Source organism: Pseudomonas sp. MM227, assembly GCF_947090715.1.
GTDB classification, from domain to species: Bacteria; Pseudomonadota; Gammaproteobacteria; order Pseudomonadales; family Pseudomonadaceae; genus Aquipseudomonas; species Aquipseudomonas baltica.
On sequence record NZ_OX352319.1, the window covers coordinates 677,672 to 735,342 of the forward strand.

At 60.7% G+C, this 57,671-nt stretch carries 51 protein-coding genes, 2 tRNA genes and 1 other RNA gene (2 of these 54 running past the window's edge); 30 read left to right on the forward strand and 24 right to left on the reverse strand.

The genetic code is table 11. The features are described from left to right. Positions 1-923, forward strand: the 3' portion of a protein-coding gene (locus tag ONG87_RS02990; protein ID WP_264382200.1) for a phospholipase D family protein. It extends 250 nt beyond the left edge of the window; the window shows 923 of its 1,173 coding nt (coding positions 251-1,173); the start codon falls outside the window, past its left edge; its stop codon occupies positions 921-923. A 157-nt stretch (positions 924-1,080) separates the two neighbouring features. Here the strand turns inward: ONG87_RS02990 and ONG87_RS02995 are convergent, their stop codons facing one another. From ONG87_RS02995 to ONG87_RS03025, 7 genes are all read right to left on the reverse strand, one after another. Continuing rightward, entirely contained in the window at positions 1,081-1,659 is a 579-nt protein-coding gene (locus tag ONG87_RS02995; RefSeq protein WP_264382201.1) for a HEPN domain-containing protein, read from the reverse strand. Between the two features lie 363 nt (positions 1,660-2,022). Further along, positions 2,023-2,367: a YfjI family protein gene (locus tag ONG87_RS03000; protein ID WP_264382202.1), complete on the reverse strand. Its 345-nt coding sequence runs from the start codon at positions 2,365-2,367 to the stop codon at positions 2,023-2,025. Positions 2,368-2,399: 32 nt separating this feature from the next. Next, positions 2,400-3,527 carry a YfjI family protein gene (locus ONG87_RS03005; protein ID WP_264382203.1) on the reverse strand — a complete coding sequence of 376 codons (1,128 nt, stop codon included), beginning with the start codon at positions 3,525-3,527 and terminating at the stop codon, positions 2,400-2,402. Next, positions 3,524-3,772 carry an AlpA family transcriptional regulator gene (locus ONG87_RS03010; protein WP_264382204.1) on the reverse strand — a complete coding sequence of 83 codons (249 nt, stop codon included), beginning with the start codon at positions 3,770-3,772 and terminating at the stop codon, positions 3,524-3,526. Before ONG87_RS03010 ends, ONG87_RS03005 begins: the two co-directional genes overlap by 4 nt. Positions 3,773-4,017: 245 nt before the next feature. Beyond that, positions 4,018-4,410: a transfer-messenger RNA gene (gene ssrA / locus ONG87_RS03015) on the reverse strand. 78 nt (positions 4,411-4,488) lie between these two features. Continuing rightward, complete coding sequence (locus tag ONG87_RS03020) at positions 4,489-4,761, reverse strand: hypothetical protein (protein WP_122480206.1); 273 nt, start codon at positions 4,759-4,761, stop codon at positions 4,489-4,491. Positions 4,762-4,977: 216 nt separating this feature from the next. After that, a complete protein-coding gene (locus ONG87_RS03025; protein WP_122480205.1) occupies positions 4,978-6,678 on the reverse strand; it encodes a lactate permease LctP family transporter in 1,701 nt (566 codons plus the stop codon). A gap of 179 nt (positions 6,679-6,857) precedes the next feature. Here ONG87_RS03025 and ONG87_RS03030 point away from each other — a divergent pair, with 179 nt between their 5' ends. Further along, the gene (locus ONG87_RS03030) at positions 6,858-7,628 is read left to right on the forward strand and encodes an FCD domain-containing protein (RefSeq protein ID WP_264382205.1); all 771 of its coding nucleotides are present in this window, start codon (positions 6,858-6,860) and stop codon (positions 7,626-7,628) included. A 45-nt stretch (positions 7,629-7,673) separates the two neighbouring features. On the opposite strand, the gene smpB is transcribed toward ONG87_RS03030, so the two are convergent. After that, positions 7,674-8,156: an SsrA-binding protein SmpB gene (gene smpB, locus ONG87_RS03035; RefSeq protein WP_043190812.1), complete on the reverse strand. Its 483-nt coding sequence runs from the start codon at positions 8,154-8,156 to the stop codon at positions 7,674-7,676. Between the two features lie 258 nt (positions 8,157-8,414). On the opposite strand from smpB, the gene ONG87_RS03040 reads away from it, so the two are divergent. Beyond that, positions 8,415-8,849 (forward strand): type II toxin-antitoxin system RatA family toxin, encoded by a 435-nt coding sequence (locus tag ONG87_RS03040; protein ID WP_122480203.1) that lies wholly within the window; start codon positions 8,415-8,417, stop codon positions 8,847-8,849. Beyond that, entirely contained in the window at positions 8,842-9,153 is a 312-nt protein-coding gene (locus ONG87_RS03045) for an RnfH family protein (RefSeq protein WP_264382206.1), read from the forward strand. The genes ONG87_RS03040 and ONG87_RS03045 overlap by 8 nt, the downstream gene beginning before the upstream one ends. Positions 9,154-9,214: 61 nt before the next feature. Here the strand turns inward: ONG87_RS03045 and ONG87_RS03050 are convergent, their stop codons facing one another. Then, positions 9,215-9,736, reverse strand: a complete 522-nt coding sequence (locus tag ONG87_RS03050) for an outer membrane protein assembly factor BamE (protein WP_264382207.1) — start codon at positions 9,734-9,736, stop codon at positions 9,215-9,217. Positions 9,737-9,834: 98 nt separating this feature from the next. Here ONG87_RS03050 and fur point away from each other — a divergent pair, with 98 nt between their 5' ends. After that, positions 9,835-10,239, forward strand: a complete 405-nt coding sequence (fur, locus tag ONG87_RS03055; protein WP_122480200.1) for a ferric iron uptake transcriptional regulator — start codon at positions 9,835-9,837, stop codon at positions 10,237-10,239. Positions 10,240-10,501: 262 nt separating this feature from the next. Here the strand turns inward: fur and recN are convergent, their stop codons facing one another. Then, on the reverse strand, positions 10,502-12,175 hold the full coding sequence (gene recN / locus ONG87_RS03060) for a DNA repair protein RecN (RefSeq protein WP_122480199.1): 1,674 nt from the start codon (positions 12,173-12,175) through the stop codon (positions 10,502-10,504). Between the two features lie 228 nt (positions 12,176-12,403). Here recN and grpE point away from each other — a divergent pair, with 228 nt between their 5' ends. The 7 genes from grpE to greA all read left to right on the forward strand — a co-directional run bounded on the left by grpE (position 12,404) and on the right by greA (position 22,420). Further along, positions 12,404-12,970: a nucleotide exchange factor GrpE gene (grpE, locus tag ONG87_RS03065; protein ID WP_122480198.1), complete on the forward strand. Its 567-nt coding sequence runs from the start codon at positions 12,404-12,406 to the stop codon at positions 12,968-12,970. A 116-nt stretch (positions 12,971-13,086) separates the two neighbouring features. After that, on the forward strand, positions 13,087-15,006 hold the full coding sequence (gene dnaK, locus ONG87_RS03070) for a molecular chaperone DnaK (protein WP_264382208.1): 1,920 nt from the start codon (positions 13,087-13,089) through the stop codon (positions 15,004-15,006). 187 nt (positions 15,007-15,193) lie between these two features. Then, a complete protein-coding gene (dnaJ, locus tag ONG87_RS03075) occupies positions 15,194-16,321 on the forward strand; it encodes a molecular chaperone DnaJ (protein ID WP_122480196.1) in 1,128 nt (375 codons plus the stop codon). Positions 16,322-16,338: 17 nt separating this feature from the next. Then, positions 16,339-17,142 carry a 4-hydroxy-tetrahydrodipicolinate reductase gene (dapB, locus tag ONG87_RS03080; protein WP_122480195.1) on the forward strand — a complete coding sequence of 268 codons (804 nt, stop codon included), beginning with the start codon at positions 16,339-16,341 and terminating at the stop codon, positions 17,140-17,142. 321 nt (positions 17,143-17,463) lie between these two features. Then, positions 17,464-18,600, forward strand: coding sequence for a glutamine-hydrolyzing carbamoyl-phosphate synthase small subunit (gene carA / locus ONG87_RS03085; RefSeq protein ID WP_122714822.1), 1,137 nt, complete (start codon positions 17,464-17,466; stop codon positions 18,598-18,600). Positions 18,601-18,725: 125 nt separating this feature from the next. After that, a complete protein-coding gene (gene carB / locus ONG87_RS03090; protein WP_122714823.1) occupies positions 18,726-21,947 on the forward strand; it encodes a carbamoyl-phosphate synthase large subunit in 3,222 nt (1,073 codons plus the stop codon). Continuing rightward, entirely contained in the window at positions 21,944-22,420 is a 477-nt protein-coding gene (greA, locus tag ONG87_RS03095; protein ID WP_122480192.1) for a transcription elongation factor GreA, read from the forward strand. Before carB ends, greA begins: the two co-directional genes overlap by 4 nt. Positions 22,421-22,559: 139 nt before the next feature. Here greA and ONG87_RS03100 read toward each other — a convergent pair whose 3' ends face one another. Further along, positions 22,560-22,868, reverse strand: a complete 309-nt coding sequence (locus tag ONG87_RS03100; protein ID WP_049858703.1) for a YhbY family RNA-binding protein — start codon at positions 22,866-22,868, stop codon at positions 22,560-22,562. Positions 22,869-22,968: 100 nt separating this feature from the next. Between ONG87_RS03100 and rlmE the strand changes: the two genes are divergently transcribed. The 16 genes from rlmE to ONG87_RS03180 all read left to right on the forward strand — a co-directional run bounded on the left by rlmE (position 22,969) and on the right by ONG87_RS03180 (position 39,046). Then, complete coding sequence (gene rlmE, locus ONG87_RS03105) at positions 22,969-23,613, forward strand: 23S rRNA (uridine(2552)-2'-O)-methyltransferase RlmE (RefSeq protein ID WP_264382209.1); 645 nt, start codon at positions 22,969-22,971, stop codon at positions 23,611-23,613. Positions 23,614-23,810: 197 nt separating this feature from the next. Then, complete coding sequence (ftsH, locus tag ONG87_RS03110; RefSeq protein ID WP_185795388.1) at positions 23,811-25,721, forward strand: ATP-dependent zinc metalloprotease FtsH; 1,911 nt, start codon at positions 23,811-23,813, stop codon at positions 25,719-25,721. Positions 25,722-25,757: 36 nt separating this feature from the next. Continuing rightward, positions 25,758-26,609, forward strand: coding sequence for a dihydropteroate synthase (gene folP / locus ONG87_RS03115; protein WP_122480189.1), 852 nt, complete (start codon positions 25,758-25,760; stop codon positions 26,607-26,609). Positions 26,610-26,625: 16 nt separating this feature from the next. Next, a complete protein-coding gene (gene glmM, locus ONG87_RS03120; RefSeq protein WP_122480188.1) occupies positions 26,626-27,966 on the forward strand; it encodes a phosphoglucosamine mutase in 1,341 nt (446 codons plus the stop codon). A 66-nt stretch (positions 27,967-28,032) separates the two neighbouring features. Continuing rightward, positions 28,033-28,788 (forward strand): triose-phosphate isomerase, encoded by a 756-nt coding sequence (gene tpiA / locus ONG87_RS03125; RefSeq protein ID WP_192056400.1) that lies wholly within the window; start codon positions 28,033-28,035, stop codon positions 28,786-28,788. Between the two features lie 4 nt (positions 28,789-28,792). Beyond that, positions 28,793-29,179 (forward strand): preprotein translocase subunit SecG, encoded by a 387-nt coding sequence (secG, locus tag ONG87_RS03130; RefSeq protein ID WP_122480186.1) that lies wholly within the window; start codon positions 28,793-28,795, stop codon positions 29,177-29,179. A gap of 54 nt (positions 29,180-29,233) precedes the next feature. Then, positions 29,234-29,319: transfer RNA gene (locus ONG87_RS03135), tRNA-Leu, on the forward strand. A gap of 96 nt (positions 29,320-29,415) precedes the next feature. Then, positions 29,416-29,492 (forward strand) — tRNA-Met (locus ONG87_RS03140). 131 nt (positions 29,493-29,623) lie between these two features. After that, positions 29,624-30,082, forward strand: a complete 459-nt coding sequence (rimP, locus tag ONG87_RS03145) for a ribosome maturation factor RimP (protein WP_163007671.1) — start codon at positions 29,624-29,626, stop codon at positions 30,080-30,082. A 59-nt stretch (positions 30,083-30,141) separates the two neighbouring features. Further along, entirely contained in the window at positions 30,142-31,623 is a 1,482-nt protein-coding gene (gene nusA / locus ONG87_RS03150) for a transcription termination factor NusA (RefSeq protein ID WP_122480184.1), read from the forward strand. Between the two features lie 26 nt (positions 31,624-31,649). Next, on the forward strand, positions 31,650-34,169 hold the full coding sequence (gene infB, locus ONG87_RS03155) for a translation initiation factor IF-2 (RefSeq protein WP_264382210.1): 2,520 nt from the start codon (positions 31,650-31,652) through the stop codon (positions 34,167-34,169). A gap of 111 nt (positions 34,170-34,280) precedes the next feature. Further along, complete coding sequence (rbfA, locus tag ONG87_RS03160; RefSeq protein ID WP_122480182.1) at positions 34,281-34,682, forward strand: 30S ribosome-binding factor RbfA; 402 nt, start codon at positions 34,281-34,283, stop codon at positions 34,680-34,682. Between the two features lie 5 nt (positions 34,683-34,687). After that, positions 34,688-35,605, forward strand: coding sequence for a tRNA pseudouridine(55) synthase TruB (gene truB / locus ONG87_RS03165; protein ID WP_122480181.1), 918 nt, complete (start codon positions 34,688-34,690; stop codon positions 35,603-35,605). Positions 35,606-35,748: 143 nt separating this feature from the next. Next, positions 35,749-36,018 (forward strand): 30S ribosomal protein S15, encoded by a 270-nt coding sequence (gene rpsO, locus ONG87_RS03170; RefSeq protein ID WP_043190760.1) that lies wholly within the window; start codon positions 35,749-35,751, stop codon positions 36,016-36,018. Positions 36,019-36,269: 251 nt separating this feature from the next. Then, positions 36,270-38,375 carry a polyribonucleotide nucleotidyltransferase gene (gene pnp / locus ONG87_RS03175; RefSeq protein WP_122480180.1) on the forward strand — a complete coding sequence of 702 codons (2,106 nt, stop codon included), beginning with the start codon at positions 36,270-36,272 and terminating at the stop codon, positions 38,373-38,375. 320 nt (positions 38,376-38,695) lie between these two features. After that, complete coding sequence (locus ONG87_RS03180; protein ID WP_192104420.1) at positions 38,696-39,046, forward strand: BON domain-containing protein; 351 nt, start codon at positions 38,696-38,698, stop codon at positions 39,044-39,046. 98 nt (positions 39,047-39,144) lie between these two features. Here the strand turns inward: ONG87_RS03180 and ONG87_RS03185 are convergent, their stop codons facing one another. The 13 genes from ONG87_RS03185 to dksA all read right to left on the reverse strand — a co-directional run bounded on the left by ONG87_RS03185 (position 39,145) and on the right by dksA (position 55,972). After that, positions 39,145-39,450: a DUF2845 domain-containing protein gene (locus ONG87_RS03185; protein ID WP_185795383.1), complete on the reverse strand. Its 306-nt coding sequence runs from the start codon at positions 39,448-39,450 to the stop codon at positions 39,145-39,147. Next, positions 39,447-42,356 carry a DUF748 domain-containing protein gene (locus ONG87_RS03190; protein WP_264382211.1) on the reverse strand — a complete coding sequence of 970 codons (2,910 nt, stop codon included), beginning with the start codon at positions 42,354-42,356 and terminating at the stop codon, positions 39,447-39,449. The genes ONG87_RS03185 and ONG87_RS03190 overlap by 4 nt, the downstream gene beginning before the upstream one ends. Positions 42,357-42,469: 113 nt before the next feature. Continuing rightward, positions 42,470-43,486 (reverse strand): class I SAM-dependent rRNA methyltransferase, encoded by a 1,017-nt coding sequence (locus tag ONG87_RS03195; protein WP_264382212.1) that lies wholly within the window; start codon positions 43,484-43,486, stop codon positions 42,470-42,472. Positions 43,487-43,596: 110 nt separating this feature from the next. Further along, positions 43,597-45,261 (reverse strand): glucose-6-phosphate isomerase, encoded by a 1,665-nt coding sequence (pgi, locus tag ONG87_RS03200; protein WP_122480175.1) that lies wholly within the window; start codon positions 45,259-45,261, stop codon positions 43,597-43,599. Between the two features lie 219 nt (positions 45,262-45,480). After that, a complete protein-coding gene (panC, locus tag ONG87_RS03205) occupies positions 45,481-46,350 on the reverse strand; it encodes a pantoate--beta-alanine ligase (protein WP_264382213.1) in 870 nt (289 codons plus the stop codon). Next, a complete protein-coding gene (gene panB / locus ONG87_RS03210) occupies positions 46,347-47,147 on the reverse strand; it encodes a 3-methyl-2-oxobutanoate hydroxymethyltransferase (RefSeq protein ID WP_192056406.1) in 801 nt (266 codons plus the stop codon). Before panB ends, panC begins: the two co-directional genes overlap by 4 nt. Before the next feature lie 200 nt (positions 47,148-47,347). After that, entirely contained in the window at positions 47,348-47,824 is a 477-nt protein-coding gene (gene folK / locus ONG87_RS03215; RefSeq protein ID WP_264382214.1) for a 2-amino-4-hydroxy-6-hydroxymethyldihydropteridine diphosphokinase, read from the reverse strand. A gap of 2 nt (positions 47,825-47,826) precedes the next feature. After that, positions 47,827-49,206 carry a polynucleotide adenylyltransferase PcnB gene (locus ONG87_RS03220; protein WP_163007663.1) on the reverse strand — a complete coding sequence of 460 codons (1,380 nt, stop codon included), beginning with the start codon at positions 49,204-49,206 and terminating at the stop codon, positions 47,827-47,829. Positions 49,207-49,913: 707 nt separating this feature from the next. Then, positions 49,914-51,347, reverse strand: a complete 1,434-nt coding sequence (locus ONG87_RS03225) for a sigma-54 dependent transcriptional regulator (RefSeq protein ID WP_192056408.1) — start codon at positions 51,345-51,347, stop codon at positions 49,914-49,916. A gap of 22 nt (positions 51,348-51,369) precedes the next feature. Continuing rightward, entirely contained in the window at positions 51,370-54,324 is a 2,955-nt protein-coding gene (locus ONG87_RS03230; RefSeq protein WP_163007662.1) for a sensor histidine kinase, read from the reverse strand. Beyond that, complete coding sequence (locus ONG87_RS03235; RefSeq protein WP_003250005.1) at positions 54,308-54,484, reverse strand: hypothetical protein; 177 nt, start codon at positions 54,482-54,484, stop codon at positions 54,308-54,310. Before ONG87_RS03235 ends, ONG87_RS03230 begins: the two co-directional genes overlap by 17 nt. Positions 54,485-54,576: 92 nt before the next feature. Then, on the reverse strand, positions 54,577-55,464 hold the full coding sequence (gene gluQRS, locus ONG87_RS03240) for a tRNA glutamyl-Q(34) synthetase GluQRS (RefSeq protein WP_264382215.1): 888 nt from the start codon (positions 55,462-55,464) through the stop codon (positions 54,577-54,579). 64 nt (positions 55,465-55,528) lie between these two features. Further along, positions 55,529-55,972, reverse strand: coding sequence for an RNA polymerase-binding protein DksA (gene dksA / locus ONG87_RS03245; protein ID WP_122480168.1), 444 nt, complete (start codon positions 55,970-55,972; stop codon positions 55,529-55,531). A gap of 244 nt (positions 55,973-56,216) precedes the next feature. On the opposite strand from dksA, the gene ONG87_RS03250 reads away from it, so the two are divergent. Both ONG87_RS03250 and sfsA read left to right on the forward strand, forming a co-directional pair. Beyond that, the gene (locus tag ONG87_RS03250) at positions 56,217-57,392 is read left to right on the forward strand and encodes a pyridoxal phosphate-dependent aminotransferase (RefSeq protein WP_264382216.1); all 1,176 of its coding nucleotides are present in this window, start codon (positions 56,217-56,219) and stop codon (positions 57,390-57,392) included. Then, positions 57,389-57,671 carry the start of a DNA/RNA nuclease SfsA gene (gene sfsA, locus ONG87_RS03255; protein ID WP_122480166.1) on the forward strand. 431 nt of this gene lie beyond the right edge of the window, so 283 of the gene's 714 nt are visible here — the first part of the coding sequence; it begins with the start codon at positions 57,389-57,391; its stop codon lies beyond the right edge, outside the window. Before ONG87_RS03250 ends, sfsA begins: the two co-directional genes overlap by 4 nt.

Consider the following 57,671-nt stretch of genomic DNA (forward strand, 5'->3'; position numbering starts at 1 on the left):
TGGTAGTGGAGTCGATCAATGGCTTTCATCCGAAGGCCATGTTCTGGCGTGAGCACGATGGAAAGTGCTACGCGCTGCTTGGATCCTCCAACTTGACCAAGGCAGCATTCTCTACGAACTTCGAGGCCAACGGTTTCGCCTGCATATTTGACGAGCAGTTTCAACTGGCGTCTGAGTGGATCGAAAGAGTTTTCGAAGTGAGCGTGACCCTGAATGAAACTTGGCTTGATAGGTATCAGGAGGCTCGTCAACCTGCGAACGCGGGTGGCTCGAAAGCGGATGACCCCAAAGAAACCCAAGAGGCATATCACCTGCCACTGCCGGCGATACACAAGCTCAAAGGTTATAAGCCGTACCTCACTCGGCGGCGCGACCAGATGAAAGCTTTTAGAAGGAATAAGACCAATTTGGTGTCGCTGATTCGTAGTACAAGCAAGGCCAGGATCTGGAACCAGACTCGAATTGATGATTTCTACGACAACCTCTGTGCATTGTGGCACATGGGGGAACAGGGAAGTCGCTTTCAAGGCAAAGGGTGGGAGCGTACGGGGCGTAATAGCGACTTTCGCGAATTTTCAAAAAGCCTTACTCGGGTGCTCGACGCCCCGTTCGCAGGTCGTGACCGAGTAGTGATTCAGGAGATAAATCGCCTCACGTCAATAGGATTGACAACTAGAGGCGCGTTGTTCTCCGAGATGCTCTGTCAGTTTTTCCCGAAACACTACTACGTATTAAATCGCCCAATACGAGGCTGGTTTGAAGGTCTGGACATTACGTTCCCAAGAGGTCTCAGCAAGGGAGAGCGCTACGTCGATTGTGCTCGTCTTCTCCGTGCGGCTCTGAAGCGGGCAGATGGCTACCCAGCAGCAAATCTGGCCGAGCTCGATTGCATCATCTGGTTCGCTAGCACCCTGGATGGTTGAAAGGGCTCGACATCTGCCTGCAACCTGATAGCAGCTCACGGCCGATATCTTCGATGCCGAAGGGCTGCAATGGGTCGACTGCGGCCCTTCGCGACAGGCAACAATCAGCCAATTGCGGCCATTCAAATGCACCTACGAAGGTCTTGCGAATTCCCAGTTAGTTTTCGTGCCCGAGAGCTATTTTCAATTCTTCAAGAACTGCATGCTCGGTAAGTTCGGCGATTTTCATTAAGGTTTCCATTTTTTCGAAATTGTTTTTATAGGAAAGTGGGATTGATGCCGTGCCTTCATGAGCGATTTTATGTCTTGCTTCCAAAAGCCTGCTTAGCGTTGTGGTTGCTTCATTTCTTGTGAATTCCTGCGATTGCCAGTGATCTGAAATTTTACTTATACCTAGGGCGTCTTTGAAAAGAGCGTCTATATTTTTCGTATTCGGCGTATTGAATTTATTTAGCGATTCGTCGAGTTTGTTTTTCGCTATGGTTTTTAATGTGCGGTTACCTTCAGATTTCTCGATTTGCCGAAAGCCATATTTCGCAAGATCTTCGATAAACACTTGCCAAAAAGCGATCAACTGGAATACGTATGATTGATTTAGGAAATGTATTTTTAGCTCGAGCTTCTTAGCGTCGCTATCTGTTAAATCCTTTTGGATGTGTTGAATATATTTTATTTTTACTAAGTTTTTACTAAAAATATGGAGAGGTGTGTATTCAAGATCGAGAGTAATTGACATGGTTGGCACTGGCGAGGGATGGATTTACTTATGTGTTGGCTGGACCGTTTCCTGTCCTTGTGGACGAATGGAAATCTCCGACGTCACAAGCAGAGTCTGGCCCAATCTTGCAGGGAAGTGAATCACCGCTGGCTTTCTAGATGTATCGGGCGGTCTGCTTTTGGCCGATTCCGCCTGATTCGACAGATTCAGAGCGCCGCTTCGCAAGCACTGGCAGCTGCCCCAAGCGTTCAGGTACGTCCATTTGGGCGCTGATTACTTATCCCAACCAGGAAAAGGGTGCCTACAAAACCTACAGAACTTAGTTTCGTAGGTTCTGTAGGCTGCCCTACCGGCCTTTTTGGTAAACAGGTTGGGGCGAGGCTACGTTTTTCGCCAGATGTAGCGTGTTGATGGGCGGCCACCTTTTTCTCTGGCCACCTCGTAGCCAATGATTAAGTCGTGTTCAGCCAGAACTGCGAGTGCGTTGTTCACAGCGTCCTGTGAGCCCGACCCCATCCAGTCCTTCTGACGCACCTCGCGTGGGGTAAACGGCTCGGGTAATTTCTGCTGACGCTCCAGGATCAGCCTGGCACCGAGTAGTGGGGCGTCAATAGCTGCGCCGTAGAGTCGCAAGGCATGGCTCATCAGGTAGCTCGCCCAGTCAATGGCGCGTGATGTGGACTCTATGCCCACGGCTCTCTGATCACCTTCGACCAGTTCGAACAATAGGGCCAACCCCGCAATGGTCTGCGGCATTTTTAGATAATGGGATTGCAATGCTGGGTGAATTCTTCGCTCCGGCTTTGTTGCATATGACGCGTATACCAGGCGTTAAACATTTCCTGTGTTTCTGGGCTGAACCTGAGCGTAGTACGAGGCTCGGATGGTAGCTGATCGAGGTAGTCAATAACCTGTTTCACTTGCTCAGCGGCAGCTTGGTTTGGCCAGCGATCGACCAGACGCCACTGACGGATGTCGTCGAGATAGACGGCGAGCTGTAGGCGCTGAATCAGGCCGTCATCCACTTCGCCGCTGATCGAGGCGTTCACGAGGGATGCGATTCGTGAGGGTTGAATTCCGCCTATCAGCGATAAACAACATGACTCGATGAACAGGGTGCCTCGGCCAATACGATCGTAGGTAAATGAGCCGTTGCCATCGAAGCACTCCAAGTAGAAAGCGCGTGCCACTGAGCCGTCCTCACTCTGTATTGTTGCGAGCCAGCCCCCGAGCTCGTCACGTACTAGCAGCAGGCCGTTTGGGTTTTCGTTGAGCAGCTCATCGAGCTTTTCTACCGTTGAGTCGTTGACGGTGTAGCGACGCTGCACTGGAGGCAGCACATCACTCGAAACCTTGGTGAGCTCCTCCCGCGCTCCAAGTTTGTCGCCGCTGCCTATAAGTTTCGTGGCATTGCTCTTAGCAGCCTTGCGCTCGATGTCGAGCAGCTCAGTGTTGGTCCTGTACTCCTCCAACGCCACGGAGTGCTGATTTCGCTCTCTTGTCTCCAATGCGTCCAAGGGACGAAGCGCTTGCTTGAGCGCTGGTGTTTTCATCGCAGACGGCCGTCCAATGATGACTCCCCATTGGTTGGGAACGACAGTCCAATCATCATGCTGCTTCGGGTGGATGGTGAATTTGCGTCCGACTACGGCGCTAACAGCAACCACAAGCGCGACCCCAACAAAATCCGGTGGGTACTGAGTGCGCTCGGCGACATCCCGCACGTATTCTTGAAGAACAGCAGGCAGTAGCTCTCCACGCCAGGGCATAACCCTGGCCAATCCGCTCGGCAGTGGCTTTGGCACGATGCTTGGATTCAGATATGAGGCACGTGCTGCCTCGGGCATTTCCGCCAAGAACGACGGTAACTGCTCGTGTGTGGTCATTGCTCATCTCTCTCAGAGCGAGCCCGAGTGACTCCATCACGCTCGCTGATCTTGCTCTCCAGCCAGGTTTCCACCTCCGCGACGACGAAGTAAACGCCAGCCTGTTTGCTCGGGCCAAACTTGATGGGGCGAGGGAAGCTGGGGTCGCTTTCGCGCAGCTTATCGAGCCCAGAGCGGCTCTTGTCAAAGCAGTGCTGCAGGGAGGCGTGACTGATCAAGTACTGCTTGGGGGCATGTGTCGGCATGTGTGGGTCTCTGTGTGTAAGCCGACACAGATTTAATACCCCTGCCAGACCGCTGTGGCTCGATTTCAAACCGAAAAATCGTCAGAAAACGCAATCACGGTTGATGCGATGGGGGGTATAGCCGCAGATGTGGAATGGGCTAGGAAGGCTGTCATAAAGCTGGCATTACCGAGCCAAAACAACCCATTTAAGCACAAAAAAGACACTTGCGAGATTCGCTAAGTGCCTGATTTGTAAGGATTATTTGGTGGAGCCGGGGGGATTTGAACCCCCGTCCGCCAGTACTCCGCTGTCGGTACTACATGCTTAGCCGTGTCTACTGAGTTAATCCGCAGCCGCCCGACTGGCAGGGTGCATTGGACGAGCTGTGTAAGTTTTAGTCGCTTTGCCCACAGCGTGCTACACGACGATCCTGTTCTGCGTGACGATCACTTTGGGTTTACAGGCATCCCCTGATGATCGCTGGCACCGAAGTAGCCAGAAGAGCGGCTCAGCTACCGTTAGGCAGCGAGAGCTTGGCCCTCGTAGGTTTCGTCATTGGCAACTATAGAAAGTTGCAACAGTTGATTTACGACTTCTGTTACCAAGTCGGCATGCACCTAGAGTTTCGCAACCGGCGTCGAATCCTAATCGGCCCCAGTCCCTGCGGTTAGGCAGGGGAGACGTAGTCTACGTCATTTTGCGGCGTCAGGCCAACCCCATGGTTGGCTTGGCGATCAGCCTTTGCTTTTCTGAGCATCCATCAGGATGTTCATGGCGTCGGTGGAGTGCGAGATGCAGGCTTTTTCGTCCTTGGCAGCGTGGGCGGCCATGGCGGCTTTGTACGCGTCGTCGTATTGGCTCTTGGCGGGGTCGCCGAGCTGCATCGAAGTGGTCTTGGCGTCGTTCAGCTTCTGCATGTTCACTTCGCACAGGTCGTCAGCGGCGAACACAGGGGATGCGATCAGGGCGGAGGCTACGATCAGGCCGGACAGATAGGTACGCTTCATAAGAATCTCCTTACTCAAGGTGGACTCGGCGCTCCTCGGTAGGATCGGCGTCCGCAGTCAGAAATAGCCCAATTGCTTGCGGGCCTGATGAATGGACTTCGCCCTTTTGCAGGGGTTCTGTCGAAAACGTGTGCGGATGTAAATAAATTCAGTTAGCACCAAAAGGGGGCGACATCGCCCCCAGGTTGGGTGTGTTGGACGCATATCGGCCAGGAATCAGTGCACCAGCATGCCGGTGAACCAGTAGGCCTGCGCCAGGGTGATCAAGCCGATGATGGTGGCGAACAACAAGCTGTGCTTGAGCGTGAAACGCAGCAGGTCGGACTCGCGGCCCACCAGGCCGGTGGCAGCGCAGGCCACGGCGATGGACTGCGGCGAGATCATCTTGCCGGTGACGCCGCCGCTGGAGTTGGCGGCCACCATCAGTACGTCGCTGACGCCCAGTTGGTGCGCGGTGGTGGCTTGCAGCGAGCCGAACAGCGCGTTGGACGAGGTGTCCGAGCCGGTCAGGAACACGCCCAGCCAGCCCAGGAACGGCGAGAAGAACGGGAACGCGGAGCCGGTGCCGGCCAGGATCAGCGCCATGGTGGAAGACATGCCCGAGAAGTTGGTAACGAATGCGAAGGCCAGCACCATGCCGATGGACAGGATCGGCCAGCGCAGTTCGAACAGGGTTTCACCGAAGGTCTTCAGTGCGGTCTTGATGTCGATGCGCAGCACCATCATCGAGATGATCGCGGCGAACAGGATCGCCGTGCCGGTGGCCGAGATCGGGTCGAACTTGAACACGGCGGGCATGGGTGTAGCAGTGGCGACGATGGGTGCCGTCTTGAGCACCAGTTGGTCCAGGTGCGGGATGGCGAAGTTGAACACGAAGTTGTACATGGCGCCGCCCGGGGCGAACATGGCTTTGAATGGCTTCAGGGTCCAGATGGTGACCAGCACGGTCAGGATCAGGAACGGCGACCACGCCTTGAGGATCTCTCCCAGGCTGTAGGGCGTCGGTGTAGAGCCGCCGACCGCCGAGGTTTTGCCCGCGGGTCCGCCACCCATTACGGCCGCACCGCCGCTCACGGCCACTTGATCAGTGCTGGCGCTGCGCTTGGGCTGCCACACTTTCAGGAACAAGGTCAGGCAGACGATGCTGGTCAGTGCCGAGGTGATGTCGGGCAGTTCCGGGCCGATGAAGTTGGAGGTCAGGTACTGCACGATGGCGAAGCTCAGGCCTGCAACCAGTGCCGCCGGCCAGGTCTCCCGGACGCCGCGCAGGCCGTCCATGATGAACACCAGCCAGAAAGGTACGATCAACGACAGCAACGGCAGTTGGCGGCCAGTCATGGCGCCGATCTTGAACGGGTCGATGCCCGTCACCTGGCCTGCGACGATGATCGGAATGCCCAGTGCGCCAAAGGCCACGGGTGCGGTGTTGGCGATCAGGCACAGGCCTGCCGCGTACAGCGGGTTGAAGCCCAGGCCCACCAGCAGGGCGGCGGTGATGGCGACCGGCGCGCCGAAGCCTGCGGCACCTTCCAGGAAGGCGCCGAAGCAGAAGCCGATCAGCAATACTTGCAGGCGTTGGTCGTCGGTGATCGACAGCACCGAGCTGCGAATGATCTCGAACTGGCCGCTCTTGACCGTCAGTTTGTACAGGAACACGGCGGCGACGATGATCCAGGCAATCGGCCACAGCCCGTACATGAAGCCGTAGCCGGCGGCCGCCAGTGCCATGTCGGCCGGCATGCCGTAGGCGAAGATCGCCAGCACGATGGACAGCGCCAGGGTAATGCTGCCGGCGACGTGCCCCTTCATGCGGAATACGGCCAGCGCCAGGAAGAAGAACACGATGGGTATGACGGCTACCAGGGCGGATAGCCCGAGGCTGCCGAGCGGGTTGTAGATCTGCTGCCAGGTTTGCATAGACTGAGGCCCCTTGTTTTTTTTGGAAGGCTTGGCGCTACGGCGCTGTATTGCAGGAATTGGTAATACCAATTTACAATAAGTTCCGGTCAGGTTAGGACGCAGCCGTGGGGCTGTCAATTTCCTTGTCTATGACTTTGGTCGAGTGCGGCCAGGGCAATCGTGTGTTGGAGCCACCCATGGGTATTGAGCAAGTCCGTCAACGGCGTTTGTCCGATGGCATCGTCGAGCGTCTGGAGGCCATGATTCTCGAGGGCACGCTCAGGGCAGGCGAGCGTTTGCCAGCCGAGCGGGCGCTGTCCGAGCAGTTCGGTGTGTCACGGCCTTCGTTGCGTGAGGCTATCCAGAAACTGGTGGCCAAGGGCATGTTGGTCAGTCGTCAGGGCGGGGGCAATTACGTCTGCCACACGCTCGGCTCAACCTTCAGCGATCCGCTGTTGGCGTTGCTGGAAAGCAATCCGGAAAGCCAGCGCGACCTGCTCGAGTTTCGCCATACCCTGGAAGCGTCGTGCGCCTTCTATGCAGCGCAGCGCGCCACCGAGATCGATCGCGATCGATTGAGGCAGGCCATGGATGTCCTGGAAGATTGTTACCGCCGAGTCGAGGCCGCCACGCGGGAAGAGGAGGGCGTGGCCGATGCCAACTTCCATCTGGCGATTGCCGAAGCCAGTCACAACGCGGTATTGCTACACACCGTGCGCGGTCTGTTCGACATGCTCAAGCGCAACATGGTGGTGAACATCGGTGGCATGCACCGGCACAGCGGGGAAACCCGAGACAAGTTGATCGCGCAGCATCGCCAGCTGTTTCAGGCCATCGTGAGCGGTCAGGCGGAGCAGGCACGTGAATTGGCCAGCCTGCATATCACTTACGTGCAGGGCGTGCTCGACGAGGCACGGCAGACAGTGCAACGCACCGCTCGCGCACAGCGTCGCAGCAGCTTGCAGTAATCAAGCCGGTAAATGCGGCAAAGCTGGCGCTGCAAGGGGAAGGAATCAGTCTTCCTTGCCCTTGTTGCGCACGGCACGCTGCAGCTCGCGGTTGGAATCGCGCTCGCGCTCGGTATCGCGCTTGTCGTATTCCTTCTTGCCCTTGCCCAGAGCGATTTCACACTTGATCAAGTGCTTGCTCCAGTAGATCGACAACGCCACGCAGGCATAGCCCTTCTGCTGAACCTGGGCGAACAGCTTTTCCAGCTCGCGGCGGTTGAGCAGCAGTTTGCGGGTACGCGTCGGGTCGGCGATCACATGGGTGCTGGCCGTGGTCAGAGGGGTGAAGTGGCTGCCCATCAGCCAGGCTTCGCCGTCCTTGAGCAGCACGTAGCTGTCCACCAGTTGCGCCTTGCCGGCACGCAGGCTTTTTACTTCCCAACCGGCCAGGACCAAGCCAGCCTCGAAACGGTGTTCGATGAAGTAATCGTGTCGCGCTTTCTTGTTCTGCGCGATGGTCCCTGTAGGGTGTTTCTTTAATTTGGCCATAGGGCGCGCATTATAGGCAGTCGTTGCGCTCTCGGCTACGGTATTGCTATGCGCTTGAGCGCTTGCAATGAATACCGGACAATACCTGATCTTTATGGATAGCCTGCGCTTTGCCGCTGTCGACAAAGAAGCCCCGTGATTTCGTTGGCGTGCCCCCTGTCTGCTGGCATGCCTACCTTATTTTCAAGGCGCCGTTGGCGTCGTTCGGCCGGCGCGGGGTTCTCGCGTCCGCCGCCCAGCTTTGGAAGTGACGCCCGCATGACTACCCATATTCAACGCTCGGCCCTGCTGCCTTATCCCGCTCAGGCCCTGTATGACCTGGTCAACGACGTGTCCCGCTACCCCGAGTTTCTGCCTTGGTGTTCGTCCACCACCATCCTTGAAGAAACCGACACCTTGATGCGTGCCAACCTGGACATTGCCAAGGGTGGGCTGAGTCAGCATTTCGTGACCCGCAATACCTTGGTGCCCGGTAGCTCCATTGAAATGAACCTGGAAGAAGGTCCGTTCAACCAGTTGCACGGAGTGTGGGTGTTCAAGCCGCTGGGCGAGAAGGCCTGCAAGATCAGCCTGGATCTGTCCTTCGACTATGCCGGCCCGATCATTCGCGCCACCTTGGGCCCGCTGTTCAACCAGGCCGCCAACACCTTGGTGGATGCCTTCTGCCAGCGCGCCAAGCAATTGCATGGCTGAGCAGTTGATCGACATCGAAGTGGCCTATGCCGCGGTCGACGATCAGGCATTGATCGGGCTGCAAGTGCCTGGGGGCACAACCGTCGCCCAGGCGATCGAGATGTCGGGCATTGCCCAGCGTTTCCCTGGCGTGAATTTCAGTCAGTGCCCGGTAGGCATCTTCGCCAAGCTGCTGGATTCGCCCGCCGAGCACGTGCTGCAATCCGGTGACCGCATCGAACTCTACCGCCCGTTGCTCGCGGACCCGAAAGAGGTGCGACGATTGCGCGCGGCCAAGGCGGCGCAAGCGCGCAAGGCGCATTGAGATAACTTTCCTTCGCCCATGAAAAAGCCCGGCATGACCGGGCTTTTTTCGTACCGCCTGCTTACTGCGGCGAAACGTCCAGCGGCTGGGGTGCTGGCACGGGAACGGTCTTCACGCCGTCCACGTCGCGCTGGATGTCGTCGAGCATCGAGCCAGGCTTGGGTGGCTCTTCGGCCTTCTGTGGCTCGCCCTGCTGGGGCGTAGCGTTGGTGTCGGTGTCGCTGCCCAGAATCGCCTGGTCCCTGCTGACGCCCGGCATGAAATCGCCAGAGAGGCCGACCAATTGGTCGTTGCCGTTGAACATGACACTCATGCGTTCCTGCTGGCGTTCGCCGCCGCCTGGCTGCAGGCTGTACAGGTAATCCCAGCGATTGGCGTGAAACGTGTCGACCAACAGGGGGTTGCCCATGATAAACCTTACTTGCCGACGGGTCATTCCGGGCCGTAACTGGTCTATCATGTCCTGTGTGACGACATTGCCCTGCTGGATGTCGATTTTGTAAACCCCGGGGAATGAACAACCGGCGAGTGCGAGCAGTCCCACGAAGGTGAGGCTGGTTAGCAAGTGCTTGGTGTTTTGCATCGGTGGGCGACTTCCACTATCTTGGCTGGGACAACGTAAACCCCGATCATACCCGTATTAAGAGATGCTGCGAAGCCGCATCGTTGAGAAAGCTGACCATGGTTGATAATAGCGAACTGCGTAAAGCCGGCCTCAAGGTGACCCTTCCACGGGTCAAGATTCTGCAAATGCTGGAGTCGGCACAGCAACGCCACATGAGCGCCGAGGAAGTCTACAAGGCGCTTATGGAAGCGGGCGAAGATGTGGGCCTGGCCACGGTTTACCGTGTTCTGACCCAATTCGAAGCGGCGGGTCTGGTAGCACGTCACAACTTCGACGGCGGCCATGCCGTGTTCGAATTGGCAGACGGCGAGCACCACGACCATATGGTCGATGTCGACTCGGGTGACGTGATCGAGTTTACCGATCACGAGATCGAGCGCCGCCAGAAGGAAATCGTCAGCGAGCATGGTTACGAGCTGGTGGATCACAACCTGGTGCTGTACGTGCGCAAGCCAAAGTAACTTCAGGAGTGATGCAAAAAGGCGACCCTGGGGTCGCCTTTTTTGTTGGGGTGAATCAGTTGGGGCCTCTTTGCGGGCAGAGGGCTCGCCGCCCGCCCCGCTCCCACAAGGCTCGTACTTACCTGTGGGAGCGGGGCTCTGCCCGCGAAGAGGCCCGCCGGCCACCATCACCCTCCCACAAGTGGTATGTGAGACCCGTTTTTTTGTGGGAGCGGGGCGGGCGGCGAGCCCTCTGCCCGCGAAGAGGCCCGCCTGGCCACCATCACCCCTTGGCCGTCACCACCATCTTCTTCGCATGCGCCAGCGATTCCTTGGTCAGGTCAATCCCGCCCAGCATCCGCGCCACCTCTTCCACTCGCTCGCCTTTGCCCAGGTTCGACACCGCCGTACGTGTCTCGTCACTGCCGCGCACCTTGTGCACGAACAAATGATGGTGCCCCTGCGCCGCCACCTGCGGCAGGTGGGTCACGGTCAGCACTTGCCCACGCTCACCCAGGCGACGCAGCAACTGCCCGACGATCTCGGCTGTCGGGCCACCGATGCCCACGTCCACTTCGTCGAACACCAGCGTCGGAACCCGCGAGGTCTGCGCCGTGATCACCTGGATTGCCAGGCTGATCCGCGACAGCTCGCCACCCGAGGCCACCTTGGCCAAGGGTTTCATCGGCTGGCCCGGGTTGGCGCTGACCAACAGCTCGACTTGCTCCAGACCATTGGGGTGCAAGTCCTCGTGGGCATTGGCGCGCAGCTCGATGGTGAAGCGCCCACCAGGCATGCCCAGGCGCTGGATTTCCACCTCCACTGCGGCCGCCAGTTGCGCGGCGGCGTGGGTGCGCAGTCCGGTCAGCTCACCGGCTTTTTCCTGGTAGTGGCGTGCATAGGCCGCCAGCTCTTCACCCAGCTGCTCGATTGACTCGTCGCTGGCGTTCAACCCTTCCAGCTCTTCGAGCAAGCGGTGTTGCAGCGCGACCACTTCGGTCGGGTGAACGCGGTGTTTGCGCGCCAGGGTATAGATGGTGTCGAGGCGCTCCTCGATATGCTGCAAGCGCGCCGGATCGGCTTCGAAGTGGTCGAGGAAGCGATTGAGTTCGCCCACGGCTTCTTCGACCTGGATCTGCGCCGTTGCCAGCATCGAGGCCGCTTCGCCCAGCGCGTTCGGAGCATTGCTGACGCCGCCCAGGCGATTAAGGCTGGCGGTCAGCGCGCTGAGCACGTTGCCCGAATCGTTTTCGCTGCAATGGTCGATGACCTGGCGGCAGATGCCGAACAAGGCTTCGGCGTTGGTCAGGTTCTTGTGTTCCTGTTCCAGCTGCTCCAGCTCGTTCTCGCCCAGCCCGAGGTTCTCCAGCTCTTCCAGCTGGTAGCTGAGCAACTGGTGACGTGCGCGCTGTTCGTCACCGGAGTCCGACAGGCGCTCGAGTTCCTGGCGGGTCTGGCGCCATTTCTGCGCAGCCAGGTGCACCTGCCGGGCTAGATCGCTGGCACCGGCGTATTCATCCAGCAGGCGGCGATGGGTATCGGTCTTGAGCAGCGACTGGTGCTCGTGCTGGCTATGGATATCGATCAGCAGCTCACCCAGCGACTTGAGGTCGCCGAGCGGGCAGGGGGTGCCGTTGATGTAGCCGCGCGAACCGCCCTTGGCCGTGATCACCCGGCGCAGGATGCAGGGGCCGTCGGTTTCCAGGTCGCGCTCGGCAAGCCACGTGCTGGCCTCGGGGATATCGACCAGATCGAAAGTGGCAAGGATGTCGGCCTTGTCTGCTCCGGGCCGGACCACGCCGCTGTCGGCGCGGTCGCCCAGGGCCAGGCCCAGCGCATCGAGCATGATCGATTTGCCGGCGCCGGTTTCGCCCGTGATCACGCTCATCCCGCGCTCGAGTTCGAGGTCGAGATGTTCGACGATGGCATAGTTGTGTACGGACAGGTGCACCAGCATAAGACCGCCCCCAGGCATGAATGTCTGGTTATTTATACAGTGTTTTATACAGGGCTGACAATATTGGCCCTTAGCTCGTTTTCGCCTGATGCCTGGGTTTTTTATCGCTTAGTTCGAAAGCCCACACTCAGCCGCTGGTCGTCAGCCCTTGAAGCGCGAATTTGCGACCCCATATACCGGTCAGAAGCGCGAGTCGACCTCGCGGACGTTATCGAGAGGAGAGAACCAATGGCTGATGAACAGAATCTGGACGATCAGAATCTAGACGCTAATCAGGCTGCCAGCGCTGGCGCCGAAGACCTCACCGCGCGCGTGCAGTTGCTCGAAGAGCAGCTCGCCACCGCTCAGGACCAGTCGCTGCGTGTCGCGGCCGACCTGCAGAATGTTCGCCGCCGCGCCGATCAGGACGTGGAAAAGGCGCACAAGTTCGCCCTCGAGAAGTTCGCCGGCGACCTGCTGCCCGTGCTCGACAGCCTCGAGCGCGGTATCGAGCTGTCCAGCGCCGACGACGAAAGCATTCGTCCGATGCGCGAAGGCATGGAGCTGACCCTGAAGATGTTTCAGGACACCCTCAAGCGCTACAACCTGGAAGCCATCGACCCGCACGGCCAGCCATTCAACGCCGAGCATCACCAGGCCATGGCGATGCAGGAAAGCGCGGATGTCGAGCCCAACAGTGTCTTGAAGGTTTTCCAGAAGGGCTATCAGCTCAATGGACGCCTGCTGCGCCCGGCCATGGTCGTGGTCAGCAAGGCCGCCGCACCGGTTTCGCCTTCGATAGACGAGCAGGCTTGAAATCGGCCAAGTGGCCCCCATCTTAGTGTCAAGCGTTTAAGTGCTACCGCAGACAGCCACCACTGCTGCGGCAACCAAATCCAAAATTTTCGGGCCTTAGTGCCAGGAGAAGAAACATGGGCAAGATTATCGGTATCGACCTGGGGACCACCAACTCCTGCGTCTCCATTCTGGAAAACGGCAAGGCCAAGGTCATCGAGAACGCCGAAGGCGCTCGGACCACACCTTCGATCATCGCTTATGCCAACGACGGCGAAATTCTCGTCGGTCAGTCGGCCAAGCGTCAGGCCGTCACCAACCCGCACAACACGCTGTATGCAGTGAAGCGCCTGATCGGCCGTCGTTTCGCCGAAGACGTCGTGCAAAAAGACATCCAGATGGTCCCGTACAAGATTGTCGAAGCCGACAACAAGGACGCCTGGGTCGAAGTCAACGGCCAGAAAATGGCACCGCCGCAGATCTCGGCTGAAATCTTGAAAAAGATGAAGAAGACCGCCGAAGACTACCTCGGCGAAGCGGTCACCGAAGCGGTCATTACCGTGCCGGCCTACTTCAACGACAGCCAGCGTCAGGCCACCAAGGACGCCGGTCGTATCGCCGGTCTGGACGTCAAGCGCATCATCAACGAGCCGACTGCCGCTGCACTGGCATACGGCATGGACAAGGCTAAGGGCGACCACACCGTCATCGTTTATGACCTGGGTGGCGGTACCTTCGACGTGTCCGTGATCGAAATCGCCGAAGTAGACGGCGAGCACCAGTTCGAAGTGTTGGCCACCAACGGCGACACCTTCCTGGGCGGCGAAGACTTCGACATCCGCTTGATCGACTACCTCGTAGACGAATTCAAGAAAGAAAGCGGCATGAACCTCAAGGGTGACCCGCTGGCCATGCAGCGCCTGAAAGAAGCCGCTGAGAAAGCCAAGATCGAGCTGTCCTCGAGCCAGTCGACCGACGTCAATCTGCCGTACATCACTGCAGACGCGACCGGTCCGAAGCACTTGAACGTTAAGATCTCCCGCGCCAAGCTGGAATCTTTGGTCGAAGACCTGGTTCAGCGCACCATCGATCCTTGCCGCATCGCCATGAAAGACGCCGGTATCGACGTTGGCGCGATCAACGACGTGATTCTGGTCGGTGGTCAGACCCGCATGCCGCTGGTCCAGAAGCTGGTCACCGACTTCTTCGGCAAAGAAGCCCGCAAGGACGTCAACCCTGACGAAGCCGTTGCCATGGGTGCTGCCATCCAGGGCGCCGTACTGGCCGGCGACGTGAAAGACGTGCTGCTGCTCGACGTCAGCCCGCTGACCTTGGGTATCGAAACCATGGGCGGCGTGATGACCGCGCTGATCGAGAAGAACACCACGATTCCTACCAAGAAATCGCAGGTATTCTCGACTGCCGATGACAACCAGGGCGCCGTGACCATTCATGTTCTGCAGGGCGAGCGCAAGCAAGCCGCGCAGAACAAGTCGCTGGGCAAGTTCGACTTGGCCGAGATCCCGCCAGCGCCACGTGGCGTGCCGCAGATCGAAGTGACCTTCGACATCGATGCCAACGGCATCCTGCACGTCGGCGCGAAGGACAAGGCCACCGGCAAGACCCAGTCGATCGTGATCAAGGCCAACTCCGGTCTGTCCGAAGACGAAATTCAGCAGATGGTGCGTGACGCTGAAGTCAACGCCGAGGAAGACCGCAAGTTCGAAGAGCTGGCTGCTGCCCGCAACCAGGGTGATGCACTGGTGCACTCGACGCGCAAGATGGTTGCCGACGCCGGTGACAAGGTCACTGCCGACGAGAAGACTGCCATCGAAGCGGCCGTCGTGGCGCTGGAAGCTGCGGTCAAGGGCGACGACAAGGCTGCCATCGATGCCAAGGTCGAAGAGCTGTCCAAGGTCTCCGCGCCAGTGGCGCAGAAGATGTACGCCGACCAGGCCGAGAAGCCTGAAGGTGCTGCTGCCCAGCCAGCGGAAGAAGCCGGCAAGCACGACGACGTTGTCGATGCCGAGTTCGAAGAAGTCAAAGACAACAAGTAAACACTTGTTGGTCGGCCGGTTGACTGTGCTTGCACGGTGACTGGTAGGATGTCGCCGCGCGGGGGCTTGCTCCCGCGTTGGCGTGTCTGGAATACACGAATTTTAACAACATGCGACAGCGATCGGATGTTGGCGGCGCGGTCAGCGGCGCCCCTGCGTGCTGGCTCCCAAAAGAGTAAAAAGACTTATGGCAAAGCGTGACTATTACGAGGTTCTGGGGGTGGAGCGCGGCTCCAGCGAAGCAGATCTGAAGAAGGCCTATCGCCGCCTCGCGATGAAGCATCACCCGGATCGCAACCCCGACAGCAAGGAATCGGAAGAGGCATTCAAAGAGGCCAACGAGGCCTATGAAGTGCTGTCCGATGCGAGCAAGCGCGCGGCGTACGACCAATATGGTCATGCCGGCGTCGACCCGAGCATGGGTGGCGGTGGCCAGGGTTTCGGCGGCCAGAATTTCTCCGATATCTTCGGCGATGTGTTCAGCGATTTCTTCGGTGGCGGTCGCGGCGGCAATGGCCGCGGTGGCGCCCAGCGTGGCAGCGACCTGCGCTATACCCTCGAACTGAACCTGGAAGAAGCCGTGCGCGGCACCACGGTCAGCATCCGTGTGCCGACGCTGGTCAACTGCAAGCCCTGCGACGGCAGTGGCGCGAAGAAAGGCTCGGCGCCGATCACCTGCCCGACCTGTGGCGGTATCGGCCAGGTGCGTATGCAGCAGGGCTTCTTCTCGGTGCAGCAGACCTGCCCGCGCTGCCATGGCCAGGGCAAGATCATCTCCGACCCGTGCGATTCGTGCCATGGCGAAGGCCGTGTCGAAGAATACAAGACCCTCTCGGTCAAGGTGCCTTCGGGCGTCGACACCGGTGATCGCATTCGCCTGTCGGGTGAAGGCGAGGCGGGCATGCAGGGTGGCCCGACCGGCGACCTCTACGTGGTGATCAACGTGCGCGAGCACGCGATCTTCCAGCGCGACGGCAAGCACTTGTACTGCGAAGTGCCGATCAGCTTTACCGACGCGGCATTGGGCGGCGAGCTGGAAGTGCCGACCCTCGACGGTCGGGTCAAGCTGAAGATTCCGGAAGGCACCCAGACCGGCAAGCAGTTCCGTCTGCGCGGCAAGGGCGTTGCGCCCGTGCGCGGCGGCGGTGCCGGCGACCTGATGTGCCGGGTGGCGGTAGAAACGCCGGTCAACCTCGACCGTCGTCAGCGTGAGTTGCTGGAAGAATTCCGCACTTCGCTTGAGGGCAACGAATCCCATTCGCCGAAGGCCAATGGTTGGTTCGAGGGTGTGAAGCGTTTCTTCGGCGACCTGTAAGGCATAAGGATTCGAGCATGCGACGTATAGCTGTGATGGGCGCCGCCGGGCGCATGGGCAAGACCTTGATCGAAGCGGTCCAACTGGCGCCCGGCGCCGGCTTGACGGCGGCGGTCGATCGGCCGGACAGCACGCTGGTGGGCGCCGATGCCGGCGAGCTGGCTGCCCTGGGGCGGATCGGCGTACCGCTGTCGGGCGACGTGGCCAAGGTGGCGGAGGAGTTCGATGTGTTGATCGACTTCACCCATCCGACGGTAACGCTGAAAAACCTGGCGTTCTGCCGCAAGGCGGGCAAGGCCATGGTCATCGGCACCACCGGTTTCAGTGCCGAAGAAAAGGCGTTGCTGGCCGAGGCGGGCAAGGATATCCCCATCGTCTTCGCCGCCAACTTCAGTGTCGGCGTCAATCTGTGCCTGAAGTTGCTCGACACCGCTGCGCGCGTGTTGGGCGACGACGTCGATATCGAGATCATGGAAGCCCATCACCGGCACAAGGTCGATGCGCCCTCGGGCACGGCCGTGCGCATGGGCGAAGTGATTGCCAGCGCGTTGGGTCGCGATCTGAAAAAGGTGGCGGTGTACGGCCGTGAAGGTCAGACCGGCGCGCGCGAGCGCCAGACCATTGGTTTCGCAACCGTGCGCGCGGGCGACGTGGTGGGTGACCATACCGTGCTGTTCGCCGCTGACGGCGAGCGCGTCGAGATCACTCACAAGGCGTCCAGCCGCATGACGTTCGCCAAGGGAGCGGTACGCGCTGCCCTCTGGCTCGACGGCCGCGCCCCAGGCTTCTACGACATGCAGGACGTGCTGGACCTGCATTGACCTAATCGACCCCTTCGCAGGCACAAGGCTCGCCGCCCGCCCCGCTCCCACAGCTAGGCGCCAACCTTGTGGGAGCGGGCTCTGCCCGCGAAGACGCTAGTACTATCACCACAAATTCCCGCCCCCTGTCGCATCATGCGAACTTCCCACCGCATTCGCGGTAGACCAAAACCCCTCTTTTCTGTAAGCTACAGCTTTAGTGTGTCCACTAAAAGCGCGCAGATAATTCGATGAAAAGAAGCGGGGTGACGTATCCATACGGCATTCCGCTTTTTTACAACCTGCGATCGCCCTTTCAGGCTTTATTTACGGGAGGTCTTCTTGACTAAGCCAGCCATACTCGCCCTTGCCGATGGCAGCATCTTTCGCGGCGAAGCCATTGGAGCCGACGGGCAAACCGTTGGAGAGGTGGTGTTCAACACCGCCATGACCGGCTATCAGGAAATCCTTACCGATCCTTCCTATGCCCAGCAAATCGTCACCCTGACCTACCCCCACATCGGCAACACCGGCACCACCCCGGAAGATGCCGAGTCCGATCGCGTCTGGGCCGCAGGCCTGGTGATCCGCGACCTGCCATTGGTGGCCAGCAACTGGCGTAACACCATGGCGCTGGACGACTACCTGAAAGCCAACAACGTGGTTGCCATCGCCGGCATCGACACCCGCCGCCTGACCCGCATCCTGCGAGAGAAAGGCGCGCAGAACGGCTGCATCATGGCCGGTGACGACATCAGCGAAGAGGCCGCCATCGCCGCCGCGCGCGCCTTCCCCGGCCTCAAGGGCATGGACCTGGCCAAGGAAGTCAGCACCAAGGACACCTACCAGTGGCGCTCCAGTGTCTGGGAGCTGAAATCCGACAGCCACCCCGATGTGCCCAACAGCGAGCTGCCTTACCATGTGGTCGCCTACGACTACGGCGTCAAGGTCAACATCCTGCGCATGCTGGTCGAGCGCGGCTGCCACCTCACCGTGGTGCCTGCGCAAACCCCGGCCGCCGATGTGCTGGCGCTCAACCCCGATGGCGTCTTCCTGTCCAACGGCCCTGGCGATCCAGAGCCCTGCGACTACGCTATCCAGGCGATCAAGGAAGTGCTGCAGACCGAGATTCCGGTCTTCGGCATCTGCCTCGGCCACCAGTTGCTGGCCCTGGCTGCCGGCGCCAAGACCGTCAAGATGGGGCATGGTCACCACGGTGCCAACCACCCGGTGCAGGATGTCGACAGCGGTGTGGTGATGATCACCAGCCAGAACCACGGCTTCGCGGTAGATGAAGCGACGTTGCCGAGCAATGTCCGCGCGATCCACAAATCGCTGTTCGACGGCACCCTGCAGGGTATCGAGCTGACCGACAAGGCCGCGTTCAGCTTCCAGGGCCACCCTGAAGCCAGCCCTGGTCCGAACGACGTCTCGCCGCTGTTCGACCGCTTCATCGAATCGATGGCCAAGCGCCGCTGATCACTGTCGGACCCGTGTGTAACGCGCGCCCCGGCCGGCCCCGTCGAAGACGGACAGGCCGCCAGGGCGCCGCCCAATAAAGTTCAGGCGGGCAGCCGGCTGAACTGCGCAATTGAGTGAGAACCATGCCAAAACGTACAGACTTGAAAAGCATCCTGATTCTTGGCGCCGGACCGATCGTCATCGGCCAGGCCTGCGAATTCGACTACTCCGGCGCCCAGGCCTGCAAGGCCCTGCGCGAAGAGGGTTACCGCGTCATTCTGGTCAACTCCAACCCGGCCACCATCATGACCGACCCGGACATGGCCGACGCCACCTACATCGAACCGATCAAGTGGCAGACCGTGGCCAAGATCATCGAGAAAGAGCGTCCCGACGCCGTGTTGCCGACCATGGGTGGCCAGACTGCCCTGAACTGCGCCCTGGACCTGGAGCGCGAAGGCGTTCTGGCCAAGTTCGGCGTGGAAATGATCGGTGCCAATGCCGACACCATCGACAAGGCCGAAGACCGTTCGCGTTTCGACAAGGCCATGAAGTCCATCGGCCTGGCCTGCCCGCGCTCGGGTATCGCCCACAGCATGGAAGAAGCCAATGCGGTGCTGGAGAAGCTCGGCTTCCCGTGCATCATTCGTCCTTCGTTCACCATGGGCGGTACCGGCGGCGGCATCGCCTACAACCGTGAAGAGTTCGAAGAGATCTGCGCCCGTGGCCTGGACCTGTCGCCGACCAAGGAACTGCTGATCGACGAATCGCTGATCGGTTGGAAAGAGTACGAGATGGAAGTGGTCCGCGACAAAAAGGACAACTGCATCATCGTCTGTTCCATCGAGAACTTCGACCCGATGGGCGTGCACACCGGTGACTCGATCACCGTCGCACCGGCGCAGACCCTGACCGACAAGGAATACCAGATCCTGCGCAACGCCTCGCTGGCAGTGCTGCGCGAGATCGGCGTGGAAACCGGCGGCTCCAACGTGCAGTTCGGTATCTGCCCGGACACCGGCCGCATGGTCGTGATCGAGATGAACCCGCGCGTGTCGCGTTCCTCGGCACTGGCTTCCAAGGCCACCGGCTTCCCGATCGCCAAGGTCGCGGCCAAGCTGGCCGTCGGCTACACCCTCGACGAACTGCAGAACGACATCACCGGCGGCAAGACCCCGGCGTCGTTCGAACCGTCCATCGACTACGTCGTCACCAAGCTGCCACGCTTCGCCTTCGAGAAATTCCCGAAAGCGGACGCGCGCCTGACCACCCAGATGAAATCCGTGGGTGAAGTCATGGCCATCGGCCGGACCTTCCAGGAATCCCTGCAGAAAGCCCTGCGCGGCCTGGAAGTGGGCGTCAGTGGCCTGGACCCGAAAGTCGACCTGAGCAGCCCCGAAGCCAATGGCATCCTCAAGCGCGAACTGACCGTGCCGGGCGCCGAGCGCATCTGGTACGTCGCCGATGCCATGCGCGCCGGCATGAGCGTGGACGACATTTTCGCCCTGACCATGATCGACCGTTGGTTCCTGGTGCAGATGGAAGACCTGATCAAGGAAGAAGAGAAGGTCAAGACCCTGGGTCTGGCCGATATCGACAAGGCCTTGATGTTCCGCCTCAAACGCAAGGGTTTCTCCGATCAGCGTCTGGCCAAGCTGCTGGGCATCACTGACAAGAATCTGCGTCGTCATCGCCACAAGCTGGATGTGTTCCCTGTCTACAAGCGCGTCGACACCTGCGCCGCCGAGTTCGCCACCGACACCGCCTACCTGTACTCCACGTACGAGGAAGAGTGCGAGGCCAACCCGACCGACCGCGACAAGATCATGATCCTGGGCGGTGGCCCGAACCGTATCGGCCAAGGCATCGAGTTCGACTACTGCTGCGTTCACGCGGCCCTGGCCCTGCGCGCCGACGGGTACGAGACCATCATGGTCAACTGCAACCCGGAAACCGTGTCCACCGACTACGACACCTCCGATCGCCTGTACTTCGAGCCATTGACGCTCGAAGACGTGCTGGAAATCGTGCGCGTCGAGAAGCCCAAGGGCGTCATCGTCCAGTACGGCGGCCAGACCCCGCTGAAACTGGCCCGCGCCCTGGAAGAAGCCGGCGTGCCGATCATCGGCACCAGCCCTGATTCCATCGACCGCGCCGAAGACCGCGAGCGTTTCCAGCAGATGGTCCAGCGCCTGAACCTGCTGCAGCCGCCGAACGCGACCGTGCGCAGCGAAGAAGAAGCCATTCGCGCCGCTGGCGTGATCGGCTACCCGCTGGTCGTGCGCCCGTCGTACGTACTGGGCGGCCGCGCCATGGAGATCGTCTACGAACTCGACGAGCTCAAGCGCTACCTGCGTGAAGCCGTACAGGTGTCCAACGACAGCCCGGTACTGCTCGACCACTTCCTCAACTGCGCCATCGAGATGGACGTGGATGCGGTGTGCGACGGCACCGACGTGGTCATCGGCGCGATCATGCAGCACATCGAGCAGGCCGGTGTTCACTCCGGTGACTCGGCCTGCTCGCTGCCGCCGTACTCGCTGCCGGCCCACGTCCAGGACGAAGTGCGCGAGCAGGTCAAGAAGATGGCCCTGGAACTGGGTGTCATCGGCTTGATGAACGTGCAGCTGGCGCTGCAGGGCGACAAGATCTACGTGATCGAAGTCAACCCGCGTGCCTCGCGTACCGTACCGTTCGTGTCCAAGTGCATCGGCACCTCGCTGGCGATGATTGCCGCGCGCGTCATGGCCGGCAAGACCCTGAAGGAAATCGGCTTCACCAAGGAAATCATTCCCAACTTCTACAGCGTCAAGGAAGCGGTGTTCCCGTTCGCCAAGTTCCCTGGCGTCGACCCGATCCTTGGCCCGGAAATGAAATCCACGGGTGAAGTGATGGGTGTCGGCGACACCTTCGGCGAAGCCTTCGCCAAGGCGCAGATGGGCGCCAGCGAAGTGCTGCCGACCGGCGGCACGGCCTTCATCAGCGTGCGTGACGACGACAAGCCGCTGGTGGCTGGCGTGGCCCGCGACCTGATCGCACTGGGCTTCGAAGTGGTCGCCACCGCAGGCACCGCACGCGTCATCGAAGCAGCCGGTTTGAAGGTACGTCGCGTCAACAAGGTGACCGAAGGTCGCCCGCACGTGGTCGACATGATCAAGAACGACGAAGTCACCTTGATCATCAACACCACCGAAGGCCGTCAGTCGATCGCCGATTCTTACTCGATCCGTCGCAACGCCTTGCAGCACAAGATCTACTGCACCACGACCATTGCCGCTGGCGAAGCGATCTGTGAAGCGCTCAAGTTCGGTCCTGAAAAGACCGTGCGCCGTTTGCAGGATCTCCACGCAGGACTCAACGCATGATCAAGTACCCAATGACCGTCCAAGGCCATCGTGCCCTGGAGGAAGAACACGAAAAACTCAGCAAGGTCGAGCGTCCGCGCCTGAGCCAGGCCATCGGTGAGGCGCGCGAGCTGGGCGACCTCAAGGAAAACGCCGAATACCATGCGGCCCGCGAAGAGCAGGGCATGGTCGAGGCGCGTATCCGTGACATCGAGGGGCGTTTGCAGAACGCCGTGGTAATCGACGTCACCACGATTCCGAAAACCGGCAAGGTGATTTTCGGCACGACCGTGGAAATCGCCAATGTCGAAACCGACGAGCGCGTGAAGTACAAGATCGTCGGTGAGGACGAAGCCGATATCAAGGGTGGCAAGCTGTCCCATGGCTCGCCCATCGCACGTGCCCTCATCGCCAAGGAAGAAGGCGACGTGGTCACGGTGAAAACCCCCGGCGGCGTGATCGAGTACGAGATCGTCGAAGTCGCCCACGTTTGATCGACTGCCGTGGCGGCGCGTGAGCGCCGCCATCTGGCAGCTGTGGTGCTACCAGCTGTTGGGCGTTAGCCTGGTGTTGGTAGGGCAGCCGGGCCCCTCGGCGGCGCGCAGGGCGCGACCTCGAGGGTCGGCCCGGGCATCAGCGAAAGCGATGCACGTTCGACAGTTGCTTGTTCACTTGCGGGTTCTTGCGGTAAACCAGGGCCATCTTGCCGATGACCTGGACCAGATCGGCACGGCCGACCTTGCACAATTCGGCAACGGCTTGCAGGCGCTGTTCGCGGTCGAGGATGTTGAGTTTGATCTTGATCAGCTCGTGATCGCTCAAGGCGCGTTCGAATTCTGCTAAAACACCTTCAGTCAAACCATTGTCGGCAACCATCAAAACCGGCTTCAGATGGTGACCAATCGATTTGTACTGTTTCTTCTGCTCTTGAGTGAGCGGCATAATCTGACCCTTCATCTGATCTTGTAAAAAGCGGCGGCCAGTTTACCCGAGCGCCCTCGGCTCCGCCCAGTTAATCACGACCCGTTATTCGAGGTGCCCCGTGGCCCGTTCCAAGACAAGCCTCAATTGGCTGAAAGAACACTTCAACGATCCCTACGTCAAGATGGCGCAGAAAGACGGGTATCGTTCGCGTGCAAGCTACAAGCTGCTGGAAATACAGGAGCGCGACCGCCTGATCCGCCCCGGCATGAGTGTCATCGACCTGGGCGCCGCGCCTGGTGGATGGTCCCAGGTGACCAGTCGTCTGATTGGTGGCCAGGGTCGACTCATCGCGTCCGATATCCTGGAAATGGACAGCATCCCCGATGTCACCTTCATTCAGGGCGACTTCACCGAGGATGCAGTGCTCGCGCAGATCCTCGAGGCCGTCGGTAATTCGCAGGTCGACCTTGTGATTTCCGATATGGCCCCCAATATGAGTGGACTGGCCGCAGTCGACATGCCCCGTGCGATGTTCCTCTGCGAGCTGGCGCTCGACCTGGCCAGCCGGGTTCTGCGTCCGGGCGGTGATTTCCTGATCAAGGTCTTCCAGGGTGAAGGCTTCGACGTGTATCACAAGACCGTTCGGCAGTTGTTCGACAAGGTGCAGATGCGCAAGCCTTCCTCGTCCCGTGACCGCTCACGCGAGCAGTACTTGCTGGGCCGTGGTTTCAAGGGCGCGGAAAAGCCGGACCACGAGGTCTGAGGCTGTCGATAGCTTTTATTAAATGGCGCGGCATGCTGAGCATAAACGAAGATTACGCAGTCAAAGTTTCACAAAAGGTTACAGACGCCGCCTGCGGAGCCGTAGGCAATGTAGTAAGTTTGGCCGGTGAACATCATGCGAAGCACGCCTGCGCGGGTTGCGGGTAGCAGGCTTCAGAGGGTAGCGAATTGAACGATATGGCAAAGAATCTGATCCTGTGGTTGATCATCGCCGCCGTCCTGGTGACGGTCATGAACAACTTCTCCAGCCCCAATGAGCCGCAGACCCTCAACTATTCCGACTTCATCCAGCAGGTGAAGGACGGCAAGGTCGAGCGCGTTGCCGTGGATGGCTATGTCATCACCGGCAAGCGTACCGATGGCGATGCCTTCAAGACCATCCGGCCCGCCATTCAGGACAACGGCCTGATCGGCGACCTGGTGGACAACAAGGTCGTGGTCGAGGGCAAGCAGCCTGAACAGCAAAGCATCTGGACCCAGCTTCTGGTGGCCAGCTTCCCGATCCTGGTGATCATCGCGGTGTTCATGTTCTTCATGCGCCAGATGCAGGGCGGGGCGGGTGGCAAGGGCGGCCCGATGAGCTTCGGCAAGAGCAAGGCGCGCCTGCTCTCCGAAGACCAGGTCAAGACCACCCTGGCCGACGTGGCCGGTTGCGACGAAGCGAAGGAGGAAGTCGGCGAGCTGGTCGAGTTCCTGCGCGATCCAGGCAAGTTCCAGCGCCTGGGCGGTCGCATTCCCCGCGGCGTGCTGATGGTCGGCCCGCCCGGTACGGGTAAGACGCTGCTGGCCAAGGCCATTGCCGGCGAAGCCAAGGTACCGTTCTTCACCATTTCCGGTTCGGACTTCGTCGAGATGTTCGTCGGTGTCGGTGCCAGCCGTGTACGTGACATGTTCGAACAGGCGAAGAAGCACGCGCCTTGCATCATCTTCATCGACGAAATCGATGCCGTGGGTCGCCATCGTGGCGGCGGCATGGGCGGTGGTCACGACGAGCGCGAGCAGACGCTCAACCAGTTGCTGGTCGAAATGGACGGCTTCGAAATGAATGACGGCATCATCGTCATTGCCGCGACCAACCGTCCGGACGTGCTCGACGCTGCGCTGCTGCGCCCTGGCCGTTTCGACCGTCAGGTCGTGGTGGGCCTGCCGGATATCCGCGGTCGCGAGCAGATCCTCAAGGTTCACATGAAGAAAGCGCCCTTGGGCGACGACGTGAACCCTGCGGTCATCGCTCGCGGTACACCGGGTTTCTCCGGTGCCGATCTGGCCAACCTGGTCAACGAAGCGTCTCTGTTCGCTGCCCGCAATGGCAAGCGCCTTGTCGAGATGAAGGAATTCGAGCTCGCCAAGGACAAGATCATGATGGGCGCCGAGCGCAAAAACATGGTCATGTCCGAGAAAGAGAAGCAGAACACGGCTTACCATGAAGCGGGCCATGCCATCGTCGGTCGCGTCGTGCCCGAGCACGACCCGGTCTACAAGGTCTCGATCATTCCGCGCGGTCGCGCGCTGGGTGTGACCATGTTCCTGCCCGAAGAAGATCGCTACAGCCTCTCCAAGCGCGCACTGATCAGTCAGATCTGCTCGCTGTACGGTGGTCGTATCGCCGAAGAGATGACACTGGGCTTCGATGGCGTTACGACCGGTGCGTCCAACGACATCATGCGCGCCAGCCAGATCGCTCGAAACATGGTCACCAAGTGGGGCCTGTCCGAGAAGCTCGGGCCGTTGCTCTACGCGGAAGACGAAGACCAGGGTTACCTGGGTCGTGGCGGCGGCGGTGGTGCGGCAGCAGTGTCGGGCGAAACTGCCAAGGTGATCGACTCCGAAGTGCGCAGTATCATTGACCAGTGCTACGGCACGGCCAGGCAGATCCTCACGGACAACCGTGACAAGCTGGATGCAATGGCGGACGCGCTGATGAAGTACGAGACGATCGATGCCGATCAGATCGACGACATCATGGCAGGCCGCACACCGCGTGAGCCTCGCGATTGGTCCGGCGGTGGGTCGGGTTCGTCGGGCACGACCATCGCCCCGGATCCACGTCCTGAAACACCCATCGGTGGGCCAGCGGCCGAGGTCTGATACAGACGCCTCAACGCTCGATACCTAAGGTTTGACATGACCCCTTCGCAATACCCCACTCGGTTGCCTTGCGGCAACCGAGTTCTCGATCTGGCCCAGACGCATGTCATGGGCATTCTCAATATCACTCCCGACTCTTTTTCCGACGGTGGCCGCTTTAACCAGCGCGATCTGGCTTTGCGCCATGCGCAGGCGATGGTCGATGCCGGCGCAACCCTGATCGACATCGGTGGCGAATCGACACGCCCCGGCGCTCGCGCGGTGTCTGCGGTGGAAGAGCTTGAGCGTGTCGCCCCTTTGGTAGAGGCGATCAACCGCGAGCTGGATGTAATCATTTCGGTGGATACCTCCACGCCGGCAGTCATGCGCGAAAGTGCACGGCTCGGCGCCGGTTTGATCAACGACGTGCGCGCGTTGCGCCGCGACGGCGCATTGGACGCTGCTGCGGCCACCGGCCTTCCGGTGTGTCTGATGCACATGGTGGGCGAGCCTGGCACCATGCAGGACCATCCCCACTACGACGACCTGCTGGGCGAGGTGGCGGGCTTTCTGTCCGAACGCATGCACGCCTGTGCTTCGGTCGGCATCCCTGCAGAGCGTATACTGCTCGACCCAGGCTTCGGGTTCGCCAAGTCGCATGCGCACAACCTCAGCCTGTTCAAGCATATGCAGGCGCTGCATGCGCTTGGGCGGCCCTTGCTGGTAGGTGTTTCGCGCAAGAGCATGGTCGGGTTGGCCCTGAACAAGCCAGTGGCCGAGCGCCTCAATGGCAGCTTGGCCCTGGCGGCCTTGGCGATGACCAAGGGTGCGAAGATCTTGCGCGTCCACGATGTGGCCGAAACGATTGATGTCGTTCGGATGATCGCCGCCGTTGAAGCGGCCGAATAAGAATTACGGAGTACTTATGAGCAGGAAATATTTTGGCACCGACGGCATTCGTGGTCGTGTCGGCGAGTACCCCATTACCCCTGATTTCATGCTCAAGCTGGGCTGGGCGGCCGGTATGGCGTTCCGCAAGATGGGCGCGTGCCGCGTGCTGGTCGGCAAGGACACGCGGATCTCTGGCTACATGTTCGAATCGGCGCTGGAGGCCGGCCTGTCCGCGGCCGGCGCCGACGTCCTGTTGCTCGGCCCGATGCCCACGCCCGCCATTGCCTACCTGACGCGTACGTTCCATGCCGAAGCCGGGATCGTCATCAGTGCATCGCACAATCCGCACGATGACAACGGCATCAAGTTCTTCTCCGGCCAGGGCACCAAGCTGCCCGACGAAGTCGAGTCGATGATCGAAGAGCTCATGGATGCGCCGATGACGGTGGCCGAGTCCAGCAAGCTGGGCAAGGTTTCGCGCATCAACGACGCCGCTGGCCGCTACATCGAGTTCTGCAAGAGCAGCGTGCCCACCACCACCGACTTCGCCGGCCTCAAGCTGGTGATCGATTGTGCCCATGGCGCCACCTACAAGGTCGCACCCAATGTCTTTCGCGAGCTGGGTGCGCAGGTCACCGTGCTGTCTGCCGCGCCCGATGGCCTGAACATCAACGACAACTGCGGCTCGACCCACATGGAAGCGTTGCAGGCTGCCGTGCTGATAGGCCATGCCGACCTGGGCATTGCCTTCGACGGGGACGGTGACCGCGTATTGATGGTCGACCATACGGGCGCCATCGTCGATGGCGACGACTTGCTGTTCATCATCGCCCGCGATCTCCACGAGCGTGGCAAGCTGCACGGCGGCGTGGTCGGTACCCTGATGAGCAACCTGGGCCTGGAACTGGCCTTCCAGGACCTGTCCATCCCGTTCGTTCGCGCCAGCGTCGGCGACCGCTACGTGATGGCCGAGCTCAAGGAGCGTGACTGGCAATTGGGTGGCGAGAATTCGGGCCACATCGTCTGCTGCCATCACACCACCACGGGCGATGCGATCATCGCTGCGCTGCAGGTGCTGCTGGCCCTCAAGCGCCGTGACGAAACCCTTGCACACGCCCGTCAGGGGCTGCGCAAGTGTCCTCAGGTATTGGTCAACGTGCGCTTTGCCGGCGGCGACGTCAATCCGGTCGAGCACCCCTCGGTCAAGGAAGCCTGCGCGCGGGTGACCGAGGCCATGGGTGGTCGCGGGCGCGTGCTGTTGCGCAAGTCCGGAACCGAGCCGCTGGTGCGGGTAATGGTCGAAGGCGACGACGAAAAAGTCGTGCGTGGCTACGCCGATGAGCTTGCCAGGCTGGTGAGTGAAGTTTGCGCCTGAATACGGCTTGCCAGTGAACGTTGCGTTGGGTAACATCTGCGCCCACTTTGATCGACGAGGTACAGCATGCGTCGCCCCATGGTAGCTGGTAACTGGAAAATGCACGGTACCCGCGCCAGCGTCGCCGAGCTGATCAAGGGTCTGTCCGAACAGTCCTTGTCCGACTCTGTCGAGGTTGCGGTGTTCCCGCCCCTGTTGTTCGTCGACCGTGTGGTCGAGGGTCTGCAGGGCAGCCATATCGCTGTCGGTGCGCAGAACTGCGCGGTTCAGGCCGAGCAAGGTGCATTGACCGGCGAAACCGCCTCGAGCCAATTGGTCGATGCCGGTTGTTCGCTGGTTCTGATCGGTCACTCCGAGCGTCGCCAGGTCATCGGCGAAGGCGAGCAGCAACTGATCGAGAAATTCCGCGCCGCGCAAGCGGCCGGCCTGACGCCAGTGCTTTGCATGGGGGAAACCCTTGAAGAGCGCGAAGCCGGTCAGACTTTGGAAATTGTAGGTCGTCAGCTGGGCAGCGTCATTGCAGCCTTGGGTATCGAAGCTTTCACCCATGCGGTGATTGCCTACGAGCCGGTCTGGGCCATTGGCACCGGGCTGACTGCCACGCCGCAACAGGCTCAGGATGTGCACGCCGCCATCCGCGCTCAGTTGACGGCAGAAGATGCCAAGGTCGCACAAGCTGTGCGGCTGTTGTACGGCGGTAGCGTCAAAGCGGCCAATGCGGCCGAACTGTTCGGCATGCCGGATATCGATGGGGGCCTCATTGGTGGTGCTTCCCTGAATGCAGATGATTTCGGTGCGATCTGTCGCGCCGCGGGAAACTGAGAAAATGCTGGAAACAGTCGTAGTCGTTCTTCATCTGTTGGGTGCACTGAGCGTTGTCGCTCTGGTTTTGCTGCAACAGGGTAAAGGTGCGGACGCTGGCGCGTCATTCGGGGCAGGTGCATCAAATACTGTCTTCGGAAGCCAAGGTTCCTCTACCTTTCTTAGTAAGTTTACTGCTATACTTGCCGCCTGTTTCTTCATAACCAGCTTGGGTTTAGGTTACTTTGCTAAAGAGAAAGCTCAACAGCTGACTCAAGTAGGTTTGCCAGATCCAGCGGTCATCGAAGCACCTAGGCAGAAGCCGGCAGCAGATGATGTTCCGGTGCTCCAAGAGCAAAAGACCGACGTAGCTCCTGCTACCGACGTTCCTCAGGCTCAAGGGCAAAAGTGATACTCGCAAGAGTGTCAGGGTTACAAAAGCGGTAAGGGTTTCACACGTTGTATTGCCGAGGTGGTGGAATTGGTAGACACGCAACCTTGAGGTGGTTGTGCCCATAGGGTGTAGGGGTTCGAGTCCCCTTCTCGGTACCAATTATCAGGAGAGCCCGCTGTTGCGGGCTTTCTTGTCGGTGGAAGCTTGGATTGACCCAAAACGGGTTCGGTCGTATACTTTCGCCCCAGCTTTGTCGCGGGATGGAGCAGTCTGGTAGCTCGTCGGGCTCATAACCCGAAGGTCGTTGGTTCAAATCCAGCTCCCGCAACCAGTTTTAGCAAAGCCCCTTTTCAAAGGGGCTTTTTGTTAGCTGGACAGTTCTTAGCGCCGGTATTCAACGGCGTATCCGGGATGGGCGCTTCGCCCATTTTTTATTTGCACAGCATGCACGAGGGGGTTCAGGTGTCGAGCAAGCTAGAACAGTTGCAGGCCTTGTTGGCCCCGGTGGTCGTGGCCCTTGGCTATGAATGCTGGGGTATTGAGTTTTCGGCTCAAGGCCGCCATTCACTTTTGCGTGTCTATATTGATAAAGAGGGCGGAGTGCTGGTGGACGATTGCGCCATTGTCAGCCGCCAGCTCAGTGGTGTACTGGACGTTGAAGATCCAATCACCGTCGAATACACCCTTGAAGTTTCTTCTCCAGGCATGGAACGCCCGCTGTTCAACATCGAACAGTTTGCCGCGTACGCCGGAGCACAAGTAAAGATAAAGCTGCGCGCCCCTTTCGAAGGACGACGCAACTTTCAGGGCCTTCTCCATGGTGTGGAGGACCAGGATGTCGTGATTCGAGTAGACGAACACGAATTCCTGCTGCCGATCGATTCGATCGACAAGGCCAATATCATTCCCAGTTTTGACTGAGACGTGCCAGATACTGCGGGTCCCGCGGATCCAATGGCTTGCGAAAGGCGAGGCGTACGATGAGCAAAGAAGTACTGCTGGTTGTTGAGTCGGTATCCAATGAAAAGGGTGTACCGGCAGGCGTAATATTCGAAGCGCTGGAGATTGCTCTGGCGACCGCGACCAAGAAACGCTTCGAAGACGAAGTGGATCTTCGTGTGGAAATCAATCGCCACACCGGCTCCTACGAAACCTTCCGTCGCTGGACGGTCGTCGAAGAAGACGACCTGGACGATCCGGCCATCGAAACCTGGCCGAGCAAGGTTGTACTGACACACCCCGAAGCCAAGGTGGGTGATGTCATCGAAGAGAAGATCGACTCCATCGAGTTCGGTCGCATCGCTGCCCAGACCGCCAAGCAGGTGATCGTGCAGAAAGTTCGCGAGGCCGAGCGCGCCCAGGTGGTGGATGCTTACCGTGAACGACTGGGCGAGATCATCTCTGGCACGGTCAAGAAGGTGACCCGCGACAACGTCATCGTCGATCTGGGCAACAACGCCGAGGCCTTGCTGGCTCGGGAAGATATCATTTCGCGCGAAACCTTCCGTGTCGGTGTGCGCCTGCGCGCGCTGCTCAAGGAAATTCGTACCGAAAACCGGGGTCCTCAACTGATCCTTTCGCGTACCGCGCCGGAAATGCTCATCGAGCTTTTCCGCATCGAGGTGCCGGAAATCGCTGAAGGCCTCATTGAAGTCATGGCCGCATCCCGTGATCCGGGTTCGCGCGCCAAGATCGCCGTTCGCTCCAAGGACAAGCGCATCGACCCGCAAGGTGCCTGTATCGGCATGCGCGGTTCGCGTGTGCAGGCTGTGTCCGGCGAGTTGGGCGGCGAGCGCGTCGACATCGTCCTCTGGGACGATAACCCGGCACAGTTCGTCATCAATGCCATGTCCCCGGCGGAAGTCGCGGCCATCATCGTCGACGAAGACGCCCATGCCATGGACATCGCCGTGGGTGCCGACAACCTGGCCCAGGCAATTGGCCGTGGCGGGCAGAACGTGCGTCTGGCCAGCCAGTTGACTGGCTGGACACTGAACGTGATGACCGAGTCGGACATTCAGGCCAAGCAGCAAGCGGAAACCGGTGACATCCTGCGCAACTTCATCGACGAGCTGGAAGTCGATGAAGAGCTGGCCCAGGTACTGGTCGACGAAGGCTTCACAAGCCTGGAAGAAATTGCCTACGTACCGTTGGAAGAGATGCTCAACATCGACGGCTTTGACGAAGACATCGTCAACGAGCTTCGCGCTCGGGCCAAGGATCGTTTGTTGACCAAAGCCATCGCTACAGAGGAAAAGCTGGCAGACGCCCATCCGGCCGAAGACCTGCTCTCGCTTGAGGGTATGGACAAGGATTTGGCGATGGAACTGGCGGTGCGCGGCGTAGTTACCCGCGAAGACCTGGCCGAGCAGTCGATTGACGACCTGCTCGACATCGACGGCATTGACCAAGATCGTGCCGGCAAGTTGATCATGGCCGCCCGAGCCCATTGGTTCGAGTAATTGGCGCGGCCTGAGGAGAGAAGTGCATGACGCAAGTCACGGTGAAAGAATTGGCCCAAGAGGTCGCCGCACCGGTAGAGCGCCTGCTTCAGCAGATGCGTGAGGCAGGTCTGCCGCACACCGACGCCGGACAAGTTGTGACCGACAATGAGAAGCAGGCTCTGCTGGCTCATTTGAAAAGCAGCCACAAGGCGAAAGCGGAAGAACCGCGCAAGATTACCTTGCAGCGCAAGACCCAAAGCACCCTGCGTGTGGCCGGTAGCAAGAGCATCAGCGTAGAAGTACGCAAGAAGAAGGTATTCGTTCAGCGCAGCCCGGAAGAGATCCAGGCCGAGCAGAAGCGCGAGCTCGACGAGCGTCGCGCAGCGAATGATGCTGCCCGCCAGAAGGTCGAGCAGGACACGCGTTCGCGTACCGACGAAGAAACGCGCAAGCAGCCTGGCAGCACCGCTCAGGCCGACGCCCCTGCCGCCGCAACCCACGCTCCTTCGGCGCCAAGCGTCGATGTGGCTGCGGTCGCCCCGGCACCTGCACCGGCTCCCGAGCGCAAGAAGGAAGAGCCTCGTCGTCCCGACAAGCCGCGCAACGACGACCGTCGCAGCGGCAGTGGCAACAGTGATGGCGAGCGCAAGAACCAGCCTCACCGTGCCACCGTCAAGGAAAAGGCTCCGACGCCGCGTGCGGCACCGCGTACCACCGACGAAGAGAGCGATGGCTTCCGTCGTGGCGGTCGTGGCAAGGGCAAGCTGAAGAAGCGCAACGCTCACGGTTTCCAGAGCCCCACCGGCCCGCTGGTGCGTGACGTGAAAATTGGCGAGACCATCTCTGTTGGCGATCTGGCCGCACAGATGTCGGTCAAGGCTGCCGAGATCATCAAGTTCATGTTCAAGCTGGGCACGCCAGCCACCATCAACCAGGTGCTGGATCAGGAAACTGCCCAGCTGGTTGCCGAGGAGCTGGGTCACAAGGTGACCCTGGTCAGCGACACCGCCCTGGAAGATTCCCTGGCCGAATCGCTGAAGTTCGAGGGTGAGGCGTTCGCTCGTGCACCGGTCGTGACCGTCATGGGCCACGTCGACCACGGCAAGACTTCGCTGCTCGACTACATTCGTCGTGCCAAGGTTGCTGCAGGCGAAGCCGGCGGTATCACCCAGCACATCGGTGCCTACCACGTCGAAACCGAACGCGGCATGGTCACCTTCCTCGACACCCCGGGCCACGCCGCGTTTACCGCGATGCGTGCCCGTGGTGCCAAGGCGACGGACATCGTGATCCTGGTGGTCGCGGCGGACGACGGCGTGATGCCGCAAACCATCGAAGCCGTTCAGCATGCGAAAGCCGCTGGCGTGCCGCTGGTGGTTGCAGTGAACAAGATCGACAAGCCGGGCGCCGACCTGGACCGTATCCGCAGCGAGCTGTCGGTTCACGGTGTGACTTCGGAAGAGTGGGGCGGCGACACCCCGTTCGTACCGGTTTCGGCCAAGCAGGGTACCGGCGTCGACGAATTGCTCGAAGCCGTGTTGCTGCAGGCTGAAGTACTGGAACTGACCGCAACGCCATCGGCTCCTGGCCGTGGTGTGGTCGTCGAATCGCGCCTGGACAAGGGCCGTGGCCCGGTGGCCACCGTGCTGGTTCAGGACGGTACGCTGCGTCAGGGCGACATGGTGCTGGTCGGTTCGAACTACGGCCGTGTACGTGCCATGCTCGACGAGAACGGCAAGCCGATCAAGGAAGCCGGTCCGGCCATTCCGGTCGAGATCCTGGGCCTTGATGGTACCCCGGATGCCGGCGACGAGATGAGCGTGGTTGCCGACGAGAAGAAAGCCCGTGAAGTGGCTCTGTTCCGTCAAGGCAAGTTCCGCGAAGTCAAGCTGGCCCGTGCTCACGCCGGCAAGCTGGAAAACATCTTCGAAAACATGGGTCAGGAAGAGAAGAAGACGCTCAACATCGTCCTCAAATCCGACGTCCGTGGATCGCTGGAAGCGTTGCAGGGTGCCTTGAATGGCCTGGGCAACGACGAAGTGCAAGTGCGTGTGGTCGGTGGCGGCGTCGGTGGTATCACCGAATCCGATGCCAACCTGGCGCTGGCCTCGACAGCGGTACTGTTCGGCTTCAACGTGCGGGCCGATGCCGGCGCGCGCAAGATCGTCGAGCAGGAAGGTCTGGATATGCGTTACTACAACGTGATCTACGACATCATCGAAGACGTCAAGAAAGCCCTGACCGGTATGCTGGGCAGCGATGTTCGCGAGAACATCCTGGGTATCGCCGAAGTGCGTGACGTGTTCCGTTCGCCGAAGTTCGGTGCAATCGCCGGCTGCATGGTCATCGAGGGTGTGGTCTTCCGCAACCGTCCGATCCGTGTACTGCGCGAAGACATCGTGATCTTCGAAGGCGAGCTGGAATCGCTGCGTCGCTTCAAGGACGATGCGTCCGAAGTGCGTGCCGGCATGGAATGCGGTATCGGCGTCAAGAGCTACAACGACGTCAAGGTCGGTGACAAGATCGAAGTCTTCGAGAAAGTCCAAGTGGCTCGTACTCTCTAAGCTGCGACCTCCAGGAACCTGTCCGGCCAGCGCCGGGCCGGTTCTAAACGCAACGCCCGATCCGGCCCAGCCTGATCGGGCGTTTGCCGCTCTAGTTACAGGTAATGAAACATGGCAAAAGAATACAGCCGTACCCAGCGTATCGGCGATCAGATGCAGCGCGAGCTGGCGCAACTGATCCGTCGCGAGGTCAAGGATCCACGCGTTGGCCTGGTCACCATCACAGCGGTCGAAGTGAGCCGCGATGTCGGTCATGCCAAGATCTTCATCACCGTCATGGGCCAGGACAGCGCTGCCGACATCGCCCAGAGCATCAAGGTGTTGAACTCGGCCGCCGGTTTCCTGCGCATGCAGTTGGCCAAGGAAATGAAGCTGCGCAGCGTGCCGCAGTTGCACTTCCACTACGACGAAAGCGTGAGCCGTGGCGCTCATCTGTCGGCGTTGATCGAGCGTGCCGTGGCCGAGGACAGCCAGCATCACGCGGACGAGTCGGCCAAAGAGACCAAGGAGTAATCCCGGTGGCTCAGGTCAAGCGTATCCGTCGCAATGTCAGTGGCATCATCCTGCTGGACAAGCCACTGGGGTTCACTTCCAACGCCGCGCTGCAGAAAGTGCGCTGGCTGCTCAATGCCGAGAAGGCCGGTCATACCGGCAGTCTCGATCCCTTGGCCACCGGTGTGCTGCCGCTGTGTTTCGGCGAGGCGACCAAGTTTTCCCAGTACCTGCTCGAATCCGACAAAGGCTACGAGACCCTGGCGCAACTGGGCAAGACCACGACCACGGCCGATGCCGAGGGCGAGGTTCTGCAGACCCGCGAGGTGACCGTCGGTCACTCCGACATCGAGGCGGTATTGCCTCGTTTCCGTGGCCAGATCAGCCAGATACCGCCGATGTACTCGGCGCTCAAGCGCGATGGGCAGCCACTGTACAAGCTGGCGCGTGCCGGTGAAGTAGTGGAGCGCGAGCCGCGTTCTGTTACTATTGCGCGGCTGCAATTGCTTGGCTGCGAGCAGACCACTGCAAGGTTCGCCGTGGACTGCAGCAAAGGCACCTACATTCGGACCCTGGTCGAAGACATCGGCGAGGCGTTGGGGTGTGGTGCGTACGTTGCAGAACTGCGTCGCACGCAAGCGGGCCCGTTCAGCCTGGCGCAGACGGTCACGCTCGAAGAGCTCGAAGCCGTGCATGCCGAAGGCGGCAACGAGGCAGTGGACAGGTTCCTGCTGCCATCGGACAGCGGCCTGCAGGATTGGCCGCTGCTGCAGTTTTCGGAGCACAGCGCGTTCTACTGGCTCCACGGCCAGCCGGTGAGGGCTCCCGAAGCCCCCAAGTTCGGCATGGTGCGGGTGCAGGATCACAATGGTCGCTTCATCGGAATCGGTGAAGTGAGCGAAGACGGGCGCATTGCGCCACGTCGCTTGATTCGGTCGGAATGACCGATCCCGGTCGTCACGGTATTCGTGGCGGCTGGTCGAGGACGGCTGTCAACAGGCACGGTCGCGCCTCTTCTCATGAAAACAGGGTTTTGCCCTGGCCTGTTGGACACTGCATGCAGTGCCCTTGATAGTGGAGATGCCTCATGGCTCTTAGCGTTGAAGACAAAGCTCAAATCGTTGCCGACTACCAGCAAGCCGTTGGTGATACCGGTTCGCCAGAAGTGCAGGTTGCACTGCTGACGCACAACATCAACAAGCTGCAGGGTCACTTCAAGGCCAACGGCAAGGACCACCACTCGCGTCGTGGCCTGATCCGTATGGTCAACCAGCGCCGCAAGCTGCTGGATTACCTGAAGGGCAAGGACGTCACCCGTTACAGCGCCCTGATCGGTCGTCTGGGTCTGCGTCGCTAATAGCGGCTCGACACGCGGTGACAAGCGTGGTTTGCCATGTTCGCAGGCCTGGGCTCAAGCCCGGGCCTGCGAGGGCGCCACGCGCAATCCTGAGGTTGGTTGTCTGTCGTACCCCAGCGGGTTTTCCGCGGGGGCGGGCAGGTTTCCAGCCTCAAGTTGTATCTGGACGGTCAACGGGGCCGATTCCCCGCTCTGCCCAAGAATTTCGCAAGAAACCAGTTCCCCCAAGAGCCAACAGAAGGTAGGAAACCGTGAACCCGGTAATCAAGACGTTTCAATTCGGTCAATCGACCGTAACCCTCGAAACGGGCCGTATTGCCCGTCAAGCCTCGGGCGCCGTGCTGGTCACCGTCGATAACGACGTGACCGTACTGGTCACCGTGGTAGGTGCCAAGCAAGCCGATCCAGGCAAAGGCTTTTTCCCGTTGTCTGTGCACTACCAGGAAAAGACCTACGCTGCCGGCAAGATTCCCGGTGGTTTCTTCAAGCGTGAAGGTCGTCCTTCCGAGAAAGAAACCCTGACCTCGCGTTTGATCGATCGCCCGATCCGCCCGCTGTTCCCAGAAGGCTTCATGAACGAGGTGCAGGTCGTCTGCACCGTCGTTTCCACCAGCAAGAAAACCGATCCGGACATCGCTGCGATGATCGGTACCTCGGCGGCCCTGGCCATTTCCGGCATTCCGTTCGACGGCCCGATCGGCGCTGCGCGCGTGGCTTTCCACGAGAGCACTGGCTACCTGCTGAACCCGACTTACGAGCAGCAGCAGGCTTCGAGCCTGGACATGGTCGTGGCCGGTACCAAAGACGCCGTGCTGATGGTTGAATCGGAAGCCAAAGAGCTGACCGAAGACCAGATGCTGGGCGCCGTGCTGTTCGCCCACGATGAGTTTCAATCGGTCATCAAGGCCGTCGGCGAGCTGGCTGCAGAAGCCGCCAAGCCCACCTGGAGCTGGACTCCGAAAGCCTGGAACACCGAGCTGCTGGGCGCAATCCGTGGCGAATTCGGCGATGCTGTTTCCCAGGCTTACACCATTACCGTCAAGGCCGATCGCTACGCCAAGCTGGGCGAGTTGCGTGACCAAGTGATCGCCAAGTTCTCCGGCGAAGAAGGCAAGCCGACCGCAGCCGAAGTGAAGGAAATCTTCGGCGAGATCGAATACCGCACCGTTCGCGAAAACATCGTCAACGGCAAGCCACGTATCGACGGTCGCGACACCAAGACCGTGCGCCCGCTGAACATCGAAGTCGGTGTTCTGCCGAAAACCCACGGTTCGGCCCTGTTCACCCGCGGTGAAACCCAGGCGCTGGTCGTGGCGACTCTGGGCACTGCCCGCGACGCTCAGTTGCTGGACACCCTGGAAGGCGAGAAGAAAGACCCCTTCATGCTGCACTACAACTTCCCTCCGTTCTCGGTGGGCGAGTGTGGTCGCATGGGCGGCGCGGGTCGTCGTGAAATCGGCCACGGCCGTCTGGCCCGTCGTTCGGTACAGGCCATGCTGCCAGCCGCCGACGTGTTCCCGTACACCATCCGCGTGGTATCGGAAATCACCGAGTCGAACGGTTCGAGCTCCATGGCTTCGGTCTGCGGTGCTTCCCTGGCACTGATGGACGCCGGTGTGCCGATGAAGGCGCCGGTTGCCGGTATCGCCATGGGCCTGGTCAAGGAAGGCGACAAGTTCGCCATCCTCACCGACATCCTCGGTGACGAAGACCACCTGGGCGATATGGACTTCAAGGTAGCCGGTACCGCCAAGGGCGTTACCGCGCTGCAGATGGACATCAAGATCAACGGTATCACCGAAGAGATCATGGAAATCGCCTTGGGCCAGGCGCTGGAAGCGCGCCTGAACATCCTCGGTCAGATGAACCAGATCATCGGCACTTCGCGTACCGAGCTGTCGGAAAACGCGCCGACCATGATCGCGATGAAGATCGACACCGACAAGATCCGCGACGTGATCGGCAAGGGTGGCGCCACCATCCGCGCCATCTGTGAGGAAACCAAGGCTTCGATCGACATCGAAGACGACGGCTCGATCAAGATCTTCGGCGAATCCAAGGAAGCAGCTGAAGCAGCGCGTCAGCGCGTTCTGGGTATCACCGCAGAAGCCGAGATCGGCAAGATCTACGTGGGCAAGGTCGAGCGCATCGTCGACTTCGGTGCTTTCGTCAACATCCTGCCAGGCAAGGACGGTCTGGTTCACATCTCGATGCTCAGCGATGCGCGCGTCGAGAAAGTGACCGACATCCTCAAGGAAGGCGAAGAAGTGGAAGTACTGGTACTGGACGTGGACAACCGCGGCCGTATCAAGCTGTCCATCAAGGACGTTGCTGCTGCAAAGGCTTCGGGCGCCTAAACTCGCCGGCTTGAGAAAAAGAGTCCTTCGGGGCTCTTTTTTTTCGACTAGAGTTTGCTCAGTAGCCTACGTTTTGTTCAAAGTGCCCAGACCGAGGCGCTCGAAAATATCAGGGAACTTTTGTGAACTTGCAACTTGCACGCAAAATTACCCGCAGGCGTGCAACTTGCACGAAAGACGTCTTTTGTCAGAATTTCAAGTCGTTGATAATAAAGGATTTTATCGATGTTGACCGGTTGGCACGAGGTCTGCAATATCCTTGTCACCTGCCACCAAGACATTAAATGGTGCAGACCTTTCAAAAAACAGGAGTGACTCGTATGAAGAAGTTCGCTATTGCTGCCGCTGCTGCTACCGCGCTGACCTTGACCATGGCCAACGCTGCTTTCGCTCAACAGTCCACCCAGGCTCCAATGGTTGTTGCTGCTAGTGACATGACTAAAGCCAAAGAAGCAACCTCCGACACTTGGATCACCACCAAGGTCAAATCCGATCTGGTCACCGAGAAAGGCATTCCAGGCACCGACATCAAGGTAGAAACCAACAAAGGCGTGGTATCCCTGTCGTCGACCGTTGCTGTGACCGATGCTCAGAAAGCTACTGCCGTGCGTATCACCAAGGCAATCAAAGGCGTGGTAGCAGTTTCCGCCGATGGCCTGAAAGCCGAGTAAGTTTCATGCGAAGGCCACAGGGATGTGGCCACTGAGAGCCCCGGCGCCATGCGCCGGGGCTTTTTTTATGGGCGTTTTTCATGCGCTCGAATGATGCGTCAGTTGCGGCTGCTTTCGATCTGCACCAGTTTGCTGCCGACGAACTTCAGGTATTGGCTCATGCCATTGGAAGGTCCATACACCCACTCTTCTATCGGCAGTTCGACGCGTCGATTGATCGGCCCCGAGCGTTCGTAGCCCGTCTGCGCCTTGCTGGCAGGCGCACCACACTTCTGCTCTACCTGAACCGTGCGATCGTTCAGCGACACCAGGGTGTTGCCACAGCGCATCGTCGAGGCGGCGTTGGCTGTGTTGCACAGCGCCAGCAGCAGTGGCACGCAGGTCATCCAAGTCAATTTGTTCATTCGGCATCCAGATGCAGGGGGGTGATGATGCGCCCATCTTTTTCGGCCTGGCCCAGGGCTGCATCGATGAAGTACACGCGCTCGTCCGCCAACTGGCCCTTGTCGACCAGAAAGTCCTTGATGCTGCCTGCACGGGCCTGCCCCAGCTGACGCAGCAATGCATTGTTCGAAGCCCAGGACTTGAGCACCGCTTCACGTAGCTTGTCGGTGCGGACCTTGCTTTCCAGCTGTTGCCATTCCACCGGTGGCTGACCTTTGAGCCGGGTACGGTAGATGGCTTCGAGCATCGCCGGCTTGTCGTCGTCAGGCACTTGCATCTCGGCTGCGGTGGCGGGGACTTTGTCGCCACGGCGCTGGGCCATTTTATAGTAGGTGCTTTGGTATTCGCGCTCCAGGCGTTGCTGCGCAATGAGCGGGCCGTCGCTGGCCTGGGCGCTGGTGCCTTCGATTTCCAGGCGCAGGGTCGGGCGCTCCTTCAGGGCCGCCGCCAGCTTCACCAGGGCCGCCTGGGCCTCTGCGCTCAATTCGTCCGAACCTGGGCGGAACGACACGGTGCTCAGGTCTTCCGAGCCGCCGCCACTGACCAGCCCACCGATGAACTTGAACGGCGCCTGAGCGGCACGAACCATCAGGTTGCGCAGGGTCTGCCAGACGATCGGCATGACGCTGAACTGCGGGCTGTTCAGATCGCCGCTCACCGGCAGTTCGATGGCGATCCTGCCTTGGGAATCCTTGAGCAGCGCGATGGCCAGGCGCAGCGGCAGATCGACCGCATCCGGGCTGTCGACCTTGTCGCCCAGTTGCAGCTGTTCCACCAGCAGCTTGTTCTCTGCCTTGAGTTGGCCTTTGGTGATCAGGTAGTGCAAGTCGAGGTTCAGACGGCCCTTGCGGATGCGATACCCGGCGAACTTGCCCGAATAGGGCGTCAGGGTGGTCAGCTCCACGCGTTTGAAGCTGGTCGTGATGTCCAGGCTGGCCATCGGGTCGAACGGATTCAGCGCACCGGCGATGGTCACCGGCGCATAGCGGTCGACCTTGCCCTGGATGTCGATGCGTGCCGGCTTGGCCTGACGGTTGTCGATCGTACCTATGCGCCCGTTGAGTTGCTGAACGGCCGTGGCAAAGTTTGGGGTGAGGCTGAAGTCGGCAAAGTTGGCCGAGCCATTGTCGATGTCCACGGCGCCGATGCGAATACCCAGAGGCTTTTCCGCACCTGCGGGTTTCCCCGCATTGGCCGAGTTGGCGGGCTGCGCGGGTTGCGGGATCAGCAGGTCGTCGATATTGGTGGTACGGTCTTCGTTGATCATGAAGCGTGCGTAAGGCTGTTGCAGCTGCACCCGCTCGATCTCCAGACGATCGCCATGGCGATAGTCGAGGCCGTCGAGAGTCAGGTGCTGCCATTTGACGAAATCGCGTTCCTTGAGGGTATCGAGCGTGTGCAACTGATCGATTTCAGCGCGGCCGGACACTGTCATCGCCAAGGGTTCGGTGCTGGTCAGTTGCACAGCAAGATCGCTGTCGAGCATGCCGCTGCGCAATTCCAGGCGAATCAGCGGGCTGATGTAGGCCTGAGCGACCCGCAGGTCGATGTCTTGGGTGCTGACCTTCAGGCGTGCGGTAACCGGAGCGAGGCTGACCTCGCCGCTGGCCTGCAAGTGGCCTTGCTTGCCCAGCCCGGTGTCCAGCTTGAGCGTGAAGGGAGCGCCGTTGAGGCTGTCGAAGTCACGCAGATCCAGGTTGAGGGGGCCAAGCTCCACCGCTACGTTGTCGGTCGGCACGCGGTCTGCCAGATGCACGCGGTAGTCACGCAGCTGGACATCCTTGAGCAAAACCTGCCAAGGCTTGGCTGGCGCGGCTGGCGGCTTGCTGGGTGCTGGCGTCTGTGCCTGCACCTGCGCCGTCGTCGGGCTGGCGAACAGCTTTTGCCAATCGAGCTGCCCATCCGCTTCGCGGGCGGCCCAGGTTTCCAGGCCGTGACTGCGTACCTGACCAACCCTGACCAACTGCTTGACCAGATCCACCGATGTATCGCTGACCTCAAGGCGTTCGAGCCGTACCAAGGGACGGCCATCGGGAGTGGCGATCGCGAAGGGCGCAACGGTGAGGGCCACCTTGTCCAAGGTGAGTTCGGTCTGCTTGGCCAGGTTCAGGTTGTAGTCGGCACTGAGGGTGAACACGCCCTTCTCCAGGGCCAAGGGCACGCTGTCACGCACGTACGGCCACCAGACGCTCATCTGCGCATCGGTCACCTTCAGTGAGCCTTGGGAAGACACCGGGCTCAGGCCAATACGTCCGCGCCAGTCGATACGCCCGCCCTGGGGGCTGTTCGCTACCAGCGTCATGTCGGCATGATCGTCCGGTAGCGTGCTGAGGTTCTGCAGCTCCAGATTCATCGAGTCGTAGAGAAACTCGATCGGCTGGCTGGGACGCAAGTCCTTGAAATGCAGATAGCCGTCAACCAGTTTGATACTGCCGATGCGCAACGCGAAAGGTTCGGATGGTGCGTCCTGCGCAGCAGGGTCGCTGGCGGGAAGCTTGAACAAGCCGCTCAAGTTGAGCTTGCCGGTCTTGTCGAACAGCACTTCGGTGCGGGGCTTTTCCAGCTCCACCGCAACCAGATGCAGCGCGCCGGTCCACAGGCTGTCCAATTGCAGATTGGCGTACAACCGCTCGAAACCGATCTGCTCCGCGCCGGGCTCACCGATCTTCAGCCCCCACAGGGTCAGCTCGAGGCTGAACGGATTGAATTCCAGGCGCTGCAGCTGAGCAGGAACAGTGGAATAGTCTGCCAGCTGCTGATTGGCAACCCGCAGGGCGATGCCGGGCAGGATCAGGAAGCCGAGCAGAGCGTACAGCGCTACCAGTGCCACAAGGGTGGCGGCGGTGCGTTTCAATCCTTTGGACATGGAAAAGAGGCCATCTGACGTGATCGGAGGTGCTTGGAGTATGGCACGTCAATGCGGTTCCTATGACTCAGGCCGCGTAAGTCATGGAATTTTCACCAGTTGCTGTAGGAAAACTAGAAATTCAGGATCAGCGTCTTCAACGGCGGCTGGCCGTCGCTGGAAGGGAAATCGGCCGCCGGGCCCATTACCGAGCATTCACGCACAGGCCGCCCGGCTTTCTCGGCACAGCGCAACACCTGATCACGCCAGTCGTCGAGGCTGACCTTGGCCAAATTGTTGCAGCAGACCAGTACACCGCTGTCGGCCGTGGCCAGGATCGCGGGCTTGAGCAGACTCTGGTAGTCGCGCAGCAGATCGACCGTGCCGAACGCACTCTTTGCCCAGGCGGGCGGGTCCAGAAAGACCAGATCGTACTGGCGTTGTTGCAGGCGCGGGTAGGCTGGCAGCTTCTGCCCGCGACGCGGGGTGATGGGCAAGCCAGCCAGTTGGCGGATGGCGGGAAAGTAATCCGACTGGATGAACTGCATGGGCGCAAGGTCGGGGTTCAGTGCACCGTTCTCGGCGCCGACTGCCAGGTTGCCTTCGGCAAAATCCAGGTTGCACACCTCGCGGGCGCCGCCCGCCGCTGCGCTCAGGCCCACGCCGCAGGTGTAGGCGAACAGGTTCAATACACTTTTGCCAGCACTGTGTCGCTTGACCCAGCCGCGCGCGTTGCGCAGGTCCAGAAACAGCAACGGGTCCTGCCCGGGATGCCGTCCGCGCACGCGATAATTCAAGCCCCATTCGTGTCCGATCATGTCGGCCAGCGCCGCGTCTTCGGCACGATACACCGTGTCTTCCCGATCGATCCGCGAGTTGCCCCGCGAACGGTCGTTGTACACCAGCAGCAGCGGCGTCTGCAGGTGTTGCTCGACGGCGCAGTGCAGGGCCAGCAGATCTTCGCGTGTCAGCGTCTGATGGAAGCTTTGGATCAGCAATTGCGGACCATAGCGGTCGACGGTCAAGCCACCGGCGCCTTCCTGGCTGCCATGGAACAGGCGATAGCAATCAGTGCCCTGTTCATGCAGTTGCTCGAGTAGCGAGGAGCGGACGTCGAGGGCGGCGCGCAGCGCCTGGATCAAAGCGGACATGCACGGAGCCTGACGCAAAAAGAAGGGAGGCAATTCTACATCAATTGCCCGGTGCAACGGGGTATCGAACCACCGCGACGCTGGCTTGCAGCGCCGCGGGATATTCAGGGTCAGCCGCGATGACGACCGCGGAAATAGTTGATCAGGCCCTGGGTAGAGGCATCCTCGGCCAGCGATTCGTTTTCACCGATCAGGCGCTGGTAGACACCCTTGCCCAGCTCCTTGCCCAGTTCCACGCCCCACTGATCGAAAGCGTTGATGCCCCACAGCACGCTCTGCACGAACACCTTGTGTTCATACATGGCCACCAGGGCGCCCAGGCGACGTGGGCTGATGCGCTCGACCACCAAGGTGTTGCTCGGACGGTTGCCGGGAATGACCTTGTGCGGGGCCAGCTTCTGCACCTCGTCTTCAGCCATGCCGCGCTCGCGCAGTTCGGCTTCGGACTCGCTGCGGCTCTTGCCCAGCATCAGCGCCTGGCTCTGCGACAGGCAGTTGGCGAACAGCCACTGGTGATGATCGGCGACCGGATTGAAACTCACCACCGGGACGATGAAGTCAGCCGGGATCATGTGGGTGCCTTGGTGCAGCAACTGGTGATAGGCATGCTGGCCGTTGCAGCCCACGCCACCCCAGATGACCGGGCCGGTGTCGATGTTCACCGGCGTGCCGTCCTGGCGCACGCTCTTGCCGTTGGACTCCATGTCCAATTGCTGCAGATGTTTGGTGATGTTGCGCAGGTAGTGGTCGTACGGCAGGATCGCGTGGCTCTTGGCATCCCAGAAATTGCCGTACCAGACCCCCAGCAAGGCCAGCAGCACCGGCATGTTCTGTTCGAACGGCGCCGATTGGAAGTGCTGGTCCATGGTGTAGGCGCCCGACAGCAGCTCCTTGAAGTTGGCCATGCCGATCGACATCGCAATCGGCAAGCCGATGGCCGACCACAGCGAATAACGCCCGCCGACCCAGTCCCACATCGGGAAGATGTTTTCTTCGCGGATCCCGAATTCGACGGCTGCGGCATTGTTGCTCGACACCGCGATGAAGTGGCGGTAAAGCTCGGCTTCCGAACCGCCCTGGGCCAGGTACCAGCCACGCGCAGCCTGGGCGTTCTTCAGCGTTTCCAGGGTGCTGAACGATTTCGAGGAAACGATGAACAGAGTGGTCTCGGCACGCAGCTTGGCCGACAGCTCGTGGAATTCGCTGCCATCGATGTTGGCCAGGTAGTGGCAGCGCACGCCTTTCTGGGCATACGGCAGCAAAGCTTCGGACACCAGTTCCGGGCCGAGGAAGGAGCCACCGATACCGATGTTCACCACGTCGGTGATCGGCTTCTCGGTGTAGCCACGCCACAGGCCGTCATGGATGCGCGTGACCAACTCGGTGATCTGGTTGAGCACCTTGTGCACGTCCGGCATCACGTTGACACCGTTGACATTGAGCTTGTCGCCCACCGGGCGGCGCAATGCGGTGTGCAACGCCGGACGGCCTTCGGAAGCGTTCAGCAGTTCGCCGGCAAACATCGCCTTGATCGCGCCTTGCAGGTCCACTTCGTTGGCCAGTTGCACCAGCAGATCGCGGGTTTGGGTGTCGATCAGGTTTTTCGAATAGTCGAGGAACAGCCCGCAGGCGCTCAGGGAGAAATGCTCGAAGCGCTGAGGGTCGGCATTGAAGGCATCGCGCATGCTGAAGTCTTGCATGGCAGCGCGGTGCTGGGTTAGCGCCTGCCAAGCGGGCAGGGTAGTCACGTCATGCGGGGTTCGGTAGTACGCCATCGCTGCAAATTTCCTTTTTCTTGAACTGCCTTTGGACATTGGAACGCTCGGCCGGTTGCGTGCCTGCTGCATCGAAAGATCCAGCAGGCGGCCAGGGTGGTTGCGGGCCGCTGATCGGCTGCCAATGCACGGTTCGGACGCTGCACCACCTTAAACCGCCGCGCGCGTTCTGTCTGCGCCTAGTGAACGATGCGCGAGGGACTTTCAGGCTGTCGCGGTTCAGCCGTGTTGAGTGTCGTGATCGAGGTCCAGGTGCAGGTTGTCGATCAGTCGTGTGGTACCCAGATTCGCCGCGAGCAGAATCACCAGGTCGCGGTCTTCGGCAGTGGCCGGACGCAGGGTCACCGCATGCCGGATTTCCAGGTATTCAGGAGCGAAGCCGGCTTGGGCAATGACCTGCTTGGCATGGTCCAGCAGCAGCGGGTAATCGCGACGGCCCTGGCTTATCTGCGCCGCGACCTGGCTGAGCACCTGATACAGCAGAGGTGCCTGGGCACGCTGCTCCTGGCTCAGATACCCATTGCGCGAAGACAGCGCCAGGCCGTCTTCGGCACGCACGGTCGGCTCGCCGATGATCTGGATGGGCATATTGAGGTCGCGTACCAGCGCGCGAATCACGGCCAGTTGCTGGTAGTCCTTCTGGCCAAACACGGCAAGGTCCGGCTGGACCATGTTGAACAGCTTGCTGACCACCGTCGCCACGCCTTCGAAATGGCCTGGACGACTGCTGCCGCACAAGCCCTCGGACAATTGCGGAACGCTCACTCGGGTCTGCCCGGCCATGCCGTCGGGGTACATTTCCGCTGCCGATGGTGCGAACAGCAGGCTGCAGCCTGCCTGCACCAGCCGTTCCTGATCGGCCGCCAGGGTGCGCGGATACTTGTCCAGGTCTTCGCCGGCGCCGAATTGCAACGGGTTGACGAAGATACTCGCCACGACGAAATCGACACGCTGGGTGGCCTTGGCGACCAGCGCGGCATGACCGCTGTGCAGGTTGCCCATGGTCGGCACCAGGCCGATACGCTTGCCTTCGCCACGGGCACGGGCCACGGCGGCGCGCAGTTCTCGTACGGTCTTGACGGTGTTCATGAGGCGAATCCATGTTCAGGTGCGGGGAAATCCACCGCCTTGACGGCGGCTACGTAGGCGCGCAGTGCGCCTTGAATATCGCTCTGCCCGGCCATGAAGTTTTTCACGAACCGCGGCACGCGGCCGCTCAGGGAGAGCCCGAGCATGTCGTGCAGAACCAGCACCTGGCCGTCGACCGCACTGCCGGCGCCAATGCCGATCACCGGCACTTTCACTGCCTGGGCAATATCGGCAGCCAACTCGACGGGCACGCATTCGAGCAGCAGCATGGCCGCTCCGGCCTGCTCCAGGGCGATGGCGTCGGCACGCATCTGGCGTGCCTGGATGTCCTGGCGCCCTTGCACCTTGTAGCCGCCCAGCAGGTTCACCGATTGCGGGGTCAGCCCCAGGTGGACGCAGGCTGGAATACCGCGCTCGGCCAGCAGGCGCACCGATTCGGCGAGCCAGGCGGCGCCTTCGAGCTTGACCATGTGCGCCCCGGCCTGCATCAACAGTGCACTGTTGGCCAGGGTTTGCTCGCAGGTGGAATAAGCCATGAACGGCAGGTCGGCAACGATGAAGGCCCCCTGGTTGCCACGTTTCACACAGCCGACATGGTAGGCCATGTCCGCCACGGTCACCGGCAAGGTACTGTCATGCCCCTGCAGCACCATGCCCAGCGAATCCCCCACCAACAATACTTCGACGCCGGCCGCGCAGGCGGCGTGGGCGAACGTCGCGTCGTAGCAGGTCAGCATGGTGATCTTTTCGCCCTTGAGCTTGAGGCTCTGCAGGGCGGTCAGGGTGAGTTCGGGCATGAAAAGTATCCTCGGGCTGGCGCTGTGTCGACACAACATCATCTGTCGTGATGTTTGGAAACCCACTCATAAAGGTTGGTTTCGCGCCGTTTGGCACCTCGGGGGTGCAACGGGCCGCCTATAGTCGTGAGCACGACCGGGGAAGTCAATTGGGTTGACGGCTTCTGCGCGAACAGAGCCTGCGAAGAGGCCTGCCTGCGCTACAGCCTCTCCAGCCCTGCGAACGGGCAGGCAGCCAGCAGCTCGCGCAGGCTGCGGCCGTCCGCCAGCATGAAGCCCTCGTCAACCACTTCGGCCAGCGGATACAGCACGAATGCACGGGCTTGAAGGTGGTAGTGCGGCACTTGCAAGCGAGGCTCGTCGATCACCCGGTCGGCATAGGTGATGATATCCAGGTCCAGGGTGCGCGGCCCCCAGCGCTCGGCACGCTCGCGGCCCTGCTCGTTCTCGATCGCCTGCAGCGCATCGAGCAGTGCCAGCGGCGCCAGCCCGGTGTCCAGGGCTGCTACGGCATTGCTGTAGCGCGGCTGGCCGGGCAGCAGTGAATCGCTGGTGTAGAACGAAGAAACCGCTGCCAGCGTGGTGTCCGGCAGTGCGGCCAGGGCCTGCAGGGCCTCATGCAATTGCTGTTGCGGGCTATCCAGATTGCTGCCCAGCCCGATGTGCACGCGCACCATGCTTATTCGTCGCCCTCGGCGCGCTTGCGCTTGGTGCCGGTACGGCGACGCTTGCGTGGTGCACCTGATTCGTCCTTGCCGCCCAGGTCCGCGATCATCTCGCGGCGCTGACTGTCGTTGCAGTCCTGATAGTCGGTCCACCACTCACCCAGGCCTTCGGTCTCTTCGCCGGCTTTTTCGCGCAGCAGCAGGAAGTCGTAGCCGGCGCGGAAGCGCGGATTGTCGAGCAACAGGTCGGCACGCTTGCCGCTGCGACGCGGCAGGCGCTCCTGCATGTCCCAGATCTCGCGAATAGGGATGGTGAAACGCTTGGGAATGGCGACGCGCTGACATTGCTCGGCAACCAGCTCATGGGCCGCCTCCTGCATTGCCGGGATCGGTGGCATGCCACGGCTCTGCAGGCGCAGCACGCGTGCCGGCAACGCCGGCCAGAGCAGGGCGGCGAAGAGAAAGGCCGGCGTCACCGGTTTGCCCTGCTTGATGCGCAGGTCAGTGTTGCGCAGCGCCTCGCTGATCAACGTATGGGTATAGGTCGGCGTGTCTTCCAGCGCCTGCGTGGTCGCCGGAAACAGCGAATCGAACAGGTGCAGGTCGACCAGCATCTCGAACGTGTCGGCGGCATGGCCGGACAGGAACAGCTTGAGCACTTCCTCGAACAGGCGTGCCGACGGTATCTCGCGCAGCATCGGCGCCAGCTCGCGAATCGGCGCAGCCGTGTGCTTCTCGATGCCGAAATCCAGCTTGGCGGCAAAGCGTACGGCCCGCAGCATGCGCACCGGATCTTCCTGATAGCGCTGAGTTGGATCACCGATCAGGCGAATCAGGCGGTTGCGCACGTCGTGTACGCCATTGGCGTAGTCCAGGATGCGTTCGCTGACCGGGTCGTAGTACAGGGCATTGATGGTGAGGTCGCGGCGTTGGGCGTCGTCTTCCAGGGTGCCGTAGACGTTATCGCGCAGGATGCGTCCGCTCTCGCTGCTCGAGGAGCGATGCACGTCCTGTTCGTCGTCTTCTTCCGGGTGATTGGCGCGGAACGTCGCGACCTCGATGATCTCGCGGCCGAAATGGATGTGCACGAGCTTGAAGCGTCGGCCAATCACTCGCGCATTGCGAAACTCGGCACGTACCTGTTCGGGCGTGGCGCTGGTAGCGACGTCGAAATCCTTGGGCACGATGCCCAGCATGAGGTCACGTACGCAACCGCCTACAAGATAGGCCTGGTAGCCAGCAGTCTGCAGGCGTTCGACGATGCCCACGGCGTGGCGGCTGAACTGGCTGCGCTGCAGCGAGTGTTGGCCAGCATTGAGCACTTCGGGCGTGGTACGCCGGTGCTGCGGATGACGCGCGGGAGTATTCAAAGACTTGAACAGCTTCTTCAGCATGGGATGCACTGTTTGAAGGGATTTTCGGCCATATACGAATAACGACCGCATGATGGGCGGGGATTCTAGCATTTAGTCGAGGGATGGTGTAGGAGGCTGCGCCGGTCGGCACAAGCGGCAGGACAAAAGCCGGAAACTACAAGGGGAGCCGAAGCTCCCCAAGAAGTAGTTGCGTGCTCTGTTTTTGTTTTTTGTCGGGCTTTTTGTTTTTGTTGAGTGCCCTGCCCACCGAACCTGGGTTCGGGGGTGTCTCCCTATTCGGGAGCAAGAGCAAACGGATTGCTTTGGTCGCTGTGCTGTGATGATCGATGTGATCCAACCAGTTCTGGCATCTGCTTCAAAGCAGTTGTTGTAGTTCTCTGCCTGGCTGCGGGTTTCCCCAAAAACAACGCCTCTCCAAAAGAATCAGTTAGCTGCGCCTCCGCCGTGTTGTTCTTGTTATGCGTGAGTCGATTCGTCTTGTTCTTGTTATGAGTTTGCTTGCTTGTTGTTGTTCTTGTACCAGAGATATAGCAGGTCCCATGCCAACTTTTGCAAACCCCTCAAGAACGGGGCTTTGCGAGGAGGAGGGCGGTGATCGAGGGCTGAAATTGACCCTGTATTCGTTACCGATGGAACCGTGTCTTGTTACGTCGCAGGCCTAGGGTAACAGTTTGTCACGGCTACCCGTCAACCCGCGCAAACCCGCGGGCTAGAGCTGAAACGTATCAGCTTTCGCTGGCCACGCTCGACTTGCGCCGAGGAATCCCCAGGCGCTGACGACGCTCCCACAGGCACTTGCGACTGACGCCCAATTTGCGCGCCAATTCGGTCTCGGTCATGTGGTCTTGATGCTCCAGCACGAAGTGCTGGAAATAGTCTTCCAGGGAAAGATCTTCGGTGGGATCGTGGGCCGTGTTGTTCGCCCCGTTCTGCTGGGATGGCAGGCCGACGAAGTCATCGGTGTCCTGCAGGTCGGCAAGTTCGATGTCGATGCCCAGCAGTTCGGCCGATATCTCGGTGCTCTCGGTCAGGATCACCGAGCGTTCGACGGCGTTCTCCAGTTCCCGCACATTGCCGGGCCAGGAATACTGGCGGATGGCCTGTTCGGCATCGGCGGCAAAGCGCAGGTCGGTCCGCCCGATCCGTGAGCTCTGGCGAATGAGGAACGCCTTGGCAATTTCGCCGACATCGGCGCCGCGCTCGCGCAGGGGCGGCAACTTCAAGGCAATCACGTGCAGCCGGTAGTAGAGGTCTTCGCGGAACTGCCCCAGCTTGGCCAGGCTTTTCAGGTCCCGGTGGGTTGCGGCAATCAGGCGAACGTCGACTTTCTGCGACTGCACCGAGCCTACGCGGCGAATCTCGCCTTCCTGCAGAACCCTGAGCAAGCGCGCCTGGGCCTCGAGAGGCAACTCGCCGATCTCGTCGAGAAACAGTGTTCCGCCATCGGCAGCCTCGACCAGCCCGGCGCGACCGGCGCTGGCGCCGGTGAAAGCACCTTTCTCGTGACCGAACAGTTCGGATTCGATCAGGGTTTCCGGGATCGCCGCACAGTTCACCGAGATCATCGGTGCCTTCGCGCGCCGGGACAGGTTGTGCAGTGCCCGCGCGACCAGCTCCTTGCCGGTGCCGGACTCACCCTGGATCAGTACGTTGGAATCGGTCGGGGCGACCTTGCGGATCTTGCTGTAGAGGTCCTGCATGGGCGGGCAGGAACCAATGATACCGATATCGCCATTGGCATTCTGCGCGGCGGGCTTTTCCGCACCGGCCTTGTTCGCCGGGCGCTCCACCGCTGCCGCGGGTGCGTTGTGGCGATCGCGCAGGATGCGCGCGGCGGCCTGGAGCATTTCATCGTGGTCGAAGGGCTTGGCGATATAGTCGACCGCGCCCATTTTCATCGAGTCCACTGCCGAGCGCAGGCTGGCATAGCTGGTCATGATGAGCACCGGGGTGCCCTCGCCCAGCTTGATCAATTCGGTGCCCGGTGCACCCGGCAGGCGCAGGTCGCTGATGATCAGGTCGAACGATGCGATGCTGAACCGCTCCTGCGCTTCCTGCACGGAGCCGGCCTCACTGACCTGATACTGGTTGCGTTCGAGCAGGCGACGCAGGGCAGATCGAATGATGGTTTCGTCTTCGACGATCAAAATATGCGGCATTGATTCAATTCTCTCGACGGTCTCAGTTCACAGCGGACGTCGCTTCGACATGACGCGGCAATGTCACCCGAATTCGGGTACCGCGCTGGCTCAGGGGATCGGCCGGGCTGTCGATGGTGATCTGTCCATAATGCTCTTCAACGATGGAATAGACCAGAGCGAGCCCCAGTCCGGTTCCTTCGCCCGGGTCCTTGGTAGTGAAGAACGGTTCGAATAACCGATCCATGATGTTCTTGGGAATACCGCTGCCTTCGTCCTCGACGATGAGGTCGACGGTGTGTTCGCACGCTTCGGTCTTGACCCGCACCGCGCCTCCGGCCACAGAGGCATCCCGGGCGTTGGACAACAGGTTGATCAGCACCTGGGCCAGGCGTTGTGGATCACCCACGGCCCAGTGCTCCGGATCGCACAGGTTGTAGAACTGGATCTCGAAGTTACGCCTGTTCAGCGCCAACAGGCCGATGGCATCCTGCGCTACCTGAGCCAGGTTGACCGGCTCGTCACTGTGCTGGTGGCCGCCGGCATGGGCAAAGCTCATCAGCGACTGGACGATGCGCGACACGCGCTTGGTCTGCTCGAGAATCTGGCTGCTCAGTTCGGTGATCTCGCTGTCTTCCTCGCGCTCCTCGCGCAGATTCTGCGCCAGGCAGGCGATGCCGGTGATCGGGTTGCCGATCTCGTGGGCGACCCCGGCCGCCAGCCTGCCGATGCTCGCCAGCCGCTCGGAGTGCACCAGCTTGTCTTCGAGCATCTGCGTTTCGGTCAGGTCCTCGACCAACACCACCAGCCCGCTGTTGCCGGGCGCGAGCGGCTCGTCGATGGCGGCCTTGTGCAGGTTCAGCCAGCGTGTCTGCCCATCCAGGGCCAGGCGTTGCTTGTGCAGGTGCTCATCGGGCACGTTGATGAAGTCGATCAGCAGGCTGCGCCATGGCTGGCTGATGGTTACCAGACGCGAGCCGACCACATGCTGCGCGGGCACGCCGGTCAGGTCTTCCATGGCCTTGTTCCACATCAGGATCTCCTGGTCCTTGGCCAGCGAACAAACGCCCATGGGCAGCTCCTGCAGGGTCTGTCGATGATAGCGGCGCAAGGCATCGAGCTCGGCGGCAAGGCCGGTCAGGCGCGAGTGATAATCTTCCAGCCGGCTTTCGATGAAGTGGATGTCCTCGGTGACATAGTTCTCGCTGCCTGATTTATAGGGCAGGAACGTTTCCACCATGTCCTGCGCCACGCTGGGGCCCATCAGCCCGGACAGATTGGCTTCGATCCGGTCCCGCAGGCGCCGCAATGCGTAGGGCCTGCGCTCGTCGAAGGGCAGGTAGAGGTCACGCAGGGCCTGCTCCACCTCGCGCTGGGCGGCCTTGGCGCCCAACGGTTTGGCCAGTTGCGTGGCGAACTCCTGGGGGGACGCGGCATGCAGCTCGCGCCGCTGCGGGCGGCGCACGTTATCCACTGCACAGGCTTCGGCAGCACTGACTTCTTCGCTGCTGGCGGCGGTGAACAGCGAGATCAGCGTGAACAGCAATACGTTGGCAGCCAGCGAAGCGATGGCTGCCATGTGCCAGCTGGTATCGTCGAGCACGTAGATCATGTTCAGGCGCGGGATGTAGAAGCCTTGCAGGTTGCCGATCAGCGGCAGCAGCATGGTCACCAGCCAGACGGCCATGCCGGCCAGCAGGCCGGCGATGAATCCGCGTCGATTGGCGGTGGGCCAGTACAGCACCGACAGCACGCCCGGCAGAAACTGCAGCGTGGCGACAAAGGCGACGATCCCCAGGTGTGCAAGGTCCTGCTTGGCGCCCAGCAGCAGGTAGAAGGCATAGCCGGCCATGATGATGGCGACGATCAGCGCCCGGCGTGTCCACTTCAGCCAGCGGTAGATGTTGCCTTCGGCCGGCGGCTGGTACAGCGGCAATACCAGATGGTTGAGCATCATGCCCGACAGCGCCAGGGTGGTGACGATGATCAGCCCGCAGGACGCGGAAAGTCCGCCTACATAAGCCAGCAGCGCCAGTGACTTGCTGTTGGCGGCAATACCGATGCCCAGGGTGAAGAACTCGGGGCTGGTCGTCGCGCCCAGGCGCAGGCCGGCCCACAGGATCAGCGGCACCGCCAGGCTCATCAGCAGCAGGAACAGCGGCAGCCCCCAACTGGCACTGACCAGCGCACGCGGATTGAGGTTTTCGGTGAAGACCATGTGGTACATGTGCGGCATGACGATCGCCGAGGCGAAGAACACCAGCAGCAGCGTGCGCCAGGGTCCCTCTTGCAGCGGCGCATGCAGCGAAGCGAGGGCCGTCTGGTTCTGCAGCAGCCATTGCTCCAGATCGTGCGGGCCGTCGAACACCCCGTACAGGGCATACAGGCCAATACCGCCCAGGGCGATCAGTTTGATCACGGATTCGAAGGCGATGGCAAATACCAGGCCTTCATGCTTCTCGCGGGTGGCGATGTGGCGTGAGCCGAAGAAGATCGTGAACAGCGTGATCAGCACGCAAAAACTCAACGCCACGTGGTTCTGCACCGGTTCGCGAGTCATGATGCCAATGGAGTCGGCCACCGCCTGGATCTGCAACGCGAGCAGGGGCAGTACGCCGACCAGCATGAACACCGTGGTCAGCGCGCCGGCCCAGGTGCTGCGAAAACGAAACGCGAAAAGGTCTGCCAACGACGACAATTGGTAGGTACGGGTGACCTTGAGTATCGGATACAGCAACACCGGCGCCAGCAGGAACGCGCCGGAAACCCCCAGGTAGCAAGCCAGGAAACCATAGCCGTATTGATAGGCCAGGCCCACGGTGCCATAGAACGCCCAGGCGCTGGCATAGACACCCAGCGACAAGGTGTAGGTCAGCGGATGGCGGATGATCGCCCGCGCGATCATGCCGCGCTCGCTGACCCAGGCCACGGCGAACAGCACCAGCAGGTACGCGGCGCTGACCAGCAGCATCTGGGTAAGGCTAAAGCTCATCGGCATCACGCTGGCTCTGCAGGATAAAGGTCACCACGATCAGAATCAGCCACAGCAGGTAAGGTCGATACCACGCGCCCGTGGGCTCGATCCACCAGTCCATGATGGCGGGGGAGAACAGGTATATCCCCACCACCAGAAGCAGGACCAAACGATAGATATACATGCTGGCCTCGGGGTAGGGTAAGTGTGCGAAAACAGTGCGGCGATGGTAGCGGATCGGCGTGTCGCTGCGAAGAGCCGGGCACCAGCCGATCGCTACTCCAGCTGCGCTTCCGCCACCGTGCGCACCGGGGGAATCGCACCACTGTCCCAATGCTCCATACCCCAGCGCAACACATCTTCCACACTGTCGTGCGCCAGGTCCGCCTCGGGCCGCTGGCCCAGCGCCCGCAGGGCACGCACCAGCAGTGGCGCAGCCTGGTCCGCATCCAGGGGCGGCGATCGGTAGCTTTTGCCCAGCTTGTTACCGTCTGGCTGGGTGATCAAGGGAACATGCAGGTATCGCGGCTGCGGCAACCCGAGCAGCTCCTGCAGATACAGATGGCGCGGCGTCGAATCGAGCAGGTCGGCACCGCGCACGATGTCGGTCACTCCCTGCCACGCATCGTCCAGCACCACCGCCAGTTGATAGGCATACAGACCGTCGCGACGACGAATGACGAAATCCCCCGACTCGCTGCCCAAATGTTGTGCATACGTTCCCTGGACACGGTCCTCGAAGCGATAGCGCAGTTCCGGGACGCGCAGGCGGATGGCTGCATCCTGCGTGGAATGTCCGGCATTGCGGCACGTGCCGGGATAGATCCCTTGGTAGGGTTCCAACTGCTTGCGTGAGCAGGTGCACGCATAGGCCAGCCCCTGCGCCAACAGGCGGTCGATCACCTGTTGATAGGCCGCATGCCGCTCGCTCTGGTAGACCACCTCGCCATCCCACTGCAATCCGTAGCGCTCAAGGGTCTTGAGGATCGCTGCCGGTGCGCCGGCGACTTCTCTGGGCGGGTCCAGGTCTTCCATGCGCAGCAACCAGCGGCCACCTGCGGCGCGCGCGTCCAGCCATGAGGCCAGGGCGGCCACCAGGGAGCCGAAATGCAGGTAGCCGCTCGGGGTCGGAGCAAAGCGACCTATATAAGGAAGGGTAGTCATGGGTGCGGGATTCTACGGGCAATACAGAAACAAAAGGGCGCCGTGGCGCCCCTTTGTCGACAGGTCACTTGCCGACCTGTTTTTCCTTGATTTCCGCCAAGGTCTTGCAGTCGATGCACAGATCGGCGGTCGGACGTGCCTCGAGACGACGAATGCCGATCTCGATGCCGCAGGATTCGCACCAGCCGTACTCTTCGTCTTCGATCAACTGCAGGGTCTTGTCGATCTTCTTGATCAGCTTGCGCTCGCGATCGCGCGCGCGCAGTTCGAGGCTGAATTCCTCTTCCTGGCTGGCCCGATCGGCCGGGTCTGGAAAGTTGGCGGCTTCATCCTTCATGTGGTCGACGGTGCGATCCACTTCCTGCATCAAGTCTTGTTTCCACTTGTTCAGGATCTTGGTGAAATGAGCACGCATCGGCGCGCCCATGTATTCCTCGCCCTTCGTCGCAACGTAGGGAGCGAAGCCGGAAAAGTTGCCAGTACTTTGTTGCTTTTCATTGGTGGGCATGAATCAACCGCCTCTCGCTCTACTAATCCATTGCGCAGGATGATCCCTCTCCGACACCCGCCGGCCCTGCGACTGCAAGCCGGCGAACTTACCAGATCGAACCAGCACGCGCTACTCCCGGTTGTCGTGCCCGGAACGCCTGCGTCGCAGGCACGATGTGGTGGGTTTCGATCGCACGTTCGGCGAAACGTTCGATGCAAAGGTTGGGTAGAATCGGCTTTTTTCCTCGTCCCAAGGAATACCCATGGCTTCGCTCTACAGCGCACGCAGTCGCGCCATCGAACCTTTTCACGTGATGGCGCTGTTGGCCCGTGCCAATGAACTGCAGAGCCAGGGTCACGACGTGATCCACCTGGAAATCGGCGAACCAGACTTCACCACGGCGGCCCCCATCGTTGCCGCCGGGCAGGCCGCATTGGCCGCTGGCCATACCCGCTACACCGCAGCGCGAGGCCTGCCGGCGCTGCGCGAGGCGATCGCCGGTTTCTATCAGCAGCGCTACGGCCTGGACATCGACCCGCAGCGCATCATGATCACGCCGGGCGGCTCGGGAGCCTTGCTGCTGGCCGCCAGCCTGCTGGTCGATCCGGGCAAGCACTGGCTCCTGGCAGACCCCGGCTACCCGTGCAATAGGCACTTTCTGCGCCTGGTCGAGGGCGCCGCGCATCTGGTGCCGGTAGGCCCCGAACAGCGCTACCAGCTCAACGCCCAACTGGTGGAGCAGCACTGGGACGAGCACAGCGTCGGCGCCTTGGTGGCATCGCCTGCCAACCCTACCGGCACACTGTTGAACAAGGACGAACTGAGCGCATTGAGCCAGGCCGTCAAGGCGCGCCAGGGGCATCTGGTGGTCGACGAGATCTACCACGGCTTGACCTATGGCACGACGGCCGCCAGCGTGCTTGAAGTGGACGACGACGCATTCGTCCTGAATAGTTTTTCCAAGTATTTCGGAATGACCGGATGGCGACTTGGCTGGCTGGTCGCGCCGCCCCAAGCCATTCCTGAGCTGGAAAAACTGGCGCAGAATCTGTACATCAGTGCGCCGAGCATGGCGCAACATGCAGCATTGGCCTGCTTCGAACCGGCCACGCTGGAGATCTTCGAGCAACGCCGCGAAGCCTTCGGTCACCGCCGTGACTATCTGCTGCCCGCCTTGCGTGCCTTGGGCTTTGCGATTGCGGTCGAGCCTGAGGGTGCGTTCTACCTGTATGCCGATATCAGTGCATTCAGCGACAATGCCTTCGCGTTCTGCCAGCATTTCCTGGAAACCGAGCACGTCGCTTTCACGCCCGGCCTGGATTTCGGCCGCTACAAGGCCAGCCACCATGTGCGCTTCGCCTATACCCAAAGCCTTCCCCGATTGGAGCAGGCTGTGGCGCGGATTGCCCGTGGCCTGCAGAGCTGGCAGGCACGATGATTTTTTCGCCGGCCCTGGAGCAGGGGCGCCTGATCCAGCGCTACAAACGGTTTCTGGCCGACATCGAACTTGAAAGCGGTGAGCGGATGACCATCCACTGCCCCAATACCGGCTCGATGCTCAACTGCATGATGCCCGGTGGCCGCGTGTGGTTCACCCGCTCCAGCGACCCCAAGCGCAAGCTTCCCGGCACGTGGGAGATCAGCGAAACACCGCAAGGTCGGCTGGCATGCATCAATACCGCGCGGGCCAACGCCTTGGTCGAGGAGGCATTGCACG

Bases quoted from the DNA above. Each gene is read 5' to 3' on its own strand.
- ONG87_RS03050 (WP_264382207.1), bottom strand. From the start codon at position 9,736: ATGCAAAACACCAAGCACTTGCTAACCAGCCTCACCTTCGTGGGACTG.
- smpB (WP_043190812.1), bottom strand. From the start codon at position 8,156: ATGGCCAAATTAAAGAAACACCCTACAGGGACCATCGCGCAGAACAAG.
- ONG87_RS03045 (WP_264382206.1), top strand. From the start codon at position 8,842: ATGGCTGAGCAGTTGATCGACATCGAAGTGGCCTATGCCGCGGTCGAC.
- dksA (WP_122480168.1), bottom strand. From the start codon at position 55,972: ATGCCCACCAATGAAAAGCAACAAAGTACTGGCAACTTTTCCGGCTTC.
- dnaJ (WP_122480196.1), top strand. From the start codon at position 15,194: ATGGCAAAGCGTGACTATTACGAGGTTCTGGGGGTGGAGCGCGGCTCC.
- ONG87_RS03100 (WP_049858703.1), bottom strand. From the start codon at position 22,868: ATGCCGCTCACTCAAGAGCAGAAGAAACAGTACAAATCGATTGGTCAC.
- secG (WP_122480186.1), top strand. From the start codon at position 28,793: ATGCTGGAAACAGTCGTAGTCGTTCTTCATCTGTTGGGTGCACTGAGC.
- ONG87_RS03005 (WP_264382203.1), bottom strand. From the start codon at position 3,527: ATGACCACACACGAGCAGTTACCGTCGTTCTTGGCGGAAATGCCCGAG.
- ONG87_RS03220 (WP_163007663.1), bottom strand. From the start codon at position 49,206: ATGCTGAAGAAGCTGTTCAAGTCTTTGAATACTCCCGCGCGTCATCCG.
- rbfA (WP_122480182.1), top strand. From the start codon at position 34,281: ATGGCAAAAGAATACAGCCGTACCCAGCGTATCGGCGATCAGATGCAG.
- ONG87_RS03190 (WP_264382211.1), bottom strand. From the start codon at position 42,356: ATGTCCAAAGGATTGAAACGCACCGCCGCCACCCTTGTGGCACTGGTA.
- pgi (WP_122480175.1), bottom strand. From the start codon at position 45,261: ATGGCGTACTACCGAACCCCGCATGACGTGACTACCCTGCCCGCTTGG.
- greA (WP_122480192.1), top strand. From the start codon at position 21,944: ATGATCAAGTACCCAATGACCGTCCAAGGCCATCGTGCCCTGGAGGAA.
- ONG87_RS03230 (WP_163007662.1), bottom strand. From the start codon at position 54,324: ATGCCGATGAGCTTTAGCCTTACCCAGATGCTGCTGGTCAGCGCCGCG.
- ONG87_RS03180 (WP_192104420.1), top strand. From the start codon at position 38,696: ATGAAGAAGTTCGCTATTGCTGCCGCTGCTGCTACCGCGCTGACCTTG.
- ONG87_RS03010 (WP_264382204.1), bottom strand. From the start codon at position 3,772: ATGCCGACACATGCCCCCAAGCAGTACTTGATCAGTCACGCCTCCCTG.
- gluQRS (WP_264382215.1), bottom strand. From the start codon at position 55,464: ATGACTACCCTTCCTTATATAGGTCGCTTTGCTCCGACCCCGAGCGGC.
- rpsO (WP_043190760.1), top strand. From the start codon at position 35,749: ATGGCTCTTAGCGTTGAAGACAAAGCTCAAATCGTTGCCGACTACCAG.
- ONG87_RS02995 (WP_264382201.1), bottom strand. From the start codon at position 1,659: ATGTCAATTACTCTCGATCTTGAATACACACCTCTCCATATTTTTAGT.
- panB (WP_192056406.1), bottom strand. From the start codon at position 47,147: ATGCCCGAACTCACCCTGACCGCCCTGCAGAGCCTCAAGCTCAAGGGC.
- grpE (WP_122480198.1), top strand. From the start codon at position 12,404: ATGGCTGATGAACAGAATCTGGACGATCAGAATCTAGACGCTAATCAG.
- ONG87_RS03025 (WP_122480205.1), bottom strand. From the start codon at position 6,678: ATGCAAACCTGGCAGCAGATCTACAACCCGCTCGGCAGCCTCGGGCTA.
- ONG87_RS03235 (WP_003250005.1), bottom strand. From the start codon at position 54,484: ATGTATATCTATCGTTTGGTCCTGCTTCTGGTGGTGGGGATATACCTG.
- ONG87_RS03250 (WP_264382216.1), top strand. From the start codon at position 56,217: ATGGCTTCGCTCTACAGCGCACGCAGTCGCGCCATCGAACCTTTTCAC.
- infB (WP_264382210.1), top strand. From the start codon at position 31,650: ATGACGCAAGTCACGGTGAAAGAATTGGCCCAAGAGGTCGCCGCACCG.
- folP (WP_122480189.1), top strand. From the start codon at position 25,758: ATGACCCCTTCGCAATACCCCACTCGGTTGCCTTGCGGCAACCGAGTT.
- ONG87_RS03020 (WP_122480206.1), bottom strand. From the start codon at position 4,761: ATGAAGCGTACCTATCTGTCCGGCCTGATCGTAGCCTCCGCCCTGATC.
- dnaK (WP_264382208.1), top strand. From the start codon at position 13,087: ATGGGCAAGATTATCGGTATCGACCTGGGGACCACCAACTCCTGCGTC.
- carB (WP_122714823.1), top strand. From the start codon at position 18,726: ATGCCAAAACGTACAGACTTGAAAAGCATCCTGATTCTTGGCGCCGGA.
- panC (WP_264382213.1), bottom strand. From the start codon at position 46,350: ATGAACACCGTCAAGACCGTACGAGAACTGCGCGCCGCCGTGGCCCGT.
- nusA (WP_122480184.1), top strand. From the start codon at position 30,142: ATGAGCAAAGAAGTACTGCTGGTTGTTGAGTCGGTATCCAATGAAAAG.
- glmM (WP_122480188.1), top strand. From the start codon at position 26,626: ATGAGCAGGAAATATTTTGGCACCGACGGCATTCGTGGTCGTGTCGGC.
- folK (WP_264382214.1), bottom strand. From the start codon at position 47,824: ATGGTGCGCGTGCACATCGGGCTGGGCAGCAATCTGGATAGCCCGCAA.
- fur (WP_122480200.1), top strand. From the start codon at position 9,835: ATGGTTGATAATAGCGAACTGCGTAAAGCCGGCCTCAAGGTGACCCTT.
- ONG87_RS03225 (WP_192056408.1), bottom strand. From the start codon at position 51,347: ATGCCGCATATTTTGATCGTCGAAGACGAAACCATCATTCGATCTGCC.
- ONG87_RS03195 (WP_264382212.1), bottom strand. From the start codon at position 43,486: ATGTCCGCTTTGATCCAGGCGCTGCGCGCCGCCCTCGACGTCCGCTCC.
- ONG87_RS03185 (WP_185795383.1), bottom strand. From the start codon at position 39,450: ATGAACAAATTGACTTGGATGACCTGCGTGCCACTGCTGCTGGCGCTG.
- recN (WP_122480199.1), bottom strand. From the start codon at position 12,175: ATGCTGGTGCACCTGTCCGTACACAACTATGCCATCGTCGAACATCTC.
- tpiA (WP_192056400.1), top strand. From the start codon at position 28,033: ATGCGTCGCCCCATGGTAGCTGGTAACTGGAAAATGCACGGTACCCGC.
- ONG87_RS03030 (WP_264382205.1), top strand. From the start codon at position 6,858: ATGGGTATTGAGCAAGTCCGTCAACGGCGTTTGTCCGATGGCATCGTC.
- ONG87_RS03040 (WP_122480203.1), top strand. From the start codon at position 8,415: ATGACTACCCATATTCAACGCTCGGCCCTGCTGCCTTATCCCGCTCAG.
- ftsH (WP_185795388.1), top strand. From the start codon at position 23,811: ATGGCAAAGAATCTGATCCTGTGGTTGATCATCGCCGCCGTCCTGGTG.
- dapB (WP_122480195.1), top strand. From the start codon at position 16,339: ATGCGACGTATAGCTGTGATGGGCGCCGCCGGGCGCATGGGCAAGACC.